Source organism: Chryseobacterium urinae (genome assembly GCF_030518295.1).
GTDB lineage: Bacteria > Bacteroidota > Bacteroidia > Flavobacteriales > Weeksellaceae > Chryseobacterium > Chryseobacterium mucoviscidosis.
Window position 1 is genome coordinate 1 of the sequence record NZ_JAULSJ010000037.1, and the last position, 42,644, is coordinate 42,644.

The window sequence follows — 42,644 nt, forward strand, 5'->3', positions numbered from 1 at the left end:
AATTCTATGTTTGAAGTTAAAATTTAGGATACTTATAAGTATCCTTTTTTAATTTTTTATTTATATTTGTAAAATCAATTTTGCAACAACGTAAAGCAAAAGAGCAACCCCAAAAAACAATAAAAACACAAAATCTTCTTCGTATGAAAAAGAACAGCATAGACTTTGAATCCCGTTTTTGGTGCGGTCGGAAGAAACATTCCGCGCTTTCGCTGATGGAAGTTTTTTTCCAGTTTCATGATTGGGCAACCGCCAAAGAACGCCTAAATCTCATCATGCAATACGCCGCACAGCGCAAAACACGGATTCCGGAAGATCCTTCCGTTATCTTTTATTTTCACCAGTCGCTCCGGTCGTTTATTCGCGCAGCAAATTCCCTTAGAAACAAGCGCGGAAAATGGCTGGTTCATGAACTTTCGGAACACAAAAATCTGATGTTGCAGGGTTCGTTGTCGGAAAAAGAATACCGCGATCCGGCAAAAGTTTTCCGGAAAGCCTTTAAAAAATACCGTCTTGAGGAATTTGAAGAGTTTCTGTCGGAAATCGTGTATTTCTCGCTCGGAACGTTTAATAATGTACCGGAGCGTAATATCGTAGATCCGTATTTGCACCTCATCAAAATACTCGATGCAGCATGGCTCATTCTGGAACGTGAAAACAACAGGGAAAAAATTCTGCATGAAGAGGAATCAATCGCTGAAGTTCAGCCATGATCCGAATTTGTTTTGACCTGAGTTCGGGATAAGTTATCTTAAACGCACTATTAAAAAAGAGACTCAAACAAGGATTCAGCTTTTAAGATATAGAAAGGCGAAAAACTTATCAAAGGAATATTTCATTGAATATCCGTTAAACAACCTATTACTATGCACTGATATGAAAATCAATTATTTATAACAGGCACTTCGACAAGCTCAGTGTGACACTTCTAATACTAAACGCTTGATTTTTAGCGATGTCAAGCTGAGCCTGTCGAAGCTTTAGGTTAATAAACGGATAATCAAAAATATTTTTGTCTTTTCAAATAAACGAAGTGCTTTTGTTTAGTTTACCAACTTTCAATAAGGAAAAAAATCTTTTGTTTTTTTGTGACAGATTAATATGATACTATAAATCAATTATTTAATTTATTTCTTATCCCGAACTGAGGTTGTTTTGATTAAAGATAGAAGGCAATTCGGTAATAAAATTTACAACAAAAAAACACTTCCATTATTGTATGAAAGTGTTAAATATAATCAGGCTTTTAATTTCTAAATTGTTTTCAGGTACAATTCCTGCAATTCCTCCGCCGAAAAAGCTTTTGAAGGAAGATGCTGTACCAGTTCGCCCTGCTTCATGATCCCGATATTGGTAGCAACACTTACCGCATTGAAAATATCGTGGGTTGCCATTAAAATGGTTCTGCCTTCGTTTCCTAACTGCCTTACAATTTCGGTAAATTCTGCGGTGGCAATCGGGTCCAGTCCGCTCGTAGGTTCGTCCAGAAGAAGAACTTTGGCGTTTTTGGCGAGTGCAATGGCAATTCCTACTTTCTGCCGCATCCCTTTCGAATAACCGCCCAAAGGTTTTTCGTGGGCAGTTTCCTGCAATCCGGTACGTTTCAGCAAAGCGGAAAGTTCATTTTTATCATAATTAAATCCGGCAATTTTAGAGAAAAAATCAAGGTTTTCAATTCCTGTAAGATTGGGATAAAGCAATACTGTTTCCGGGATGTAAGCCAGATGTTTTTTAATCTTTTCAGGATGGTCTTTTACGGATATATTATGGATGAAAGCATCTCCCGAAGTGGCTTTAATTAAACCCAAGAGGATATTGATGGTGGTGCTTTTTCCTGCGCCGTTCTGCCCGAGAAGAGCGAAGATTTCACCTTCCTGAATTTCGAGATCAAGAGATTTTAAGGCTGTAAAATCGTTGTATTTTTTATGGAGATTAATGGTTTTTAACATAGCTTTCTGAATTTGATGTGTGAAAGAATTAACAATAAAGAAATAATTATAAAATAGGGAAGAAATACACCTGCAAGATTTATTTTCCCTTCGTCTGTAAAGGTTTTTACGGTTTGCTTCGTCCAGTCGATGGTGTTTCCGTTTACCTTTTTAAAGATGGACGGATAGAAATACAGCCTCTGTTTTTCGTGAAATTTTTTCAGACCTTCGGCATAATTCAGTTGGTTTTCCATTCCTGTTTTTGCAACTTCGCTTTGTACAAGCTGCGTCTGGATATTGGGTAAAAGATAGCCCAAATAAACTGCTGCCTTGTTTCTGTAAAGCTTTTTTTCCTGATATTGTCTGGAAGATTTTTCAGATTCCACATCTGCCATATGCTGCATTGCGTAATACCAAGTGTAGGAAAAGCTGCTGTTTTCGGCAACGGTATATTGCCTGAACTGCGGATAGATCTTATGGAATTTCTGCATCGTAGGAATTTTTGCTTCGTCCCATTTATTATGATAGCCTTCACGCTGTTCAATTTGCGCCTGCAAACCTTCTTTTACCGGAATAAGTTTCTGAATCAGCATATTTCCTGTCATCGGAACAATAAAATTCATTCCCATCCAGAAAATAACCAAAGCCAAAGCATTCCACGAAGACGATTTCTGGTAACCGATGATCCATCTGCAAAGTGCAAACCAGAAAACCAGATAGAGTAAACCCGCTAAAGTGAAAATAATAAAAGCTGAATCTACCGGAATATGAATATAGACCACAGCAACAATCAACAATAAAAAGTAAACCGAACTTACCGCCATTAGACGGATTAATAATTTAGCATCAATAAGTTTTCTCAGATTTTGACTTTGTACCGAAAGCAGTTTCCACGTTCCTTTTTCCTGATCTTCGGAAATAAGATTGTAGCAGAACGCAATAATGACCAGCGGAAAAAGAAAAACCAGAACAAAAGAAAAATCGAAATTTCCCACTGCCGCATTGGCGGGATTAAAAAAATCTGAGTTGTTTTTTTGCTCCTCCAGATTTCTTATCGTGACCCCTTGAATAGAAGGGTTTAAATCTCTTAAGCCAATATTTAAAGCAGCTAATTTGGGCATTTCATTCACCAGATTAAACTTTACGTAGTACAGCAAAAGACCGATATCGTCGCTGTGTAATGCCACATTTTTATCAATGCTGTTTTTTTGATATGCCGCACTTTTTGCGATGATATCTTCATTCCTGTCGAGAAATTTTTTACCGGTGTACAAAGAACTCAAACCTGCAAAAAGCAGAATCAACAAAGAAATAAGATAGGCTTTGTTGCGGTAAAACTGTTTATATAAATAATGATTCATTAGATTAATTTTAAATTTTTAGCACTTAGCTCAATCATTAAAACACAGGCTAAAAGCCAGAAAATAATCGCTGCAAGTGAAAGAAACTGATGGCTTAAACTTTCTTTCAGTGAGGTAAATTCATACCTGAAATCGGGAAATTTCTGCCAGTTTTCGTGTCCTACAGCGGCTGGTTTTTCGCCTTCCTTCGGTTTAATGTTACTAATGTGTTCAATCTGCAGATCATTCATCTGCTGCGCAAGTTTGTAACGGTAGCTTTCCGCCTGATTCTGAAATTGCCGGTACGCAAAATAATCTGTTCCGGAAGCCGTCATAGAAAGGTTTTTAATTGCCATTACAGGATTGATGAAACCAAAAATCTCATTCAGTTTCTGCTGCTGCTGATATTGGTTCTGAAGTTTTTTCAAATGGTCAACATAAAGTTTTGCGCTTATTCTTTCGCCTTCTTTCATCACAATTCCACCGTAATTAACAGGAAGTTCGTCGGTGGTTTTTACATTGTATTTTGCTAATAAAGAATCTTTAATATGTTTAAAATGCGGGTCGTCGGGATTATGACTGTCGCCGATTTTCAAAACATCTTCTTCCACCTGAGTTTCAAACGCAATTCTGGATGGGGTAGGATAAAGATTCTGTGCTGCAAACTGAATTCCTTTCGGCAGGAAAATTACCAGAACGAGCCAGGAACCGATTAAACTGATTAAAGCTGATGAAGAAGCTTTGCTTTGGGCAGAAATTAAAACAGTTAACGTACTGAAGAAGAAATAATAGATCATGTACGCCGGAAAAATTACCCCTGTTCTTGATAAAATATCTGAAAAATCAGAATCTTCAGTCCAGATTCCCATCAGTAAAACCACAGGAATCACCGGAATTAAAAACACCAGAGAAAACTGCCAAAGTCCGAGAACCTTTCCCCATAAAATAGCTTTTGGAGAAGCCCCCTGAACAGTCAGGATTTTCAGTGTGGCATCCTCTCTTTCACGAACAATGAGCCCGAAACCGAGAAATAATATAATTAAAGGAACTATTGCCTGAAGAATAAATGCCGAACTGAAAGCTCCGAAACGGACAAGTATTCCCGAACTTCCGGCTTCAGAAAGATTGGCGGTATTCTGTTTGTGTGCTTCAAGGAAAATAACATTTCCCAGATAGTCATCCAGACCATTATCAAAAATGCTCAGCGGATGCCCGATCCTGAAAACCAGATAGCCGTAATGTGCCATTCTGTGAGGATGTTTATCGGGTCTGTGTTCCCAGTTTTCACGTGTTTCTTTGCGGTATTCTTTTACTTTAGAATAGTTTTCGCCATATTTTGTAAATCCTATTCCTATGCTTAGAAAACAAAACAGGAGAACGGTAACCACAATGAGCAGGTTTTGTCTGCTTTTAAATAAATCCTGTCTGGTTTTTCTTACTATTAGTTTCAGGTGTGAAAAAGCCATTGTTTAAATTTTAAAAGTTGCTGTAAATAGATAATTTCTTGGAGCTCCGGGAAAAAGTCTCAGGTAATTCTGAGCTCCTACCCAATAAGTTGTATTGGTAATATTGTTAACATTAAGTGCCAGTTGAAGTCTGGTTTGCGGTACAGAATAATACAGTGCAACATCCAGTGTGGTATAAGCCGGAAGTTCAAAACTTCTTGTAAACCACGGTATTTTTTTACTTTGGTAAAGCATTCCTGCGCCAATTCCGAAGTCTTTTAAAGCCTGAATATTCGTGAAATTATATCTCGTCCAGAGATTGACAGAATTTTTCGATGTATTTTCTTTAGCCAGACCAATAAGAGCAGGATTGGAGTCATCTTTAACTTTAGCATCAATATAGCTGTAACCTGCATAAATGTGCCATTGCGGAAGAAGATATCCTGTAAATTCAGCTTCAAAACCACGGCTTCTGTCTGCGCCGCGCTGTATCAGTTGGTCGGGTTCTGCGGGATTATTTGCATTCACCAGAATATTTTTCTGATTGATTTCGTACACTGAAAAATTGGCATCAATCTTTTTGAAAAGTTTTGTTTTTACTCCAAATTCTTTTAAATCCGACAATAAAGGCTTGTATAATGAAGCAGAAACTGCACCGGTGAAATTTGCCGTTTGCGGCATCAGTGAGATCGTGTTAGATTGCGGCTGATAGCCCGTAAGATAGGTTCCGTAGATGTTGGTATTCTCGGTGATGCTGTAGGTAAGACCCACTCTGTAAAGCATTTTCTGATTTCTGAATGAGCTTTCTTCCTGTTTTTTGTAATTGGTAATATCCTGAAACCATTCCTGCCTTAATCCGGCTAAAAGCTTCAGCTTTTTCCATGTTACCAAATGTTGAATGTACGCCGCGTGAGTGGTCGTTAAAGCCGTTGGTAAAGGATTGATGATATTTAAAACTGCGTAATCTTTTCCCTGATGATTTACCGCTCCGGGCGTAAGGTCAAAAGGGTTTACGTTCGGTTTCGGAAGGGTAATTCCATTGTAAATTATTGTTTCATACAATGCGGCATTAGCTGCGTTATACGATGAAGCAACAGTTCCGTCTTTCAGCAGAAAACCTCTTGCCGCATCCTGCTTTCCACCACTTTTTTTCTCCCAGATATGGCTGTCGTATCCCACAAGAGTCTGATGTTCAAATGTTCCGGTTTTATATGTAAAATTGAAATAAGCATTGATATTATCCACAGACCAGTGCTGGATTCTTTCAAGATACTGCATCATTGCCAGACTGGAAATCGGCTTATTGTTAATGTCGGGAACAAAAGAATTGGTTGTCCTTGTTTCATGGGTGTCTTCATCCCAACGTTGTTTCATATACGAAGCATTGAAACTGATGCTTTTATTGAAGTGATGAGATAAGCTTCCCATTAAAGTTAGGTCTTTGGTTTTGAAATAATCTCCCGGTGCGCCTAAATTTAAACTAATTGGTGTACTGTTAAGATTTGTTTTTCCTGCAACAGCTCCGAAAATAGGCTGTCCGCGATCGAGATTACCGTTCATTTCGCTGTAGATCATCTCTACATTTACAGAAGTTTTATCATTCGGAACAAAAGAAATTGAAGGCGCGATTAAAAGTCCGTTGTTCTTCACATTGTCACGAAAAGATCTGGCATTCTGGTGCGCTCCGTTGAACCGGTACAAAAGTGTTCTGCTTTTATTCAAAGGACCTGTAAAATCCGCGGAAAGACGATAGGTATCAAAGCTTCCGCCGGAGAGGCTCATTTCATAACGAGGGCTGGTTAATGGTTTTTTGGTTACCATATTAATCGTTCCACCCGGATCTACACTCGACATCGTGATGCTTGCCGGACCTTTAAAAACTTCTACACGCTCAATATGCGGCGTCATGGGCTGAAGAAAATAGTATTGCCTGGTTCTCATACCATTAATGATCTGCCCTTCTTCATTCTGGCTGATTCCACGGATGCTGTACTGATTATAAAAACTGGCATTGGAAACACCTGCAACATTTTTAAGGACATCGCCCAGTCTGAAGGCTTGTCTGTCGGTGATGAGTTCTTTGGTAACGGTATTGAGTGTAAGAGGAAGATCTTTATTTTTCATTGCAATCTTTGTGGCTGCAAATGAATAATCTGAAGTGTAAGCTTTTGATTTTCTTCCTACAATCTCTACGGTTTGAATGGTTGTTGAGACCGTATCTCCTTTTGCTGTCTGTGCATGAACTGCAATTGATGATAAAAAGAAGCTGAAGGTTGCCCAATGAAAAGGCTTACAGGAAATACAATGTATTATTCCGGTTTGATGAGAATTGAATGACATAAAAATTAGTAAAGTAGTATTAAAAATACCTCGTTAGAATAAGAATATTCAGGATCTTATTAAACCCAGATATTCGCAAAAAGACGTTACAGACTTAAAAAAATCTGTAGGTAAAGAATTTTAACTTTAAAGAAAGCTAAAGTTATGAAAAACAGGGTGGAGCTCTCGATGAAAAATAATCGAGCAGACATCGATAGGTTTTCGACTTCGATTGTGGAATTTCCCTTTTATTCGTCTGATAAACTGAAAAATCCAGAGAGGTTAAATCGGGCAGTAAGCTATGATTCATCTGAAAATGAAGTGCACACTGGCAATGATCTTCCTTAGAAATTTTTGCCTGCTGATTGTCTTTTGAATTTTTAATATCAAAAGTTTTGCTACTCTCGTGTTGCGAGTGATCTATGCAAATACTAATGCCGCTCACGTTATAAATAAACATGAGTAACACTGAAACAAGAAAAAAAGTGTTTAACGTTTTTTGCATTAGAAGGAACAAAACTAATGATAAAAATTGACAATGCTACCTTTGTAGGCAAAAAGTACTGTAATTTAACCTGTGTTAGAAATAAAAAATTGATTTTCAGTATTCTTACATCGTTTTAGTGCATGAAAATTTTTTATGTATGAAATTTTTAGACTAAGAATAAGAAACTTTGGTGAGTTTTATCTGTGTAGAGATCATGTTTGGAAAGCTTTCTGTCTTTGGAAGTCTATCTTAATTATTTACTAATCTCTCAAACAAAAATCCCAACTCTTGTCAGGATTTTCATTTATTTATATTTCCAAAAAAATCTTCTAAAGTAATCTCTTTTTTTCGGCAAATTCTGATCAAAGTTTTTAAGGACATATTATAATCAGTCTTTGATGTTCCTAACGCAATATTTTTAATTCTTCTTATGGTACTTTCTTCTACGCCGCATTTTGACGCAAAATCTCTTTGCGATTCCGCTTTTGAAATCCAATTAGTGTAAATGTATTTGCAAATAGAAATGATTACGTCTTTTTCATCGTCCATGCTAACAAATTAAAAGAAAGAGAAAAAAAACAGTGCGGTTTTCTGTGCGCAATAATGAAATATTATTACATTTGTAAAATAAGTTATATAGCAATCCCAAAAAACAATAAAAACACAAAATCTTCTTCGTATGAAAAAGAACAGCATAGACTTTGAATCCCGTTTTTGGTGCGGTCGGAAGAAACATTCTGCTTGGATCGTGAAAACAACAGGGAAAAAATCTGCATGAAGAGGAATCAATTGCTGAACCTCAGCTTTGATCAGATTTTCTTTCAATCAGACGCGATCAGAAAATTATATCTTTATGGTTTAATTTAAAGAGTCAAGTAAAATAAGCTGAAATAAAAAACCGGCAAGAAGTAAACTTCTAATGCCGGTTTTGTGAGCTCGACAGGATTCAAACCTGTAACCTTCTGAGCCGTAATCAGATGCGCTATTCAGTTGCGCCACGAGCCCGTTGTTTCCTTATCGTTTAAAGGTTTGCAAATATAGCACTTTTTTCTTTTCTTTGAAAGATGAAACCGAGAATTTTACTATTAATCGCGTTTTTCGCGCTAACCGCTTGTAAAAGAGAGACAAAAAATTCACCTTCGGAAGCTGTTTCAGTTTCAAATTTGGTGCAGTACAAAGAAGAGAATGGAGGAATACACATAAAATCCGGAAATTTCACCTATGATTTCAAGAAAAATCAGATTCCGTTTAAAAAAATTATCCTGCTGAATGCAAGTATGGCGGGTTATATTTCAGAGCTGAATGCAGAAAATCTCATTATCGGCGTATCAAATCCCGAATACATTTATTCAGAAAAAATTCAGAATTTAATTAAACAGGGAAAAATTCAGAATTTGGGAAGCGAGCAGAAATATGATGTTGAAAAAATTATTTCGCTAAAACCCGACGCTATTTTTACCAATCATATCGCCAGTTTTGACAATACGTACCAATTGCTGAAAAACAACGGAATTCAGGTCATTTTTCTGGATGAATATCTGGAGCAGAAACCTTTGGAAAAAACAGCCTATATCAAGCTTTTCGGAAAACTTTTCGGAAAAGAAAAAGAAGCAGATGTAAAATTTGATGAAGTTGAAAAAAATTACAGTGATCTGAAAAAACTGGCGCTTACCGCAAAAGAAAAGCCAACTGTTTTGGCGAACGAAATGTATGGAGATGTTTGGTATCTTCCGGGAGGAAAAACTTCTGCTGCAAATTTTATTTCCGATGCCAATGCAGAATATATTCTTAAAGACAATACAGATCAGAAAGCCGTAACCATGAGCTTTGAAGAAGTATTTGCAAAATCAGGCAAAGTACAATACTGGATTAATGCAGGAAATCATATCTCCAAAAAAGACATGTTGGGCATGAATCCTTTTTACAGCAAACTGGAGGTATTCAATAAGGGAAAAATCTATGTGATTACGGGCAAGGAAAAAGGGCAGGCAAACGATTTCTTTGAAAGCGGCGTGGTACGTGCAGATTTGGTATTAAAAGATTATATTAAAATTTTTCATCCGGAACTTTTACCCGATTATCAGCTTACTTATATGAAAGAATTGCGATAACTCGGAGTATTTCCTTATTTTTGACTTTCTTTTTTTAAAATTATGTGGAAAAAAATTAAACAGATTATATTCGTTCTTCTTATTCTTAACGTTGTTTTTATTGTTTGGGGAAGATTTTTCAATCCTCCCATCACGCTTACCCAGATTGGCGGACTCTTTGAATACGGAAGATTGCAGAGAGACTATATTTCCTACGATGAAATGGGAAGTAATGTAAAAAAAGCAGTAATTGCTTCTGAAGATCAGAAATTTTTCGATCATGATGGTTTTGATTATCAGGCGATTGAAAAAGCCATGAAAAACAACGAAAAAGGCAAAAGATTAAAAGGAGGAAGCACCATTTCTCAGCAGACTGCAAAAAATATTTTTCTTTGGCAGGGCAGAAGCTGGATCAGAAAAGGACTGGAAGCAGTGTATACTTTCATCATCGAAAAAGTCTGGAACAAAGACATCATTCTTGAAAGATATCTGAATTCCATAGAAATGGGACAAGGCGTTTTCGGGATAGAAGCGGCTTCAGAATATTATTTCGGAAAATCTTCCAAAGATCTCAACACCTCGGAAGCAGCGTGGATTGCAGCCGTTTTACCCAATCCTAAAAAATACGATCCTAAAAATCCATCTCCTTATCTCAGAAAGAAGCACAACTGGATTATGAGACAGATGAGGAATGTGCGTTTGAAATAGTATCTTTGCACCAATGAAACTCTTTAATTCCAGCACAAACTTTGAGTCGGTTCTTAAAAAATATTTTTCTTTTAAGAATGAAACGCTTTCGCTCGATCCGTTTGCCGAAATTTTAGACAGTGCAAAAAAGTCAGACTTTGCAGAGGTTCTCCGTTTTTTCAGGGAAAATCCTGAAATTCTTGAGAATTTTAAATACTATCTTCGAAATATTTTTAAAGGAAAAGCGTTTAATTTATCACTTACAGAAGCCAATATTTTATCGGAAAACGCCTTTATTCCGGAGCTTAAAAAGAGAATTCTGAATAAAGTGCTTCCACCGGTCGTTAACGAAAATACGATCTGGTATATGATTGATAATGTAAGTCTTACTCCCAAAAAAGATTTAAGTTTCTTTCATAATCTTCCCGAAAATGAACTGGATGAACTCTTCAGACTTTTAGGGATTTCAGATTTTATCATCAGTCCAGAAGTGAAGAAAGAAATGCTGTTCTCCATGAACATCCTTTCATGGCGCGTTACCGGTTCTGCGATGGAAGTTGAAGTCGTAAGAATGGCTCCTCAGTACAAAAATTTCGATAATCCTTTTCTGGCATTGCAAAATGAGCTGGAAGAACTGGCTGCAGATTTCGAAAAAGACAATCAGCTTCAGCTCAGTTCCAAAAACAGCCGTTATAAGCAGATTAAAATTTACATCGAGCAATGTCTGGAATTTGTAAATATTGCCTTTAAAAACTCCTCAAAATACGGAATTTCGGGGAAAATCAATCAGTCGCTTCTTAAAATCCGCCAACAGGTACAGCGAATTTTTGAAATTATTCAGCTTTTGGTTATTGATGAAGAGAAAGATGTTTTGTTGAATTCCAAACAGTTGGTTTTTAATATTTTAAGCTATAAATCTCACAGAAATAACATTTCTGAACTCATCAACGACAGTACAAGGTTGATTTCGCACCTGATCACGAATCACACTGCCGAAACAGGAACCCACTACATCACTTCGAGCCGGAAAGAGTACATGACGATGTTCTACAAAGCGAGTGGAGGAGGAATTATTGTTGGTGCTTTGTGCGTACTGAAAATGCTGTACGGATACATTCCCGGAAGCGATTTTTCCCATGCCTTTTTGTATTCCATGAACTATGCTATGGGATTCGTGATGATCTATCTCATGGGTTTCACCTTAGCAACGAAACAACCGGCAATGACGGCGGCAACGATGACGAAAGTTTTGGCAGAAGAAGGAAATATTAAAAGCAGCAGTACAGAATTTGCCCATTTGGTTTCCAAATTATTCAGAAGCCAGTTTATTGCTTTTGTGGGGAATGTTTTGCTTTCCTTTCCGGTTGCTTTGCTCATTATTTACGGACTGGATGTATTTTTCTCGCAAAACTTAGCCATAGAAAGATCAGATAAATTGCTGAAAGATCTGGATCCCTTTAAATCCAAAGCCATTCTTCACGCCTGTATTGCCGGATTTTATCTTTTCATTTCAGGAATTATTTCAGGGAATATCGGAAACAACTCGGTGTTTTATCAGATTCCGGAAAGAATTGCGAAAAGTATTTCCATCAGTCGTTTATTCGGTAAAAATTTCGCTAAAGGATTATCCAAATACTACGCGAAAAACTGGCCCGGAATTGTTTCCAATTTCTGGTTTGGGGTATTTCTTGGAGCAACAGCTCCGGTAGGATTATTCTTAGGACTGGATCTTGATATTCGCCACATCACTTTTGCGGCAGGAAATTTAGCTTTGGGATTATACGGGAAAGATTTCACAATCGATTCTTATACCTTTTTCATTTCTCTGGTAACGGTTTTCCTGATTGGTTTTTTCAACTTTCTGGTAAGTTTCAGTTTGTCTATGTTTTTGGCTTTCAGATCCAGAAAACTGAATTTCGGACAGGTTGGAGAATTGTACAAAGGAATTTTCAGGTATTTTTTAAAACATCCGCTGAAGTTTTTCTTTCCGATACGATCCGGTCTTGATAAAAAAGCAGACGAACTCATGAGCAATACGAAATCTGCCAAACCTGAAGAAGAGTAAAATCTGATTTTACAATATCTGAAGATCATCAAACTTCTCCACACCGAATTTATCCTGAAATTTTCTCAGAAAAAAGCTTTTACGCATCTGGAAATCATGCTTTAAAAGGGGAGAACTGATTTTGATGAAAACACATTTATTTTCAATATTTACACTCTGGATTTCTTTGAAAAGGCTTTCATCAAGATAATCCGAAAGAAAATCTTTAATCTCAAAAGCTAAAAGTTTATGCTCAAAACCATGAATTTTGGCAAAAGATTTTACAAGTTCCGAGGACTGGAATTCACGTTTTTTCTTCTTCATTATTTACTGATGTATTGTGTTTGCAAACCTTTGCTTTGGAAAAATTTTTCTAATTCAGGATATATAAATTCACAGGCTTTTTTCCAGTTGAAAAATTTTGAAGGATAGCTTTCGATATTTCCGCATTCAAAGCAAATTTCAATTATTTCGAATATTCTGCCGTTTTCATCATAAAAAACAATGGCATTTCTTGGGAAAAAGCATCCTGACTGAGAAAACATGGTGATAACATGTTTATTACAGGTATTAAAAATAATATGACTGAGTTTTGATATTTCTTCTAAATTCAGAGTTTTAGATTCTTCAATTTCTTTTTCAGATTGATTTTCTATAATCTCTCTAAAATCTATGGACTTGGGAAGATGATAAAATTCGTTCAATTGTACAGAATCTTCTTTTGTTTTTGGCGGCGGTGGTGGCGGTATATACCCTGAACTCTTTTTAAAATTTAAGTTATAAGAAACAATTTTGATTTTACTTGCTTTATTAAAAGGATAGTTTTTTATTCTCTGACCGAATGAAACCGGCTGGTAATTTTTATTGATTTCGCCTTCTGAAAAAGCAAAAGCATCAAGCAGGTCTTTCGGATTTTTCTTCTTTTGACCTGAATGAAAACAAGAACAAAAAGCAAAAAATAAAAACAGTATATTTTTCATGGCTTAAATCTCAAAAATGATACTTTCCTCATTAATTTTTTTTACCACACTTTCCGTACGTTCACGATGTGTATCCGTAATAAAAATCTGTCCGAAATTTTCCTGATTCACCAGTTCTATCAATTGAGAAACACGGCTGTCGTCCAGTTTATCAAAAATATCATCCAGCAAAAGAATAGGCGTTTTCTTTGTTAATTCTTTTATCAGGCTCATTTGTGCCAATTTCAAAGAGATTAAGAAGGATTTCTGCTGTCCCTGAGAACCGATTTTCTTGATTAAAACAGCATCCATTTCAAAAAGCAGATCATCCTTGTGAATTCCTTTCGAAGTATAAGTCAGCATTCGGTCTCTTTCAAGACTTTCTTTCAGCAGATTTTCAAAGGAATTTTCAAGCAAATGAGACTCATAAAGTACAGAAACCGTTTCTTTTCCTCCGGAAATAATCCTGTAGAAATTCTGAACAATCGGATTTAATTTTTCAACGAATGTTTTTCTTTTAGTAAAAATTTTTGTTCCGAATTTAATAATCGGATCATCATAGATTTCCAGTGAATCTTTATCCCAAACCCTGTTTTTGGCAAAATATTTCAGCAAAGCATTTCTCTGCTGAATGGTTTTCTGGTACTGAATTAAATCAAAAAGATACTCAGAATCCGTTTGTGAGATCATCGAATCCAGAAATTTTCTTCTGCTTTCTCCCGAATCTGAAATTAAATTTGAATCATACGGAGAAATCATCACACTGGGTAAATAGCCGATGTGATCCGCCATTCTGTCGTAGCTCTTATCATTTTTTTTAATGACTTTTTTCGCTTCTTTAGGCTGAAGCACTTTGATGTTGTCTTCACTGTCATCATTCTGAATTTCAGCATCTATCGTAAAGAAATCTTCGTCATTTTTAATATTGTTGAGATCCGTATTTCCCAAAAAACTTTTGCCTACGGAAAGATAATGAAGCGCATCCAGAATATTGGTTTTTCCCACGCCGTTATTTCCTACAAAACAGTTGATTTGCGGAGAAAATTCGAATTTTTTCTCGGTGTGGTTCTTAAAATTGTACAGGGAAAGCTTCTTGATAATCATTCGTCAAAAATACTTCATTATTCCTAAAAATAAAAAGGGAAGTGCCGAACAAGTTTCTACCCCGAAGGAAAAATATAGATCATCTCTTTCGTTTTCAGAGAAATAGATGAAAATATAGGTGATGATGCTTGAAAGAAAAAAAGCAAGAGCATAATTGAAATCAAGATAAAAAACAGATAAAATATTGCTGATAAAAATAAGCAGATACGCCAGATATTTTGTGTTCTGAATGCCGATCATCGTGGGAAATGTTTTCACGGTATCAACATTCATATCCCGAATGTCGAAAGCTAAAACTAAAGCCGTAATGAAGAAAAAACTGATCAGGAAGATCGGAATACTGAATTCCGGCAACGTAAGCCAGCAATTCATCAGTCCCCAAACCAATCCTACATAAAATACCTTCAGCAAAGGAATTTTCCGGATATAAACATCAAGAAAAAAACTGTTGTATAATAAACCTAAAACAACGATTACAAACCATTTCATCAACCGTATTTCGTTGTGGTTATGAATAATTAACAACGAGCAGATAACTCCTGCAACAGCATTCAGAATCAGAATTTTAAAAAAATGCTTTGTTTTCTGGTATTTGGTGTACAGATAACCGCTGAAATACGTTATAAAAAGGAGGAAAACCGTCGGATAGCGGAACGTGTTTTGCTCCAACATGAAAAATACTGCAAAAAGAGTTCCCGTTAAGGATACGTAAAACTGACTGTCTATAACGGATTTTTTCAGTACTTTTAAGAAATTCATTTATCAAAAATAACATATATGAAAAGATTTTCCAAGATTTTTATGCTTTTGCTTCTCCTGCTGAATTTTTCGGGGATTTTTGCCCAGAAATATTATGATGAGCAATGGAAAAAAATATCAGCAAATTCCCAGAAAGGAGCGTATAAATCTAATCTTCCCATTATTTCAGAAATACAGAAACAGGCGATGAAAGATAATAATACTTTACAGCTTATCCAGTCTTTAAAGGCAGAATTCAGTATCGTAAACCAAACACAGGACGATGAAAAGAACGATGCGGTAAGTCGGCTTTTCAAAAAACTGAGTGATGTAGAAAAACAACTAAAAGACGATGACAGGATATTATTTGAAGTTCTGCTGAATGGTTTTTTCCTAGATTATTATAACCAACATTCCTGGGAGATCGAACAGCGTACCAATATCAATTCTCAGGATCTCTCGCAGATCGAGACATGGAGCAAGCTTGATTTTAAAAATTATCTGAATAAAAAATATCAGGAACTTGATCTGCAAAAACATAATATGAGAAAAATTTCCCTGATCAAATATGAGAAGGCTTTTTCTTACAACGATTATATTTCCTATTTCCCGACTTTATGGGATTGGTATTCAACCAAAAAGATCGAATTTCTTTCTGATAATGGTCTCTTTACCAAAAATGAACTTACGGAAAATCAGATAAAGATTAATGCGATCTATGATGATCTGATAGCGCAGAATTCGGGAAATTCCAAATTGTATTTCATGCATAAAAAATTGCAGGATAACTGTAATCTCACACTGTGTAAAGATCGTCTGACTCAGCTTCAAAACCTTTTGAAAACGGAAATTGATGGCGATTATAAAGTTCTGATCATGGAAGATATCATAGAGCAGTTGCTTTCCCAAAAAAAAGAAAAAGAAGCCCTTGCAATTGCGGATCAGGCAAAAAAGCAGTATCCCAAATCTCCTTTTATTGATAATATTAAAAATAAAGAAAATCAGATCCTGAATCCGTTTTTGAATATTAAATATGAGCAGCAGACCCAAAGCAATAAGCCGATTCATTTTGTGGCAGAATATAAAAATGTTTCCGCTTTTTCCATTACGATTTACGAAGTAAAAGATGATCTCACTACTTTTTTGCAGTACGCCAAAAACTCGTATTCTACTAAATTTAATAAGATTAAAAAAAATCTGGTTAGGAAAGAAGCTTATAAACTGGATGATCCGAAAGATTTTAAGAATCATAAAACGTCCTTAGAAATACAATCTCTTCCGCCGGGAATTTATCTTGCCGAATACAACGTTGCCGGAATCAGCGACAATGAAACCGAAGCGGAAAAAGACTTTTATTTTCTGGTTTCAGACAACAGAATTATTTATCAGTCAAAAACAGACAGAGATCAGTTATCCAATCAATTGAAATTAGTGAATAGTGAAAACGGACAACCTGTTATTAACGAAAATCTCACGTTTTATGAATTTGTTTCCAATAATAATTTAACCAAAATAAACGGTAAAACAGATAATAACGGTATTTTCAGATTTCCTGCGACAAAAAACAATGATTATTACAGAACATTCCTGATCCGACAGCCAAAAACGAATGATGTGCAGATTATGGAAGTCTATGGAGAAAGGGGTTACAATAGTGATCTGAACAAAGAAACAAAAAGAAGCAAGGTACAGATTTTCACAGACCGGGCAATTTACAGACCGGGACAGACGGTTTATTTTAAAGTCATTAATACACAGCGTGATAAAGACATAGAATCTGTAGTTGCCGGATTAAAACAGAAAATTACATTAACCGACACCAACGGACAGGAAGTTTCTTCGCAGACATTTACCACCAATGAATTCGGTTCTTATCACGGAAGTTTTGTTCTTCCAAAAGGGAAGCTGAACGGAACTTTTTATCTGAGAACAGATGGAAATGACGGGTATAAAAATTTCAGAGTGGAGGAATATAAAAGGCCGAAATTTGAAGTGACTTTTGATCCTGTAAAGGATGAGTACAAATACGGACAAACCATAGAGCTGAAAGGGAAAGCCATGATGTTTTCGGGAGTTGCTTTAAGCAATACGACGGTTAATTATGAAATTAAAAAAAGAAATATCCGATGGAGATATTTTTCATGGTATCCGCAAAATGATGATGATCATGAAAACTCAGTTTTGGGAGAAGCAAAAACCAATGAAAAAGGAGAATTTATCATTAAAATTGATCCTAAAAAGGATGAAAATGTAGAAGGAATTCAGATTGATAATTATGAAATCAATGCATCCGTTACAGATATCAACGGCGAGACACAGACTGCATATAAACAGCTAAAAGTGGCTTCAGTTTCTCATTACATTCAGGCTGAAGAAATAAAGAATGTTTTTTCTGATGAAAATGTAAAACTGAATGTTGAAACAAAAAATTATAACGAACAGCTTCTTAAAAAATCGTATCAGGTAAAATTATCAAAACTGGTTTCTCCGGACAGAATTTTCAGACAGAATTTCAAATCTGAAGTTCAGGATTTACCAAAATTTTCAAAAGAAGAATTCATCAGCAGATTTCCACATGATTTTTACGATAAAAAGGATGAGCCTAAAAACCGGAAATCAACCGTAATTCTTGAAAAAACACAACAGCCAGTAACTAACGACCAACAACCAACAACCAATCTGGATTTAGGAAAACTGGAAGCCGGAGATTATCAGTTGGAACTGTATAATATTGAAGGAAAAGATACGATAAAAACGCTGCACAATTTTAGTGTTTGGGATAAAAAATTGCTTAAACCTGATCAAAAAACTTTCCTGACGGTTGTGCAGTCCAAAAAAGAACTGAAAAGAGGAGAAAAAGCAGTATTTACGGTTTATTCTTCGCTTCCGAACGCTCTTCTGAATATTTTTGTACAGAATGGTTCCGGAAAAACGGTTTCTGAAGTTTTGCCTTTCAAAAACGGAATGCTGGAATATACAGCAGATATTCCAAAAGATAAAGATGTACGAATTTTGAATGTACAGTTTCAGGTAGTTGCCTTTAATGATGTTCAGACAGAATCTGTAAATCTGGATATAGATGATACTGATAAGGCTTTGACGATTGAAACCCTTACTTTCAGAGATAAAATTCAGCCGAATTCAAAAGAAAAATGGTCTGTAAAAGTTTCAGGAAATGAGAAAGAGAAAATTAACGCCGAAGTTTTAGCGAATATGTACGATATGTCTTTGGATAAATTTGCTGTTAATCAATATGACTGGTACACTTTATATGCTCCGTTTATAAGTACAGTATCATACGAAGTGAGAGATTATCTGCGACAAAAATATTACCAGAAAAGTATTCAATATTTCAAGGAAAATAATATAGAGGTTCCTCAATTTAATTGGTTCGATAGAAGTTTTATATATTCTTTACAAGGTGCAGTTGCAGGAATATCTGTGCAAAATAATGTTTTTTCAGAGCCAGCTAGAGCTCCTAAATCTGAAATGTCTCCAAGAATGAAATTATCAAGTGTAAGAATGGATGATGCGGCAATTGATATTCTTAATTCAGGAAGACAATTAACAGAGCAGGAAAAGAAAGAATATTATGATGGAACCGATGGAGATGGTATACTGGATAAAGATGATAAACCTTTGGAAAATATTCCCGTTCGCCAAAACCTAAATGAAACCGCGTTTTTCTACCCGGATCTGAGAACCGATTCCGAAGGCAACGTAAACTTTGAATTTACTTCTCCGGAAGCACTGACAAAATGGAAACTGATGTTTTTGGCGCATACGAAAGACGCAAAATCAGGAACACTGGAAAAAGAAGTCGTAACGCAGAAAGAATTTTCGGTAACGCCAAACTACCCAAGATTTTTGAGAGGAGGAGATGAACTGAATCTTCAATCCAAACTATCGAACTTAACGAACAAAAAATTAAACGGTTCGGCAAGTTTGCAGATTCTGGATGCCTTTACCAATGAAGATATTTCGGCTCAGTTTGGGTTAAATTCAAGCATTCAGAACTTTGAATTAAATGAAAACGGAAACTCCGCTTTGACATGGAAAATAAAAGTTACGGAGAATGTTTCATCCATTATTTTAAAAGTCGTTGCAAAAGCAGGACAATATTCCGATGGGGAACAGAAAGCTGTTGCGGTTCTACCCAACAGAATGCTCGTAACCGATGCGGTTCCGGTTTTTGTAAAAGAAGGCGAAACCAAAACATTTGAACTGGAAAACCTTAAAAATGCGACTTCAACCACGATTTCCAATGTCTCCAATACACTGGAACTCACAACGAATCCCATCTGGGAAATTATGTTTGCGCTTCCAAGCCTGAAAAATGATCAGAACAATTCAGCGGATGTTGTATTTAACAAATGGTTTGCCGATGTTTTGGCATCAGAAATCTTTAAAGCCAATCCTAAGTTAAAAACTGTTTTCGAAGAATACCAGAATAAAGGATTATTGATTTCCAATATTGAAAAAAATCAGGAACTGAAACAGTTGCTTTTGGAAGAAACACCGTGGGTTCTGGAAAGCAAAAATGAAGAAGAACAGATGTCGAAACTGGCTTTGCTGTTCGATGTCAATTCAATGAAAAACTCAATTCAGCAGGATTGGGAAGATTTAGAGAAACTGCAGAATCCTGATGGAGGATTTTCGTGGTATAAAGGTTATCCGAGTTCATATTCCACATCACTGTACATTCTTAAAAATTTAGGAAAAATCAATGTTTGGCTGAAAGATAACATAAAAGATTACCAAAGTACTGAACAGAATGAAATGGTTTCCAGTCTGATCAAATACGTAGATAATGAAATTAAAGAATACACTTCGACTTCGCTCAGTGCGGGAAAAGAAAATGTAATCAATAACTGGACTTTAGACTATCTCGACACCCGAAATTACTGGGAAAAACAGTATCCGTTAAAAGGAAAAGGAGCGACTTTAAAATCCTTGGTAAAACAGAAAGTAAAAACGATGAAAATTACAGATTTTACCTTCTTCGGACTGCATCGTGCCGCTTTACTGATGAATGATTATGGTTTAAAAGATGTTTCGGATAAACTTTTAAATTACCTGAAAGAAACTTCCGTAGATTCAAAAACGCAGGGTGTTTACTGGAAACAGAATCTTGATGACTGGGGCTGGTTCAGCTCGAAAGTGGTGAATCATACAGGAGCTTTGGAAGTATTTAATAAACTGAAACCAAACGATCAGAAATTCATTGAAGACCTTAAAATCTGGCTGATTACGCAGAAAGAAGTGAATTCATGGGGAAGCTCAAGAGGAACTTCAGAAGTTATTTTTACGATTTTAAATTCAGGAAAATCATGGACGAATGCGGAAAGCGATAAAGCAACGATTGTTTGGGGCGGAAAAGAACTTCAGCCACAGACTCAGGCAACAGGTTATGTGAAATCTACCGTGAAATCGGATGTTTTAGATAAGAATTTAGCCACAGTTACGGTAACAAAACCGGGAGCAGGAATTGTTCAGGGAGGTTTGTTCTGGCAATATTACGAAGATCTGGATAAGATCAAATCTTCCGAGAATTATCTGTCCGTCACCAAAGAGCTGTACAGAAAAATAAAAACTGTGAATGGGGAAGAATTACAGAAAATCACTCCGGAAACTCCATTGAAAGTAGGCGATAAAGTGACGGTACGAATGATTCTGAACACCGATCGTCCGATGGAATTCATCCACATCAAAGACATGAGAGCAGCAGGATTTGAACCTTTGGATGTCTTTTCAGGGTATCAGTGGAAAAATGGTTTGGGATATTATCAGTCGACCAAAGATGCTTCCACAAATTTCTATATTGAACAAATGCCGAAAGGGAAATATGTTTTCGAATACGATTACGTCGCCAATGCATCCGGAATATTCTCAAATGGAATTACCACGATTCAGAATTATTACGCACCGCAGATGAATGCGCATACGAAGGGAGATATCGTTGAAATTAAAAGCAACTAAATAATAAAATCACCGCAAATCCTAGGATTTGCGGTGATTTTTTAATGATAAAGATTGATGATATTAAACGGTTGTTTAATTTGGAACAGTTTTTGACCTGAATAAACTTATAAAATAAATACAAAGTTTATGAGATTTTCAAAAACAATTATTTCAGGATTGATGCTCTTTGCAGCAGTGAATACCTTTGCACAAAAGAAAACAGAAAAATTCGAGAAGTTACAGATCGAAATGTTCCCAAAAGCGAAAGAAGGTTTTAAGCAGGTTTATATTCAGCTTCCGGTTGCCAAAAATGAAAACGATCTTAAAGTGGAATTTTTTGTAGGAACAGAAAAAATGCTCGACTGTAACAAACACTTTTTAATAGGAAAAGTCAATACGCAGGATCTTCAGGGATGGGGTTATAATTATTACGAAGTAGAATCCAAAGGAGAAACCGGAGGAACTTTAATGGCTTGTCCGGATCAGAAACTTACTAAAAAATTTGTTTATCTTCAGCCGGAAACTGTACGATACAACAGCAAATTACCATTGGTTTTCTACATTCCGAAAGATATGGAAGTCCGTTACAGGGTTCTTCGTCCCGATGCGATGAAGAAAGCTGTTCAGAGATAAATTAAAATATATATAAAGTCACTTTTTATGAAGTGGCTTTTTTTTATCTTTGAAAAAAGAAGAATAATGTATACGATATTGGATTTAGAAAGCCGGTTCTCAAAACAAAAGATCAACAAAGCAAAAAAACTATTGATAAGGGAATTTGAAGAAGAGAAAAAAAATCATTTCATTTGTTTTGTTGATGATGAAAATGAATCTTATGACGCTAGAATTGTATTAAATCCGAAATCCGAAATTACAGAATCTTCATGTGATTGCGAAAGCAAAGATTTTTGTCTGCATCTTTTGGCAATGGGACTTTTCATGTCAGAAAATCAATCGGGAAAAATAAGTTCTCAAAAAACGACAAAGAAAAAGGTTTCTGAAGCTGAAATAGCTATGGAAAATCTGAATGCAGAAGAATTGAAAAACTGGCTGCTGTTGTTTTTTAAGAAAAATAAAGAAGCAGAAGTTCTGTTTATGATGGACTTTGGAGAAAAGAAAAAGTCTTTTTCCAATGAGGAAATTTCTGAAATCATAAAAAATACCACCAATTCTGTTGCCGGTAAAAAAAGAAATCTTACAGCACAGGATGTAAAAAAAATAGTTGATCTTCTTACAAAAGCTTTAGAACCTGTAGAACAGTATCTTTTTCAGAATAGTGATAAGCAGGAAAGTATTGATAAATTTATGGTTATTAATGATGAACTCAGCAAATATCAGATGAAGGTTTACTTCTCAAGCACGAGGTTTGATACTTTTCATGAAAAGCTAAGAGAAAGATTCGTCGCTCATCTCAATTCTATAAAAGATTTTGAGTATTGGAAAGAAATTGCAACCAAAAACTGGAATGTCTTTCTGAAAGGCAAAGATTCTATACGTTTTCATTTTTATTATTTCATTAAAGAAATGTATCATTCTGGTGATCGTCTTCAAAAACTGCACATTGCCGGATTGATAAGGCAGGAAATTTTGTTTTGGATTAAAAATAAGTTTAATTTAAAAGTTTCTCTTAGAGAAGATCTGTTGGAAATTGTTGCCGAAAATAATTTTTTTGAAGAACTGCAACAATACTTTCCTGTGGATCGTTATGAGAACAGCTACAATCTAAAAGTGATTGAAGAAATTTTAAAGATTGATGAAGATAAGGCAGAAAAAGTTTGTAAAGCAATTATCAAAACAAATACAAATGATAAATACAATCTTCCTTATTATAATGTGCTTGAAAAAATCTATCAGAAAAGAAACAGCATCAAAGATCTGGCATATATAAAAAGAATGAAGTTTTGGGAAGACCCGTCTATTGAAAACTATATTTTTATTGCGGAAAACGATGAAGATACTGAGGCTTTAAAAAAATTAAGAAACAGAATTTTGTCAGGTTTAAGAGGTTCTTTTTATAGCTATCCGGAAAATACGGAGCTTTACTTTGCTATTATGGATTATGAAAAGAACTATAGAAAAATGCTCGATGTTATCAATCGTGATGTTCCGACTTCAATCATAAATCAATACGCTGAAAAGATGTTTCTTACAAATAAGAGGAGTTTTTTAAGTTGAGCAAACTCACGAACAGAATGGAACGGTTCTGAAGAGGAAGAAAATATTCTGGCAGATTTTTTAGTTTCGAAATATGACAGCGCTCAATTGGAAGAATTTTTTTCTAAAAGGTTTTTTGGTTTTGGAGCCGATCGGTTTTCGAAAATTGTTCTAAATAAAATTAAAAAATAGAATCTAAGGAAGAATTTACTAATCATTCTGTACTCAGTTTTAAAGAGTGTAAGTAAAAAACTGATATATTTGTTTTTTTAACAATTAAATAAGCTATGGAAAACGTTTTTGATGCTAAAGATGCTCAGAATTACATTGATAGGATTAACAATCTTACGCCGGAAACCAAAGGATTGTGGGGGAAAATGTCAGTAGATCAGATGTTGGCGCATTGTAACGTGTCTTACGAAATGGTTTACGAACCGGAAAAACATAAAAAACCGGGAGCTATTGCAAAATTCATCCTTAAATCGTTTGTGAAATCTAAAGTGGTGGGAGAGAAAGCGTATCCTCAAAACGGACCGACTGCACCGCAATTTATTATTTCGGATCATAAAAACTTTGAAGAAGAGAAGAAAAGACTGATTGGCTTTATCCAGAAAACACAGCAATTGGGAGCTTCTGCATTTGACGGGAAAGAATCTTTTTCTTTCGGAAAACTGAAAGCACAGGAATGGAACAATATGTTTGCAAAACATCTCAATCATCATCTTGCACAATTCGGCGTTTAAAAAAACATAAACAATATGAAAAAACTTTTATTACTTTTTGTATTTTGTTCCAATTTCATTTTTGCACAGATGCCCGATATTTCCAATGTCTGGCTGAATAACAGCAAAGCGTACACAGGAACCATCGGAAATAAAAATCAGGAAATAAAACTGAAAATCAACATTTCTGAACAGAATAAAAAAAACGATCAGGAATATTTTGTTTCAGGATATACTCTTGTTGATAAAACGTATGCTAAATTCGAAGGCAAATTCATCATTACCAAATATAAAGATGCCAAAAAAAGAGGAACCGTTTTCGGGGAATACGAACTGGCGGAAGAAAACAAAGGAAAGCATTCCGGAATTTTAAAAGGAAAATTCATCTATACTTTTAAATGGAATAAAGATGCTGAAAAAGTGGAATCCCAGTATATCGAACTGATCGGCGACTGGAAGAGCTACGACGGAACGCTTGATTTTAAAACAAGAATTAATAATCAGTAATCATCATGTTAAGAAGAATTTTAGCGGTAATTGCAGGAATGATCGCCGGATCCATCGGAGTCTGGCTTATGGAAAGACTTGGTCATGCGCTGTATCCTTTTCCGGCGGGTTTAAGACCGGATGATCTGGAAGGTTTCAGAGCGTATGTGGAAAATTTACCGTTCATGGGAAAATTTATCGTGATTCTCGGTTACGCTTTGGGAGCTTTGCTTGCAGGATTTATTTCCACTAAAGTTGCCAACAACGGAAAACCGACTTCCGCAATCATCTGTGGAGTTATTTTTACTTTTTTTACCATTTACAATATGGTGATGCTTCCGACTCCTTTCTGGTTCTGGGTTTTGGGAATTGCAGTATGGGGATTGGTTTTGGCAGGATACAAATTGGCATTAAACAATAAACAAGTATGAATTTAGGTGCTTTTTCAATCAGTCTCAGTGTAAAAGATCTTCAGAAGTCTAAAGATTTTTACGAAAAATTAGGATTCAGCCAAATGGCTGGAAATATCGATCACAACTATCTTATCATGAAAAGCGGCGACCATATTATTGGTCTTTTTCAGGCAATGTTCGATGGAAATATGCTTACTTTCAATCCCGGTTGGGATCAGAATGCGCAGAATCTTGATTCTTTCGACGATGTTCGCGAAATTCAGAAAAGATTAAAAGAACAAGGTCTGGAATTACAGAAGGAAGCCGATGAAAACACTTCCGGTCCTGAACATATTTACCTGAAAGATCCGGACGGAAACATGATTCTGATCGATCAGCACAGATAAGGTTTTACTCTTTTTATAACCTCACAAAATAGCAGAATCAAAGGTTTTTAATAACTAAATTGTTCTTTTTATCAGGTTTAAAAATCATTCTAAACTCATTTTAAATTTAACCGCAAAAGGGACAAAAGACTTTATTGTATTTAAAGTATTTCAAAAGTCTGCAAAGAGAAAAAATCTTTGATTTTTTTAACTTACGTGCTTTTTTTTCCATTTAACTATAAAACTTAATTGAATATCCGTTAAACAACCTATTACTATGCAATGATATGAAAATCAATCATCTATAATAGGCACTTCGACAAGCTCAGTGTGACATCTCTAATACTAAATGCTTGATTTCTAGCGATGTCAAGCTGAGCCTGTCGAAGCTTTAGGTTAATAAACGGACAATCAATAAACTTAAAAAACTAAAGTGTCAAAATCTTTTGCGGTAAAAAAGCTTAGACAAGTTAAAAATTAAAACTAAACTATAAAAAAAGACACATCTATGGCAACTGTAAACGTTTACCTAACATTTAACGGAAATTGCAGACAAGCATTCGATTTTTACAAATCTGTTTTCGGCGGAGAATATCCTTACATCGGAACATTCGGAGAAATGCCTCCAGTAGAAGGTCAGGAAACGAAAGAAGAAGACAGAGACAAAATCATGCACGTTTTGCTTCCGATTTCGAAAGAAACGATTTTAATGGGAAGTGATGCAGGCTGCGATCACGCTGCTCATCTGGTGATGGGAAATAACTTTTCAATTTCCATTAATGCAGAATCCAGAGAAGAAGCGGACAAATTATTCGCGGGACTTTCCGAAGGCGGAAAGGTTACCATGCCCATGTCTGATACATTTTGGGGAGCCTATTTCGGAATGTTTGCCGATCAATTCGGGATCAACTGGATGGTAAATTACGACGATCCTGCAAAAATGCAGCAGCATACTTAGAATGGTAGTAGAACCTTAAAACTGACGAATTTTTGTCAGTTTTTTTATCTTCTATTCATAAACCAACATAATCATTCATAATGATCAACTTTAAATAAAAGTTTAGTCATCTTTTGTGACTTTTACAGGTAAATAAAAAGTTGGGGCAGCATAAAATATACAGTTTGTTATTATTGATTTAAAATATTAAATTTGTTGAAAACGATAGATAATAGTAATATAATTATATGAGAAATATTTTAAAAAAAGCTGTTTTGGGAATTTTTACGTTGGGAGCAACTTTTTCACAGGCTCAGAAAAGCGATTTGGGAGCGTGGTATATGTATTTCGGAAACAATAAAATCAGTAAAAAACTGAATTTCCACAACGAAATCCAGTATAGAAATTTCGACGGAATAGGAGATCTGGAACAACTGCTAATCCGCACCGGAATCGGCTATGATCTTACGGAAAACAACAATAATGTTTTATTGGGTTACGGTTTCATTCTGAGTCAGCCTTACGTAAAAGGAGAAAAAACAGAAAATATTGAGCACAGGATTTTCCAGCAGTATATTACAAGGCAGAAATTCGGACGTTTTAATATTCAGCATCGTTACCGTCTGGAAGAGCGTTTTCTGGAAGATGATTTCAGGATGAGGTTCCGTTATTTTTTAGGATTTAATATTCCGATCAATAACAAGGAAATGCTGCCTAAAACATTTTACGCATCGGCTTATAACGAAATTTTTCTTCATTTCGACAGTCCGGTTTTCGACAGAAACAGAGTCTACGGCGCTTTAGGATATGTCATTAATAAAAATATGAGAATTGAAGCGGGATACATGAACCAGATTCAGGAAAACAGAAACCGCGGACAAATCCAGATCGGATTTTACAACAATATTCCGTTCACCAAAAACTAAAAATCAATTGTACATTTAAATCCGAAATTCATTTTAAACATTTAAACTAAAAATAAAACACTTATGCACGCAGGAAAAAGATTTGGAGCCATAGAATTTATACTCTGGACCAAGAGAAGCATCATTATTTTAGCTGTTTTATCGGCAATTCCTACCACGATGTACTTTTTGGGGTGGAAGTTTATTTCCTTTCCGTGGCAGCCGATTACCATCATGGGAACAGCAGTGGCATTCATCGTAGGATTCAAAAACAATGCAAGTTACAGCCGTCTTTGGGAAGCAAGGCAAATTTACGGAGCCATTATTAACGACAGCCGCAGTTTCGGATATATTTTAAGAGATTCCTTACGCGGGAAAAATCCTGAAAAAGTAAAAACGATGTTCGAACGTCACTATGCATGGCTTACTGCTCTTCGTTTTCAGCTTCGCGAACCGAGAGTCTGGGAAAATATGAATACGCCTCAGTTTGACGAATATGCCAGAAAATATGAAGTTTCAGAAAGAACTTCAAAGCTGGATGATGAACTGAAAAACTATCTTTCGGATGATGAACTGAAGTATATTTTAAGCAAAAAGAACAGAGCGACACAACTAATGACATTTCAGAGTAAAGAATTGTCTGAAGTCTATGCAAATGGCGAAATTAATGATTTTCAGTGGACGCAGATCAATCAGCAGTTGGTGAAATTTACAGACAATCAGGGAAAAGCGGAGAGAATTAAAAACTTTCCTTATCCGAGAAATTTTTCGTCTATAACCACCTATCTTTTGTTGCTTTTTATCATTTTTGTTCCCTTCGGACTTCTGAAAGAATTTGATAAATTAGGCGAAGGAACTTCCTTTGAAGGTTTTACAATATGGTTTAATATTCCTTTCTCGCTTTTGGTAACGTGGTGTTTTCATACGCTGGATAATGTGGGAGAGGCTTCCGTAAATCCTTTTGAGGGAAGTGCAAATGATGTTCCGATCACGCAGATCAGCCGAACCATTGAAATTGATATGAGAGATATGCTGGACGAAACCCATCTTCCGCCTGCCATTGCTCCTAAGAATAATATTGTGTTGTAAATATTAAATTTGAATGGAAGAAATTTATCTGAATAAGAGATTAAATAACGAAGAAATTTTAAAAACAATTTCAGAAATTTTTACGGAGTTACAGGTTTTTCATTATGATTTCACGGAAAATTCCCCAGAAAAACTGAATATTGATAATCCGACTCATGTTTTTTTCAATACGGATGATGGATTTGGCAGCAGAGAATTTAATTTCAGAATATCCTTTTACAGAACTCCCAATGTTCATGAAAAAGAGAGAGAATTATATTTAGCTAAAATATTTTCAGAACAATACAGGATAAAAACGCTTGTACCTTTTTCAAATCCGGATGATACGGGTGATCCTTTCTATGATATCGTCTTTGATGACGGTAAAATTTATTTGGCAGACGACAGTAAAGTTGATGATTCTAATGGAGGAGATGTTGAAATTCTTCGTGAATATCATCTGGAAATGTTTGATTTTGATAAAAAAGCAGAAATTATTAAACCTTAAATTGATGCTTCTAAAAAGCGGAATGATATTTAATCATTTCTTTGCCTTGTTCCAGGAAAAAATATTTAATTTCTTATAAATCATATAATTTTATTTTGTAATTTTTGTAGTTGGATTTAAAATTGTTTTAGGTAAACCACTCAAAGCTAAAAACTTTCATCATTTTTGCATTCAATCATTAAAAACAGAAATATGAGTCATCCAATTATTGTAGAGCAGAAAATAAATGCTCCGGTTTATAAAGTCTGGAAAGCATTAACAGATAAAGCTGAAATGCAGGTATGGTATTTCGATATTTTTGATTTTGAACTGCAGATCGGAAAGGTATTCAGCTTCTATGAACCGGGGGAAGAGAAAAAGTATCATCATCAGGGAGAAATTCTGGAAATTTTTCCCAATGAAAAACTTAAATATTCCTGGGCTTATCCCGAATTTTCCGATAAAAAAACAACCGTAACGTGGGAATTGAAACCCGATGAAAACGGAACTTTAGTAAAGCTTATTCATGAAGATATTGATTATTTTAAAGATCTGGGCGAACATTTTTCAAGAGAATCTTTTACTGAGGGCTGGAACGGAATTTTGAAGGAAAGTTTGAAACCATATCTGGAAAACTGATCTCAATTCGTGAATTAAAATATAAATGATGGCAAAATTCAATTCCCTTCGTCCTGTTTTATGGACGGAACAATTCGATGAAACAATCGTCTTTTATACGCAGATTCTTGGTTTTACCTTACAGGAAAGAAACGACGACTGGCAATGGGCTTCTTTGCAGAAAGATGAGGTAGAGATCATGGTCACTAAACCGAATCAGCATGAGAAATTCAACGGAATAGGTTTTACAGGTTCGTTTTATTTTAACGTAGAAAATGCAGATGAATTATGGGACGAACTGAAAGACAAAACGAAAATCTGCTACGAAATAGAAACGTTCGACTGGGAAATGAGGGAGTTTGCGATCTACGATAACAACGGTTACATATTACAATTTGGTCAAGATCTTCATGAAATTAGTTCAGAGGAATAAATTTTGCTAATTTTGGGGAAATTATTTTAGAAATCAATGAAAAAAAATATAATAGCAGGTTTTGCAGCGATTTTGTTGTTGGCTTCATGTAAAGATGATAAAAAAATACTCGATTCTTTGGCAGATTACAACAACTCGATGATGGAAAAAGGATACCATTTCGGAGATAAACTGGATTTGCCGAAAGAGGTAACCGAAGATGCAGAAACCATTTCGATCAGTTTCGGAGATAAAGAAACATCCGGTCTTACGATAGATCCTAAATTCTTTACATTAGGCGACAATGCTGTTACTTTTAATATCAAAACAAAAGGCGGCGAAACATTAACGCAGGACGCGACCATTAATGTTTTTGCCAAAAATCCTGAGCAGAAAATCAATTATGAAATCATCGCCGAATATCCTCACGATCCGAAAAATTTCGTGCAGGGTTTCCAGATTGAAGGCAACACGATTTATGAAAGCGATGGACAGAATGGTTCTTCGCAGATTTTAAAATATACGTTAGGAACTACAACGCCTTTGGCTTCAACCAAACAGCCACAGGAAGACTTTTCTGAAGGAAGCACCATTGTTGGCGATAAAGTCTATCAGTTAACATGGCAGAGCAAAAAAGGATATATTTACGATAAAAGCTCTTTAAAATTAATCAAAGAATTTGCCTATCCTAATGTTTTGGGTGAAGGTTGGGGATTAACGTACGACGGTAAAAACCTGATCGCTTCAGATGGAAGTAAATTATTATATTTCTTAGATCCGAACAATCCTTCAAAAATGGTAAAATACATTGCCGTTGCAGGAAGTTCTCAGGCTTACGATCAGTTGAATGAGCTGGAATTCCATAACGGATTTATTTATGCCAATGTTTGGCAGAAACCGATCATTCTGAAAATTAATCCTGCGAACGGAGAAGTGGTAGGAACTTTTGATTTTACAGAAATTGCCAAGCAAAATACCAAAGGAAGCGACGATGTACTGAACGGAATTGCTTTTAAAGGAGATAATATGTTGGTAACCGGTAAAAACTGGTCTAAAATTTATGAAGTAGCGATTAAATAATTTTTGATGTCTTCTGTTTCTTGGTAATGAAAATAAAAAACTTAAAGTGAAGAAAAGCCTGATCGCAGGTTTTGCAGCAGCTTTGCTGCTGATGTCCTGTAAAAACGATAAAAAAATCCTTGATTCTTTAGCGGATTATAACAATTCGATGGAGCAGAAAGGCTATCATTTTGGAGATAAGCTGAATCTGCCGGAAGAAGTTACCGACAATGCAGAAAGTATTTCCATAAGTTTCGGAGATAAAGAAACGTCAGATTTAACGATTGATCCGAAGTTTTTTGCGTATGGCGATAATGAGGTGACCTTCAATATTAAAACGAAGGGCGGAGAAATTTTAAATCAGGATGCCACCATTAACGTTTTTACAAAAAATCCTGAAGCCAATATTCCTTTTGAAATTGTAGCAGAATATCCCCACGATCCGAATAATTTTGTGGAAGGGTTTGTGATGGAAGGAAATACGATTTATGAAAGTGACGGGCTGGAAAAAGCTTCACAACTAATAAAATATACTTTGGGAAGTGCGGTTCCGGCGCAGACTGAAAAACAGCCGGCAGATATTTTCTCCGAAGGAATTGCTATTGCGGGAGATAAAATTTATCAGTTGACCTATCAAAATAAAATCGGATTTGTTTACGATAAAAATACGTTAAAGAAAATCTCGGAATTTCCTTTGCCGAATGAATTCGGAGAAGGTTGGGGAATGACCTATGACGGGAAAAATCTTATCGCAGACACCGGTTCGAATAAACTGTATTTTCTGGATGTAAATAATCCTTCCAAAGTGGTGAAAACCGTTTCTGTGGGTGGAAATAAGGAAATTTACAACCAAATCAACGAGCTGGAATATCACAACGGATTTATTTATGCCAATATTTGGCATCAACCTTATATCTTAAAGATCAATCCTCAAACCGGTGAAACTGTAGGTAAATTTGATTTTACAAAGATCACGGAAGAATATACTCAGAATAACAGTGAACACGTTCTCAACGGAATTGCCTTTAAAGGAGATCATATGTTGGTAACAGGTAAAAACTGGTCGAAAATCTATGAAATTGCGATTAAATAAGTTAAAATGAACCGCAATTTCTGTTGAAATAAATAAAAGCAGTAAATTGGTAGCGTTCCTTTCCGGAGCGCTATCTTAGTAAAAGAATTTGAAATTATTATCCTTCATATTTGCATTGGTTTTCTGTTCGTTATCCGCGCAGAAAGCTCTTCCTTTAGACACGCTGAAACTGAAGGAAGCAAAAGATATGCTTGCCGACGATTACGGAAATATGTACATCTATAAAAACAAAGATTTCAGTTTTACCAAGTACGATTCTTTAGGGAAGCAGATCGGAAAAATGATGCTTACGGTTCCTTATAAAGTACAGACGGTACAAAACCCGCTAAGTGTGCCTTTGTTTTCTGAAAATGCACAGGAAATGAAATTTGTAGACCAGAATCTGAACGAAATCCAAAAGGTCGATTTTAAACAGAAATTCGGTTTTATCAAAATGGCTTATGCGGAAGATCTTCAACAGCTCTGGTTGTTGGATGAGAGTACAAAACGCCTTATTCAGTATAATTTCAGAAACGAAACGACGATTAATTCTTATCCTTTCGATGCCGCAATTGATGATTTAACGGATCTTTTGGTGTATGAAAGCAAGGTGTATATTTTAACGAGAAAATACATCCGTGTCTATTCATTAAAATTTGAAAAGCTTTTTGAAGCACCTCTGGAAAACGGAAAACGTTTCAGACGGGAGAATGAATTTATACTGGTGATTACCAATAATTCTATTTTAAAGTACATTCCGGAAAAAGAAATGGTGAAAATCTTTGAAGATCCGGATGCGCAGATTGTGGATAAAAATACACTGTCTTATTTTGAAATAAAAGCTAATAAACTTTACCTTTACAGCCTTGAAAAAAACAGGGAGTCCAAACCACAAACAGAGCCTGATCCCAAGCTGAAAGCAACAGAGCAGGATGTAGAAAAATCGGCTGAGAAAGCAGCGGAACCCGATAGTCCTGAAGGAAAACTGGAAAAGAAAAATCAGGAAATTGAAAGCAAAAATTCTGCGGAAAGTTCTCTTCAGAAGCTTCTTGAAGATACTTCCCAGATTCAGGCTGCCGGAATTTAGATCTTTATTAAATTAAAAATATACTAGGGAAAATATGCACATTGCAGTTACAGGAAATATTGGAGCAGGAAAAACGACGTTAACGACGATGCTTTCTAAGCATTACGGTTGGGATGCCCAGTTTGAAGATGTAGATCACAATCCTTATCTTGAGGATTTTTACGCGGATATGAGCAAGTGGAGTTTTGCGCTTCAGATCTATTTTTTGGGAAGCAGATTCAGACAGGTGAAAGAGATCAGGGAAAGTGGTAAAAATATTATTCAGGATCGTACGATTTATGAAGATGCACACATTTTTGCAGAAAACCTGAACGATATGAATCTTCTTTCAGACCGTGATTTTAAAAACTACGAATCTGTTTTCAATCTGATGAAATCTTTCGTTTCTGCGCCGGATTTATTAATTTACCTTAAATCTGACGTTCCGAATCTGGTAAAGAAAATTTACAAAAGAGGAAGAGAGTACGAAGCATCCATCAGCATCGAATATCTTTCAAAACTGAATCAGAAATACGAAAAATGGATCTCCAATTATACGGAAGGCAAACTTTTGATTATTGAAGTGGATGATCTTGATTTCGTAGAAAAGCCGGAAGATTTCGGGTTTATTTTAGAAAAGATCGAAGCGGAACTAAACGGTTTGTTTTAACAAAGTTTTATCATACATTAAAGCAGTAGTCGTTTTATTTCTTTCTAAATTTGCTAAAGAAACAGTTAATTTTTAAATATAAATAATCATGTTGGTGAAGGTTTTACATAATGGGAATTGTTCAAAATCGAATGCTGTTTTAGAATACCTCGACGAAAACGGAGTTCCGTTTGAGATCATCAACATCGTTGAAGATCCGCTGAGTGAGCTGGAAATTAAAACGGTATTAAAAAAGCTGAATCAGAGCGTCTTTCATATCATCAGAAAAACCGATAAATTGTATCTGGAAAATTTCGCAGACAAAAATTTATCCGAAGAAGAATGGGTTAAAATTCTGTCTGAAAATCCTTCCCTGATCCAAAGACCGATCATCATTAAAGGTTCGGTGGCAATGCTCGGAAGACCGATTGAAAATGTAAAGTATTTTATTGAGAAATAAATAAATTCATTGATAATTTAAGCTAAAAAAGTCAGCCGTAAAGCTGACTTTTTCGTTTTTATAATAGAATGACGCCTTCTATTTTTGCGACTTCCTGATAAATGGTTACCACCTGATCTGCATCTAAAACGAATGCATTAATATTGCAGGCTGTGTATTTTCCGTTTTTACTTTCGCGGTTTCCCAGTGTAAATTTGATTCCGTCAAAAACCTTATAAATCTCTGTAAGTTTTGCCTGATCGGTAGGAATAATAAATTTAAATAAATAATCTTCCGGAAAATCATGATGACCTTCCAGTTTTTCCCTCAAAGAGTTATAAAAATCTTCAGGGTTTGCGTGTTGATTTCCTTGTAATATATCCATCTGCTTTTTAAAAATCTATATAAATATAGTCAAAATTTTTCTATTTCCCAAGCGGTCCCAGAAGCGACTTGGAGTTTTGGATCTCATAATCTTCGATGATGTTAAAAATCCCATTCACAAGCTGCTCGGAAGCCAATTGGCTCAATTCTCCCGAATTTACAGAAGTTTTATTGCCTCCTAAAAGACTGCCCAATAAATTGCTGCCTGATAAAGCGGTGTTGATGCTTTTCACAATTCCGTATTGGTTAAGCTGCTCTTCAACTTTTGGGGTAATTGCGGCAATAAGCTGTTGGGAAGTTTTTTCTTTCAGAATTAAAGTTGCTGTTCCTTTCTCCCCCTGAATAATTCTTGTGACGTCATTTGCATTCAGGCTGTTAACTGCATTTACAAGGATTGGCTTTGAAATATTTACGGTGTAAACTGCCGCATCCGCAATATAGGCTCTTTCTTTTGCTACCAGAGAAGGGGCAATTTTTTCCAGCATTGAGTTGATGTCTCTAAGCTGCTTCGGAAGAGCTTTATCCACCATATTGTTCTGCAGAAAAGCATCTCTGTTGCTGTATACATTAACTCCTTTATCGATTCCGTTTAAAAGAAGTCTTTTAATAATCGATAATCCAAGATCAGACGTAGCGAGAGTCGTGCAGGACTGCATTGTTGTATTGATAACTGCTCCGGTTCCTATGATAAGAGCTGCCGCGATGATATATTTTTTCATTGATATTGATTAAACGTTAATGATTGTCAAATACTGAACCAAATTTATGACAGTAGAATTAGTTTAACAAATTTTATTACTCATATTGTTAAATTGATGATATAACAAAATAAAATCTGAATTTGTGGAGTTATAGTTGTTAAGATATTTATTATAAATAAATAAGACGAAAATTTTTAATTTAATATTATTCCTTTAAAATTGAGAAATATTTAAAAATTGAATTTATATTGAGCAATTTAGTAGTTATAATCAATTATTAAATGTCTTTCTGTAAATATCAAATATTAACAGAATGATAAAAAATTTAAGTATAATTAACATTGTTGAAGATATTTTTATAATTTTGACTAATGTCTTTTATTGAGAATATATTATTTTCCTGTAAAAAGACAGTCGGAAGTAAAACTTCCGATCTCAGAACTGATTGTACGAATAAAATTAAACTATATGAAACAAAGTGATTTAAAGTATTCATGTCTCATTGCGGTTTTATACTTCGGTATGAATGTCAATGCGCAAACTACTCCAAAAGATACTGTTCCGAAGGAGCAGAAGATCGAGGAAGTAGTGATGATTGGATATGGTTCTCAGAAAAAGGAGAATGTAACGGGGAGTATTGCTACAATATCTTCAAAGCAATTAGAAAATCAGCCTAATCCAAATGCACTTAGTTCCGTTCAGGGAAAAGTAGCGGGGGTTCAGATTACCAACGGCGCTGCTCCTGGAGCTTCTCCCAGGGTTGATATCAGAGGAATCGGAACTTTAAACGGAACAACAGTATTTATTGTTGACGGAAGTATAACAGAAGATATTTCTTTTCTGAATCCGCTGGACATCGAGTCGATGAGTGTTTTAAAAGATCCTTCATCGTTAGCTATTTATGGAGCCAAAGCTTCAAAAGGTGCGGTGATTATTAAAACAAAATCAGGTAAAGGAAGAAATGTTTTTAATTTCAATTCTTATATCGGGTTAAAAAGAGTTTCCAACATACCTAAAATGGTTAATAAAGATCAATATGTGGAACTCTATAATGAAAAATTAAAAAATCAGGGTTCTACAACAGGATTTATTAATTCTTCTATGTTTCCTACGAGCACAAACTGGTTTGATGAGATTTTTAGAGACGCCATGATCAACTCCAATGATATTTCTGCCTCAGGAAAATCAGATAAATTAAATTACTTTTTAAGTTTAGGTTATTTAACAGATCAGGGAAATTTAGCTGCAGGTAAAGGAATTAACAGTGGAGACGAGTTCCGCAGATTTACTTCAAAGATTAATTTAACGTATAAATTAACGGATCATTTAACGGTAGGTACCAACTCAACATGGAGTACAACACGAAGAGATAATGCAAACAATCCTACGTTAACAGCATATCTTTCTCCACCTGTTTACAGCCCAATGAACGCAGATGGAACATACGGCTATCAAACGCTTGTTTCGCTTGCCAACCCAAGAGCGACTTTAGATCTTTTCAGAGGAAAGGATAATGGTAACAGATATTTAATAAATCTTTGGGGAGAATATAAATTTTGGGACGATTTTACATACAGATTAAGCTATACTCAGGATAATTCTGATGTAAAATCTTACTCTTACAGCCCAGTTATCAACTATATTCCTGCAAGTACTTCACGTTCAAGCTTATTAAGAACAAACCAGATGCTGAGATCGTATGTTTTAGATAATACTTTAACATGGAGAAAGCAATTAGGAAATCATAACCTTGAAATTCTGGCAGGTATGACCAGAAACGAGGATTACGGACTTAATCTTAATACTTTTGGAAGAGATATCGTGTATAACGGTACAGAACAGTCTTTATATTTTTCAGGAAGTATCCCAACAACAAGCGGCGGCGGAAATAATTATGCAGACGGAGCTTCTTGGGAAGTTGGTTTCAGAGACAGAGTGCAGTCTTATTTCGGAAGGGTAAATTACGATTACAAGGGGAAATATCTCATCAATGCATCCATTAGAAATGATGGAACTACGGGATACAGTTCGGATGACAGAACACACTGGTTTCCTGCTGTAAGTGCAGGATGGGTTATCTCAAAAGAAAACTTCATGAGCAATCAGAATATTTTTGATTTATTAAAAGTAAGAGGAAGCTGGGGAAGTTTAGGAAATCCTGTAAGAGGTCTTAACTACGTTTTAACCACACAAACCGGTCTGAATGCTTACTTTGGAGGGGTTGCTTATCCGGGTGAAACAACGACAGATATTATTGATACATCAATCGGTTGGGAAACTATTGAAGGAACAGATTTCGGATTGGAGATGGCATTCCTGAAAAATAAACTTAAAGTAGAAGCTACCTATTACAACAAAGACTCTAAAGATGTTGTATACGGAATTCAGCAGCCTTCTATTTCCGGAGCACAGAATAAACTAGTTACGAATGCATTTTCTTTCAATAATAAAGGATTTGAATTTTCTGTGAATTATGAAGCAAACCTTACAGATAAAATTAAATTTGGAGTGTATGGAAATTTAACCACTCTTAAAAATGAAATCACTTCGGTTTACAACAACTCATATAACGAAACAGGACCTTACTTATTCGGAAGTACAATCACAAGATTAGAAAAAGGTGTTCCGGTAGGTTCATATTACGGATTCCAGGTAGCAGGAATCTTCCAGAATCAGGCACAGGTAAATGCTGCACCTAAGCAGGTGGGAGCTGCTGTCGGAGGATTTCAGTTTGCAGATATTAACGGGGACGGAGTTATTGACAATTCAGATAAAACATACTTAGGAAGCCCGATTCCTGACTTTACATACGGATTCGGAATTAACTTATCAGGATATAATGTTGATTTTTCAGTTGATTTCCAAGGTGTTGCAGGAAATGAAATTTATAACTACAACAGAGAACAACGTTACGGTAACGAAAGCTGGGATCTGGATTTCTATAATAACAGATGGAGAGGTGAAGGTACTTCTAATACATATCCTATGGTTACTAATGATCAGAATATTATTAAGCCAAACAGTTTCTATGTAGAGAATGGAAGTTTCTTCAGAATTAGAAATATTCAGATTGGATATACACTACCTTCTGATTTGTTTACTAATGCAAAGATTCAGAAATTAAGAGTGTATGTTTCTGCCCAAAACCCATGGACATCTTTTAAATACAACGGTTTTTCACCAGAAATATTGAATACCTCAGACCGTGTTCAGTTGGGTGTAGATCAAAACATTTATCCATTATCTTCGATCTATACAATGGGGGTTAATTTAACGTTCTAAAATTAAAAAAATGAAAAAAGTATCAATACTGTTATTAAGTCTATTTCTTGCATCATCTTGCGGAAATGATTATTTAGATATAAAACCTGAAACTAAAAATGAAGCAGACAACTTCTTTACAACAGAAGCAGATGCTGTCTCTGCAACGACTGCTATTTATAGCTTTTTAAGAAGTTGGGAAAATTCAGCATTTCCTTCGCAATATGTTTTTGGGGTTCCTGCGGATGACGTCCTTAAAGGTTCAAACCCTGGAGATGCATCCTTTATGCTTGCTTATGACCAATTTACCTACACTGCTTCCGATGGCGGAGTAGAAGGATACTGGACAGGTCAATGGAATGCGGTTGCAAGATGTAATCAGGTAATCAGTAACATTCCAAAGATTACCATGAACGAGACATTGAAAAAAAGACTTCTTGCAGAAGCTAAAATGCTGAGAGCGTATTTCTATTTTAATCTTGTAAGAATTTATGGAGGTGTTCCTATCTTTGATGGTATTCCTTCAGATTTAAATTACAATATCCCTAGAAAATCCAAAGAAGAGGTGTATAATTTTATTATTTCAGATTTAACTTCAGCTTCAGAAGTTTTGCCTCAGAGTTATTCTGCTGCGGATCAGGGAAGAGTTACCAAAGGTGCAGCGTTAGGTTTGTTATCAAAAGTTTATCTGTATAAAAAAGATTATCAGAAGGCATACGATACTTCTAATCAGGTAATTGCAATGGGTTATTCTCTGGATCCTGACTTCAACCACCTTTTCAGAATTGCAGGAGAATTCGGTCCGGAATCTGTATTTGAAGTAGACTGCGAATGTTCTTCATTAGGAGGAAGTCAATATGCAGAAGTTCAGGGTGTAAGAGGACAGTTTGGATGGGGGTTCTTCACACCTTCACCTTCTCTGGAGGCAGCATTTGAAACCGGAGATATCAGAAAAGAGCTTACCATCTTAAGAGATGGAGAAACAACGCCTGAAGGAGATGTTATTGCGGTTGGAGATCCTTTATCAGTAAAAACATTTAATCAGAAAGCGTATGTTCCTAAAAGTTTAAATAATACTTCTTGTGGATATGGCTCCAGACAAAATATAAGGATTTTAAGATTTGCTGAAGTATTGCTAATTAATGCAGAAGCAGCAAATGAATTAGGAAATTCTGCAACCGCAATCACGAATTTAAATAAAGTGAGAACGAGAGCCATGTTACCTGGTACAACAGCAACTACACAATCTGCATTACGTACTGCAATATGGAAAGAGAGAAGAGTAGAATTAGCGATGGAAGGAGACCGATTTGTTGATCTTGTAAGAACAGGACAAGCTTCCAGTGCTCTGGCAAGCTACGGATTTGTTGCCGGGAAAAACGATGTATTCCCGATACCGCAAAACGCAATCAGTCAAAGCAATGGGGTGCTTGTTCAGAATCCTGGATACTAAGCCTCATGAAAATTAAAAATTTTATAATATTAACAACTGCCATATATTTATGTGGCAGTTGTTCTTCTGAAGATACTATAAGTAACAGCAACCAACAGAGTCAGGAAACTCCCACCAACAACTACACCGACACCCAACTCATCGAAATGGTACAAAAAGATGCTTTAAAGTATTTTTGGGATTACGCCGAATCGGGATCAAAATTGGCAAGAGAACGATATCATACCGATAATCCTTCTCAGGATGCAAATATTGTGACCATCGGTGGTTCAGGTTTTGGACTCATGACTATTTTAGTGGGTATTAAAAACGGATATATTTCCAGAGCAGAAGCGGTTTCCAGATTGACGACATCACTTAATTTTCTTCAGAATGCCAATCGTTTTCATGGAGCATGGCCGCATTGGATCAATGGAACCAACGGTCAGGTTGTACCTTTCAGTCAGAAAGATAACGGAGGAGATTTGGTTGAAACTTCATTTCTTGCACAGGGACTGATCTGTGTGAGAGAATATTTTAAAAACTCTTCAGATACTTCAGAACTGGCAATTTCTCAGAAAGCTGATGCGCTATGGAAAGGAATTGAATGGAACTGGTATACACAAAATCCCGCAGCTCCCAATATGCTTACATGGCATTGGTCTCCCAATTACGATTGGCAGATGAATATGCCGTTAAGAGGTTTTGATGAAACATTAATTACCTATATCATGGCTGCTGCATCTCCAAATTACTCAATCGATAAACCTGTTTATCAGCAGGGATGGGCCAGAAGCGGAAGTATAAAAAATACAGGATCTCAGTTTGGATTACCTGTTGTAGTCAATCATAACGGCGCAAATGGCACGGTAGGTCCGATGTTTTGGTCGCATTATTCATTTTTAGGACTGGATCCGAGAGGCTTGTCCGATGAATACGTAAATTATGGTGATGCCACAACCAATCATGCTAAAATAATGTATCAGTATTGCGTTGCCAATCCGAAAGGATGGCAGGGATATAATTCGAAAAGTTGGGGACTTACTGCAAGTTATTCCAGAAATCCAAATACAGGAGGAGATGATTACGCTGCACATCAGCCAAATAACGATTTAGGAATTATTTCTCCCACAGCAGCATTATCAAGTATGCCTTACACACCTGCAGAAAGTATGAATATGCTAAGATTTCTGTATAATGAAAATTATAATAAATATGTAGGTGTAGCGGGACCTTATGATGCTTATTCTGTTCATTATAATTGGGTTACGCCAAGATATTTAGCAATAGATCAGGGAACGATTGCACCAATGGTAGAAAATTATAAAAGCCAGTTTTTATGGCAGTTATTTATGAATGCGCCCGATATTAAGCAGGGATTAATAAAATTAGGATTCCATTCTACACAGTATGGATTTTAAACAAAATTAAATTATGAAAAGGATAATACTTTCAGTCATCGCTATATCATCACTCTCGGTTTCGTGTAGGAACTCACAGATTTCCATACAGGAAGCATCAAAAGTTCAGATTGTAAAAAACAACATCACAGACGAGCAGTTAATGGACAAAGTTCAGAAAGATGCTTTAAAGTATTTTTGGGATTATGCAGAACCCAATTCAATGTTAGGAAGAGAACGCTATCACGAAGATAATATCTATCCGGATAATGATAAACATGTTGTGACGACAGGAGGATCAGGATTTGGATTGGCAACCATTTTAGTCGGCGTAGAAAGAGGATTTATCCCAAGAAAAGATGCGGTGAAAAGATTGACTACCATGATGGATTTTCTTGCAAAAGCAGATCGTCACAAAGGAGCCTGGTCTCACTGGATCAATGGTGAAACTGGAAAAACAGTGCCGTTTGGGAAAAAAGACAATGGAGGAGATCTGGTAGAAACCGCTTTTTTGACTTCAGGAATTTTAATGGTTCGTGAATATTTTAAAAACGGAAATGCAGAAGAAAAAGCTTTAGCCAAAAAATGTGACGAACTTTGGAAAGGCATTCAATGGAACTGGTACACAAAAGGAGGGCAGAAAGTTCTTTACTGGCATTGGTCACCCGATTATCAGTGGGAAATGAACTTCCCGTTGGAAGGCTACAACGAATGTTTAATTACATATATTTTAGCCGCTTCATCACCTGCTTATCCGATCGATGCCGAAACCTATTACAAAGGATGGACAAGAAACGGAACTTACCTTTCAGATAAAGAAAAATATGGTCTGCCAATGTATGTAAAGCACAATGGTGCAGCAGAATATGGAGGGCCTTTATTTTGGGCACATTATTCCTATATCGGTCTGGATCCGACGAACTTATCAGATAAATTAATCAAAAACTATTTTGATTTAAATAAAAATCAGGTTCTTATTGATTACAAATATTGCGTTGAGAATCCCAAAAACTGGAAAGGATATGGACCCAATTATTGGGGATTAACAGCCAGTTATTCAAGAAATGAGGACGGAAGCGCAGGATATGATGCACATTTTCCGCAAAATGACCGTGGGGTAATTACTCCTACTGCGGCGTTGAGCAGTTTTCCGTATTCTCCAAAAGAATCAATGGATTTTTTAAGATTTATTTACACCCAAAAACCTGAATTTATTGGCTCAGCCGGACCTTACGATGCAACGTCCATTCATTACAATAACTGGACAACGCCAAGATATCTCGCGATCGATCAGGGAACGATTGCGCCGATGATAGAAAACTACAGAACCGGATTTTTGTGGAAATTATTCATGAATGCACCTGAAATTCAGCAGGGATTAAAGAAATTGAGCTTCAAATCAGAAAAATATCATATTAAATAATTTTTCAGAAGCTGTTTCCCGCTTTCCGCACTCGCTATTTTGGGGTTTCGGCGGCGGCGGGGCCGCCCCCGAAAAGCGAAAAATTGGGA

37 protein-coding genes and 1 tRNA gene are annotated in these 42,644 nt (G+C 35.8%); 26 read left to right on the forward strand and 12 right to left on the reverse strand.

Features of this window, described 5'->3' with window-relative positions; translation table 11 throughout:
- Positions 1-143: 143 nt before the first annotated feature.
- On the forward strand, positions 144-713 hold the full coding sequence (locus tag QWT87_RS18030; RefSeq protein WP_302717793.1) for a hypothetical protein: 570 nt from the start codon (positions 144-146) through the stop codon (positions 711-713).
- A 540-nt stretch (positions 714-1,253) separates the two neighbouring features.
- On the opposite strand, the gene QWT87_RS18035 is transcribed toward QWT87_RS18030, so the two are convergent.
- From QWT87_RS18035 to QWT87_RS18060, 6 genes are all read right to left on the reverse strand, one after another.
- The gene (locus QWT87_RS18035; RefSeq protein WP_185216516.1) at positions 1,254-1,949 is read right to left on the reverse strand and encodes an ABC transporter ATP-binding protein; all 696 of its coding nucleotides are present in this window, start codon (positions 1,947-1,949) and stop codon (positions 1,254-1,256) included.
- Entirely contained in the window at positions 1,943-3,289 is a 1,347-nt protein-coding gene (locus QWT87_RS18040; protein ID WP_302717796.1) for a DUF3526 domain-containing protein, read from the reverse strand. Before QWT87_RS18040 ends, QWT87_RS18035 begins: the two co-directional genes overlap by 7 nt.
- A complete protein-coding gene (locus QWT87_RS18045) occupies positions 3,289-4,734 on the reverse strand; it encodes an ABC transporter permease (RefSeq protein WP_302717798.1) in 1,446 nt (481 codons plus the stop codon). The genes QWT87_RS18040 and QWT87_RS18045 overlap by 1 nt, the downstream gene beginning before the upstream one ends.
- 3 nt (positions 4,735-4,737) lie before the next feature.
- A complete protein-coding gene (locus QWT87_RS18050; RefSeq protein ID WP_302717800.1) occupies positions 4,738-7,053 on the reverse strand; it encodes a TonB-dependent siderophore receptor in 2,316 nt (771 codons plus the stop codon).
- A gap of 766 nt (positions 7,054-7,819) precedes the next feature.
- A complete protein-coding gene (locus tag QWT87_RS18055; RefSeq protein WP_256040471.1) occupies positions 7,820-8,068 on the reverse strand; it encodes a helix-turn-helix transcriptional regulator in 249 nt (82 codons plus the stop codon).
- A 382-nt stretch (positions 8,069-8,450) separates the two neighbouring features.
- Positions 8,451-8,524 (reverse strand) — tRNA-Arg (locus QWT87_RS18060).
- 59 nt (positions 8,525-8,583) lie between these two features.
- Here QWT87_RS18060 and QWT87_RS18065 point away from each other — a divergent pair.
- The 3 genes from QWT87_RS18065 to QWT87_RS18075 are packed head-to-tail and all read left to right on the forward strand — an operon-like array spanning position 8,584 to position 12,361.
- Positions 8,584-9,630 (forward strand): ABC transporter substrate-binding protein, encoded by a 1,047-nt coding sequence (locus QWT87_RS18065; protein WP_302717805.1) that lies wholly within the window; start codon positions 8,584-8,586, stop codon positions 9,628-9,630.
- Between the two features lie 42 nt (positions 9,631-9,672).
- Entirely contained in the window at positions 9,673-10,317 is a 645-nt protein-coding gene (gene mtgA / locus QWT87_RS18070; RefSeq protein ID WP_185205526.1) for a monofunctional biosynthetic peptidoglycan transglycosylase, read from the forward strand.
- A gap of 13 nt (positions 10,318-10,330) precedes the next feature.
- Entirely contained in the window at positions 10,331-12,361 is a 2,031-nt protein-coding gene (locus QWT87_RS18075; protein WP_302717808.1) for a recombinase, read from the forward strand.
- A gap of 9 nt (positions 12,362-12,370) precedes the next feature.
- On the opposite strand, the gene QWT87_RS18080 is transcribed toward QWT87_RS18075, so the two are convergent.
- The 4 genes from QWT87_RS18080 to QWT87_RS18095 are packed head-to-tail and all read right to left on the reverse strand — an operon-like array spanning position 12,371 to position 15,162.
- Complete coding sequence (locus QWT87_RS18080; protein ID WP_302717810.1) at positions 12,371-12,664, reverse strand: hypothetical protein; 294 nt, start codon at positions 12,662-12,664, stop codon at positions 12,371-12,373.
- The gene (locus tag QWT87_RS18085; protein WP_302717812.1) at positions 12,664-13,320 is read right to left on the reverse strand and encodes a hypothetical protein; all 657 of its coding nucleotides are present in this window, start codon (positions 13,318-13,320) and stop codon (positions 12,664-12,666) included. The genes QWT87_RS18080 and QWT87_RS18085 overlap by 1 nt, the downstream gene beginning before the upstream one ends.
- Before the next feature lie 3 nt (positions 13,321-13,323).
- Positions 13,324-14,403, reverse strand: a complete 1,080-nt coding sequence (gene recF / locus QWT87_RS18090; protein ID WP_108409982.1) for a DNA replication/repair protein RecF — start codon at positions 14,401-14,403, stop codon at positions 13,324-13,326.
- 3 nt (positions 14,404-14,406) lie between these two features.
- The gene (locus QWT87_RS18095; protein WP_302717816.1) at positions 14,407-15,162 is read right to left on the reverse strand and encodes a UbiA prenyltransferase family protein; all 756 of its coding nucleotides are present in this window, start codon (positions 15,160-15,162) and stop codon (positions 14,407-14,409) included.
- Between the two features lie 18 nt (positions 15,163-15,180).
- On the opposite strand from QWT87_RS18095, the gene QWT87_RS18100 reads away from it, so the two are divergent.
- The 18 genes from QWT87_RS18100 to QWT87_RS18185 all read left to right on the forward strand — a co-directional run bounded on the left by QWT87_RS18100 (position 15,181) and on the right by QWT87_RS18185 (position 33,975).
- Positions 15,181-21,120, forward strand: a complete 5,940-nt coding sequence (locus tag QWT87_RS18100; protein WP_302717817.1) for an alpha-2-macroglobulin family protein — start codon at positions 15,181-15,183, stop codon at positions 21,118-21,120.
- A 129-nt stretch (positions 21,121-21,249) separates the two neighbouring features.
- On the forward strand, positions 21,250-21,735 hold the full coding sequence (eco, locus tag QWT87_RS18105; RefSeq protein WP_288459298.1) for a serine protease inhibitor ecotin: 486 nt from the start codon (positions 21,250-21,252) through the stop codon (positions 21,733-21,735).
- Between the two features lie 66 nt (positions 21,736-21,801).
- On the forward strand, positions 21,802-23,277 hold the full coding sequence (locus tag QWT87_RS18110) for a hypothetical protein (protein WP_302717819.1): 1,476 nt from the start codon (positions 21,802-21,804) through the stop codon (positions 23,275-23,277).
- 266 nt (positions 23,278-23,543) lie between these two features.
- Positions 23,544-23,999, forward strand: a complete 456-nt coding sequence (locus tag QWT87_RS18115; RefSeq protein WP_087706241.1) for a DUF1569 domain-containing protein — start codon at positions 23,544-23,546, stop codon at positions 23,997-23,999.
- A gap of 15 nt (positions 24,000-24,014) precedes the next feature.
- Complete coding sequence (locus tag QWT87_RS18120) at positions 24,015-24,485, forward strand: hypothetical protein (RefSeq protein ID WP_302717822.1); 471 nt, start codon at positions 24,015-24,017, stop codon at positions 24,483-24,485.
- Positions 24,486-24,490: 5 nt separating this feature from the next.
- Positions 24,491-24,895, forward strand: coding sequence for a hypothetical protein (locus QWT87_RS18125; protein ID WP_108411201.1), 405 nt, complete (start codon positions 24,491-24,493; stop codon positions 24,893-24,895).
- A complete protein-coding gene (locus QWT87_RS18130; protein ID WP_302717824.1) occupies positions 24,892-25,263 on the forward strand; it encodes a VOC family protein in 372 nt (123 codons plus the stop codon). The genes QWT87_RS18125 and QWT87_RS18130 overlap by 4 nt, the downstream gene beginning before the upstream one ends.
- A 487-nt stretch (positions 25,264-25,750) precedes the next feature.
- Positions 25,751-26,200, forward strand: a complete 450-nt coding sequence (locus QWT87_RS18135; protein WP_302717826.1) for a VOC family protein — start codon at positions 25,751-25,753, stop codon at positions 26,198-26,200.
- A 227-nt stretch (positions 26,201-26,427) separates the two neighbouring features.
- The gene (locus QWT87_RS18140; RefSeq protein ID WP_108410483.1) at positions 26,428-27,105 is read left to right on the forward strand and encodes a DUF2490 domain-containing protein; all 678 of its coding nucleotides are present in this window, start codon (positions 26,428-26,430) and stop codon (positions 27,103-27,105) included.
- A gap of 63 nt (positions 27,106-27,168) precedes the next feature.
- Positions 27,169-28,173 (forward strand): bestrophin family protein, encoded by a 1,005-nt coding sequence (locus QWT87_RS18145; RefSeq protein WP_302717829.1) that lies wholly within the window; start codon positions 27,169-27,171, stop codon positions 28,171-28,173.
- Between the two features lie 13 nt (positions 28,174-28,186).
- Positions 28,187-28,660, forward strand: a complete 474-nt coding sequence (locus QWT87_RS18150) for a hypothetical protein (RefSeq protein WP_302717831.1) — start codon at positions 28,187-28,189, stop codon at positions 28,658-28,660.
- Between the two features lie 192 nt (positions 28,661-28,852).
- Positions 28,853-29,278: an SRPBCC family protein gene (locus QWT87_RS18155; protein ID WP_302717833.1), complete on the forward strand. Its 426-nt coding sequence runs from the start codon at positions 28,853-28,855 to the stop codon at positions 29,276-29,278.
- Between the two features lie 25 nt (positions 29,279-29,303).
- The gene (locus QWT87_RS18160) at positions 29,304-29,690 is read left to right on the forward strand and encodes a VOC family protein (RefSeq protein WP_302717835.1); all 387 of its coding nucleotides are present in this window, start codon (positions 29,304-29,306) and stop codon (positions 29,688-29,690) included.
- Between the two features lie 36 nt (positions 29,691-29,726).
- Positions 29,727-30,749, forward strand: a complete 1,023-nt coding sequence (locus tag QWT87_RS18165) for a glutaminyl-peptide cyclotransferase (protein ID WP_302717837.1) — start codon at positions 29,727-29,729, stop codon at positions 30,747-30,749.
- 46 nt (positions 30,750-30,795) lie between these two features.
- A complete protein-coding gene (locus tag QWT87_RS18170) occupies positions 30,796-31,821 on the forward strand; it encodes a glutaminyl-peptide cyclotransferase (RefSeq protein WP_302717839.1) in 1,026 nt (341 codons plus the stop codon).
- 88 nt (positions 31,822-31,909) lie between these two features.
- On the forward strand, positions 31,910-32,887 hold the full coding sequence (locus QWT87_RS18175) for a hypothetical protein (RefSeq protein ID WP_302717841.1): 978 nt from the start codon (positions 31,910-31,912) through the stop codon (positions 32,885-32,887).
- Between the two features lie 34 nt (positions 32,888-32,921).
- On the forward strand, positions 32,922-33,536 hold the full coding sequence (locus QWT87_RS18180) for a deoxynucleoside kinase (protein WP_076394463.1): 615 nt from the start codon (positions 32,922-32,924) through the stop codon (positions 33,534-33,536).
- 88 nt (positions 33,537-33,624) lie between these two features.
- On the forward strand, positions 33,625-33,975 hold the full coding sequence (locus tag QWT87_RS18185) for an ArsC/Spx/MgsR family protein (RefSeq protein WP_302717843.1): 351 nt from the start codon (positions 33,625-33,627) through the stop codon (positions 33,973-33,975).
- 58 nt (positions 33,976-34,033) lie between these two features.
- Here QWT87_RS18185 and QWT87_RS18190 read toward each other — a convergent pair whose 3' ends face one another.
- Both QWT87_RS18190 and QWT87_RS18195 read right to left on the reverse strand, forming a co-directional pair.
- Positions 34,034-34,339, reverse strand: a complete 306-nt coding sequence (locus QWT87_RS18190) for a DUF493 family protein (RefSeq protein WP_087706271.1) — start codon at positions 34,337-34,339, stop codon at positions 34,034-34,036.
- 40 nt (positions 34,340-34,379) lie between these two features.
- The gene (locus QWT87_RS18195; RefSeq protein ID WP_302717845.1) at positions 34,380-35,057 is read right to left on the reverse strand and encodes a DUF4197 family protein; all 678 of its coding nucleotides are present in this window, start codon (positions 35,055-35,057) and stop codon (positions 34,380-34,382) included.
- Between the two features lie 450 nt (positions 35,058-35,507).
- Here QWT87_RS18195 and QWT87_RS18200 point away from each other — a divergent pair, with 450 nt between their 5' ends.
- Genes QWT87_RS18200 through QWT87_RS18215 form a run of 4 tightly spaced genes read left to right on the forward strand, consistent with a single transcriptional unit; the run spans position 35,508 to position 42,555 of the window.
- Positions 35,508-38,321 (forward strand): SusC/RagA family TonB-linked outer membrane protein, encoded by a 2,814-nt coding sequence (locus tag QWT87_RS18200; RefSeq protein ID WP_302717846.1) that lies wholly within the window; start codon positions 35,508-35,510, stop codon positions 38,319-38,321.
- Between the two features lie 10 nt (positions 38,322-38,331).
- Positions 38,332-39,753, forward strand: a complete 1,422-nt coding sequence (locus QWT87_RS18205) for a RagB/SusD family nutrient uptake outer membrane protein (protein WP_302717848.1) — start codon at positions 38,332-38,334, stop codon at positions 39,751-39,753.
- 5 nt (positions 39,754-39,758) lie between these two features.
- Positions 39,759-41,153, forward strand: a complete 1,395-nt coding sequence (locus QWT87_RS18210; protein WP_302717850.1) for a glucoamylase family protein — start codon at positions 39,759-39,761, stop codon at positions 41,151-41,153.
- Positions 41,154-41,166: 13 nt separating this feature from the next.
- On the forward strand, positions 41,167-42,555 hold the full coding sequence (locus QWT87_RS18215) for a glucoamylase family protein (protein WP_302717852.1): 1,389 nt from the start codon (positions 41,167-41,169) through the stop codon (positions 42,553-42,555).
- Positions 42,556-42,644: the final 89 nt, after the last annotated feature.

What these genes read in the sequence shown, in the direction of transcription:
- QWT87_RS18140 (WP_108410483.1), top strand. Translation starts at nt 26,428, where the DNA reads ATGAGAAATATTTTAAAAAAAGCTGTTTTGGGAATTTTTACGTTGGGA.
- QWT87_RS18030 (WP_302717793.1), top strand. Translation starts at nt 144, where the DNA reads ATGAAAAAGAACAGCATAGACTTTGAATCCCGTTTTTGGTGCGGTCGG.
- QWT87_RS18200 (WP_302717846.1), top strand. Translation starts at nt 35,508, where the DNA reads ATGAAACAAAGTGATTTAAAGTATTCATGTCTCATTGCGGTTTTATAC.
- QWT87_RS18035 (WP_185216516.1), bottom strand. Translation starts at nt 1,949, where the DNA reads ATGTTAAAAACCATTAATCTCCATAAAAAATACAACGATTTTACAGCC.
- QWT87_RS18165 (WP_302717837.1), top strand. Translation starts at nt 29,727, where the DNA reads ATGAAAAAAAATATAATAGCAGGTTTTGCAGCGATTTTGTTGTTGGCT.
- QWT87_RS18190 (WP_087706271.1), bottom strand. Translation starts at nt 34,339, where the DNA reads ATGGATATATTACAAGGAAATCAACACGCAAACCCTGAAGATTTTTAT.
- QWT87_RS18055 (WP_256040471.1), bottom strand. Translation starts at nt 8,068, where the DNA reads ATGGACGATGAAAAAGACGTAATCATTTCTATTTGCAAATACATTTAC.
- QWT87_RS18075 (WP_302717808.1), top strand. Translation starts at nt 10,331, where the DNA reads ATGAAACTCTTTAATTCCAGCACAAACTTTGAGTCGGTTCTTAAAAAA.
- QWT87_RS18180 (WP_076394463.1), top strand. Translation starts at nt 32,922, where the DNA reads ATGCACATTGCAGTTACAGGAAATATTGGAGCAGGAAAAACGACGTTA.
- QWT87_RS18100 (WP_302717817.1), top strand. Translation starts at nt 15,181, where the DNA reads ATGAAAAGATTTTCCAAGATTTTTATGCTTTTGCTTCTCCTGCTGAAT.
- QWT87_RS18115 (WP_087706241.1), top strand. Translation starts at nt 23,544, where the DNA reads ATGGAAAACGTTTTTGATGCTAAAGATGCTCAGAATTACATTGATAGG.
- QWT87_RS18130 (WP_302717824.1), top strand. Translation starts at nt 24,892, where the DNA reads ATGAATTTAGGTGCTTTTTCAATCAGTCTCAGTGTAAAAGATCTTCAG.
- QWT87_RS18040 (WP_302717796.1), bottom strand. Translation starts at nt 3,289, where the DNA reads ATGAATCATTATTTATATAAACAGTTTTACCGCAACAAAGCCTATCTT.
- QWT87_RS18065 (WP_302717805.1), top strand. Translation starts at nt 8,584, where the DNA reads ATGAAACCGAGAATTTTACTATTAATCGCGTTTTTCGCGCTAACCGCT.
- eco (WP_288459298.1), top strand. Translation starts at nt 21,250, where the DNA reads ATGAGATTTTCAAAAACAATTATTTCAGGATTGATGCTCTTTGCAGCA.
- QWT87_RS18120 (WP_302717822.1), top strand. Translation starts at nt 24,015, where the DNA reads ATGAAAAAACTTTTATTACTTTTTGTATTTTGTTCCAATTTCATTTTT.
- QWT87_RS18135 (WP_302717826.1), top strand. Translation starts at nt 25,751, where the DNA reads ATGGCAACTGTAAACGTTTACCTAACATTTAACGGAAATTGCAGACAA.
- QWT87_RS18045 (WP_302717798.1), bottom strand. Translation starts at nt 4,734, where the DNA reads ATGGCTTTTTCACACCTGAAACTAATAGTAAGAAAAACCAGACAGGAT.
- QWT87_RS18050 (WP_302717800.1), bottom strand. Translation starts at nt 7,053, where the DNA reads ATGTCATTCAATTCTCATCAAACCGGAATAATACATTGTATTTCCTGT.
- QWT87_RS18125 (WP_108411201.1), top strand. Translation starts at nt 24,491, where the DNA reads ATGTTAAGAAGAATTTTAGCGGTAATTGCAGGAATGATCGCCGGATCC.
- QWT87_RS18150 (WP_302717831.1), top strand. Translation starts at nt 28,187, where the DNA reads ATGGAAGAAATTTATCTGAATAAGAGATTAAATAACGAAGAAATTTTA.
- QWT87_RS18145 (WP_302717829.1), top strand. Translation starts at nt 27,169, where the DNA reads ATGCACGCAGGAAAAAGATTTGGAGCCATAGAATTTATACTCTGGACC.
- recF (WP_108409982.1), bottom strand. Translation starts at nt 14,403, where the DNA reads ATGATTATCAAGAAGCTTTCCCTGTACAATTTTAAGAACCACACCGAG.
- QWT87_RS18095 (WP_302717816.1), bottom strand. Translation starts at nt 15,162, where the DNA reads ATGAATTTCTTAAAAGTACTGAAAAAATCCGTTATAGACAGTCAGTTT.
- QWT87_RS18205 (WP_302717848.1), top strand. Translation starts at nt 38,332, where the DNA reads ATGAAAAAAGTATCAATACTGTTATTAAGTCTATTTCTTGCATCATCT.
- mtgA (WP_185205526.1), top strand. Translation starts at nt 9,673, where the DNA reads ATGTGGAAAAAAATTAAACAGATTATATTCGTTCTTCTTATTCTTAAC.
- QWT87_RS18085 (WP_302717812.1), bottom strand. Translation starts at nt 13,320, where the DNA reads ATGAAAAATATACTGTTTTTATTTTTTGCTTTTTGTTCTTGTTTTCAT.
- QWT87_RS18215 (WP_302717852.1), top strand. Translation starts at nt 41,167, where the DNA reads ATGAAAAGGATAATACTTTCAGTCATCGCTATATCATCACTCTCGGTT.
- QWT87_RS18155 (WP_302717833.1), top strand. Translation starts at nt 28,853, where the DNA reads ATGAGTCATCCAATTATTGTAGAGCAGAAAATAAATGCTCCGGTTTAT.
- QWT87_RS18110 (WP_302717819.1), top strand. Translation starts at nt 21,802, where the DNA reads ATGTATACGATATTGGATTTAGAAAGCCGGTTCTCAAAACAAAAGATC.
- QWT87_RS18195 (WP_302717845.1), bottom strand. Translation starts at nt 35,057, where the DNA reads ATGAAAAAATATATCATCGCGGCAGCTCTTATCATAGGAACCGGAGCA.
- QWT87_RS18080 (WP_302717810.1), bottom strand. Translation starts at nt 12,664, where the DNA reads ATGAAGAAGAAAAAACGTGAATTCCAGTCCTCGGAACTTGTAAAATCT.
- QWT87_RS18185 (WP_302717843.1), top strand. Translation starts at nt 33,625, where the DNA reads ATGTTGGTGAAGGTTTTACATAATGGGAATTGTTCAAAATCGAATGCT.
- QWT87_RS18160 (WP_302717835.1), top strand. Translation starts at nt 29,304, where the DNA reads ATGATGGCAAAATTCAATTCCCTTCGTCCTGTTTTATGGACGGAACAA.
- QWT87_RS18210 (WP_302717850.1), top strand. Translation starts at nt 39,759, where the DNA reads ATGAAAATTAAAAATTTTATAATATTAACAACTGCCATATATTTATGT.